Origin of the sequence: Rhizobium sp. SU303, assembly GCF_021052345.1 — a bacterium.
Lineage (GTDB): Bacteria > Pseudomonadota > Alphaproteobacteria > Rhizobiales > Rhizobiaceae > Rhizobium > Rhizobium laguerreae.
This window is the reverse complement of record NZ_CP088095.1, coordinates 4152501-4207726: the sequence shown is the minus strand read 5'-3', so window position 1 is coordinate 4207726 and position 55226 is coordinate 4152501. Positions and strand designations below refer to the sequence as shown.

The following is a 55226-nucleotide window of genomic DNA, read 5'->3' as shown; positions in this document are numbered from 1 at the left end:
AACGGCACGGTCACGATCAACTTCCGATGCCGTCGGTGCGTGTCGGGTCCGAGCGTAGAGTATCGATTTCGTAGATCGTCCGCATGACGGTGAGCCGGGCGGTGAAGGTGGTGAGCAGCGCGATGACGATCATCGTTGCGAAGATGCCGGCATAACCGAGCACGCCGACGGAGAAGGTGCCAAAGAGCGCGGTCGCCTGGTCCGTTTCGGGGGTGGCGAGGGTGCGGCTTTGCCAGAAACCGGCGGTGGCGAAGAAGAGGGCGGCAAGCGCGCTGCCGATCGCCGAGCCCTTGAGGCTGATCTTCAGGAAATGCTTCTGGAATTCGGTGGCGACGAAGGAGCTTTCGGCGCCGACGAAATGCAGCACTTCGACAACGTGACGGTTACCCGACAACGCGCCGCGCGTGGCGAAGACGACGGTGAGCACCATCGCTGTGAAAACCAAAAGCAGGATGCCGGTGCCGATCATCACAGTCGTGTGCGCCATGGACACCAACCGGTCGACCCAGGTGCGGTGATCGTCGAGGGTGGCCTGCGGGATACTGTCCTTCAGCAGCGCCCGCATCGAACCGAAATCCGGTGGATTGCTCTCGTCGATGGTGATGATGACGAGACGGGGAACGGGCAGATCCTTGAGATCGAGACCCGGGCCGAGCCACGGTTCGAGCAGGCGAGCGGTTGCCGCCTCGTCGACGATCTGGCCGCTCTTGGTGCCGACGAAAGTCAGCGCCAAGTCGCGCGCCTGGGCCAGCGCCTTTTCCATGTCGAGATTGTCGTCCGGCTTGATCTGAATGGTGATCTCGCGCGAGATCTGGCTCTCCCAGCTGGCCGCCGTCGAGCGCACCATGCTGACGCCGCCGAGCGTCAGGCAGGCGAGAAAGGCCATGATCGATATCACCACCATCAAGGCGCTGCCCTGGATGTTGGAAGGCGGCAGGATCGGCGCGGTCGGACGCACGCGCAATTCCGGCCGCTTCTGCTGGGTCTTGGCAGACGCCTTCTCGGGGTTTCTGGACGGGGGCTCAGTCATAAATATCGAGATGCCCCTCTGAGAGGATCATGCGGCGGGCTTCCACCTGCTCCATCAGCGCCAGGTCATGCGTGGCGATCACGACTGCCGTGCCGAGGCGGTTCAGCTCGAGGAAAAGGTTGAGCAGGCGCTTGGCCATCGGCGGGTCGACATTGCCTGTGGGTTCGTCGGCCAGCAGCACTTCCGGCCGATCCATCAACGCCCGGGCGATTGCGGCGCGCTGCTTCTCGCCGCCGGAGAGTACCGGCGGCAGCACGTTGATGCGTTCGCCGAGACCGACCCATTTCAAAAGTTCCAGGACGTCGGTCTTGTAGGAGCTCTCATCCTTGCCACGCACCCGTAAGGGCAAAGCGACATTCTCATAGGTCGTGAGATGGTCGAGGAGGCGGAAATCCTGGAAGACGATGCCGACGCGGCGGCGCAGCAGCGGCAGTTCGGGGCGGGGGATTTCGGAAATGTCGCGCCCGAACATGCGGATCAGGCCGCGCGTCGGCTGCAACGACATGAAAAGCATCCGCAGCAGCGACGTCTTGCCGGCGCCGGATGGACCCGTCAGGAACTGAAAGGATTTCTTCGGAATGTCGAAGGTCAGGTCCCGGAGGATTTCCGGGCCCATGCCATAGCGCAAACCGACATTCTCGAAGTGGATCAACGGGCAGCTCAGTCTGTTGTGGGTTTCACCGCACGACTTGTTAACCAACACCGTTAACAGCCGGTAAATTTTGCTGGAAAGACGCCCGTTTGATGGCGATCTTTGCGAAGCATTAACCAATAAAATTTACGACTGAGCAGGATTCGTTTCAATGCCAAGATTTCCTCTGGCAGCGAAACCATGTGGACATCTGCGAGGCAGCCACCATGGAAGCATCCTCCTTCAGCCGGACACCGGGCCAGGCCTATGATTTCCTGCCGCCGGAACCCGCCAACCGTCGGTACCGCTCGGCGCGTCCTGCCGATATCTCCGACGCCGAATTCGTCACCCTCGGCAAAGTTCGGCCCAGGGAATTCAATGCAAGGACCTATAACGACAACCGCAAGCGCATGGCCGCTACGCAGCCGCCGCTCATGCCTGCGATGGCTGCTTCCGTTCTGCGGAGGGTGGAATCCTGGCTGCAGCGTGCGTCGATGCGGAGCTTCGCAGCGCTGGTGCTGGCGCTGGTCGTGCTCGTCTTCGGACTTGCGGGTGGTTTCTCCGGCCTTTCCGGCGAGCGAGCCAGTTCCGGAGCGTCGCTGCATTTCACCCATGTAATGGTGACGCCGCGTGATGCGAACGGCATGCGCGTGCTCGTCATCAACGGCATCATCGAAAACGAGAGCGGCACGACGCAGACGGTGCATCCGATCCGTGCCGATCTCGTGACCGACGAGCGGCTGACCGCAAGCATCGTCATCAACCCGCCCGCCGATGTGATCTATGGCGGCCAGAGCCGTGGCTTCTCGGCTCGCGTCCAGCATGCCGGCGGAAAAATGCCGGAAGTTCGGCTTTCCTTCCTGCCACAGACGTAACAGGACATGGATTGCCGATTTTCGCGTCGCAGGTTGCGCCAATCGCGTTAATTTCATAGCCGGCGAGGCTGTTTCAGGCTCGCATATGTGCTAACGGCTTACCCTTCTTTTCATGGAGCAAGCCCTTATGCCTGTCGTGCGCGGAAAAAACATCGAGCCGCTCTTCACTGCCGAGCAGATCGCCGAGCGCAATCATTCGATGGCGCGGGAGATCGCCAATGGTCCGACCAAGGACCTGCTCGTCATCGCCGTGCTGAAGGGTTCCTTCATCTTCGCCGCCGACCTGATTCGCGCCCTGCATGATAGCGGGCTTGCCCCGGAGGTCGAGTTCATCACGCTGTCGAGTTACGGCATCGGCACGGTTTCGCAGGGCGTACGCATCGTCAAGGATATCGACAGCGACGTGCATGGCCGCGACGTCCTGCTGATCGATGATATCCTCGAATCCGGCCGGACGCTGCTCTTTGCCAAGGAATTGCTCTTCGAACGTGGCGCGCGCAACGTCACGATCGCTGTGCTGCTCGACAAGCGCGTCAAGCGCAAGGAAAAGCTGGAGGCTGATTATGTCGGCTTCGAATGCCCCGACTATTTTGTCGTCGGCTACGGCATGGATGTCGCCTATGCCTTTCGCGAACTGCCCTTCGTCGGCGTGGTGACCGGGGACGCCTGAGCTACTGCATAATTCCTTAAATCGGAATCGATTTAAGGATAAAATTATGCAGCAATTAAAAGTGTTACAGCGTCCTTTGCGCGTCTTAAAGACGCGCGGCGCTGTAATGCCTTCGAGACGGGTTGTTAACCATCTCGTCCATCGCTTCCTCATCTTTACCGATCGAAAAGGAAAGTCTGGTGATTTCCGTCGCGGGGCTGATACGGAGCGATGCACATATGGCAAGAATTCTGATTACGGAAGACGAGGACTCCCTGCGGTCCTTCGTAGCCCGGGCCCTGCGGCTTGATGGCCACGAGACCGACGAGGCGGCCGATGGGGCCGAGGGGCTGGAGAAGCTCAAGGACGGGGTCTACGATCTGCTGCTTTCAGATATCCGCATGCCCGTGATGGACGGCATTGAGCTCGCCCATCAGGCAAAGGACGCTTTTCCGGGTCTGAAGATCCTGCTGATGACCGGCTATGCCGAACAGCGCGAACGGGCCGACGATCTTGCCGAAAAGATCATAGATGTCGTTGCCAAACCCTTCGCGCTTCCCGATATCCGCAAGGCGGTCGCCCGGGCGCTCGTCGCCTAAAGCATGATGCCGAAAGGTGTGAGTGGTCGTCGGACGAGATGGTGCCCACCTTCCTCGATTGAGATCCGGATTTAGATTTTAGGCCGCTCCGGCCTAAAATCATTCTGTTAGAGTGACTGCGATCCATTGTGCGGTGGCGTAGGACCTACTGGATGTCCAGCAGCCGCTCGAGATAGCGCCGTTCCATTTCCTGCGGTGGATTGTTGCCGAGTTTTTCGCGGATCGCGTCAAGGATTTCTCGCGCCCGCTGAACGTCGATTTCGTCAGGCACCTTCACGTTATCGCCGAACTCAGGTCCTTGGGTCCGGCGCGGCCGACCGAGCGGGTCGCGGCCGTTCTGGTCGCCCTGGCCAACCTGGCCGTTCGGACCTTGACCTTGCTGGCCCTGCTGCGCCTGCATCATCTGGTTCATCATGTCGCGGGCGCCTTGGCGAAGCGCTTCGAGCGCGCGGCCCTGGCCCTCGACAGCCGGTTGGCCACGTCCTTGGCCGAGTTCACGGCCGGCACCTTCCATTTCGCGTTGCGCCTGGCCGAAGCCCGGGCCGGGCTTCATGCCCATCTCGCCGAGGCTCTTCTGCAATTCGCCGAGCTGCTTGCCGAGCGCATCCTGCTGGGCGCGCAGCTGTTTCAGCGCCTCGCGCAGCTGCTCGGCCGTCATCTGGTCGGAGGGCTGCTGGCCTTCCTTGCCTTGCTGGCCCTGCTGCTGGTCCTGTGGCTCGCCGTTCTCTCCGGGATTCATATCGTCGAGCAGCGGATCGTTTTCGCCCATGTCATTCTCGCCGCGCTGCATGCGGTCCCTGAGCTGCTGGTCTAACCGGAAGGTCTGTTCCATCAGCTTCTGCTGGTCGCGCAGGATCTCGCCGAGCTTGTCGATCTGTTTACGGGCTTCGCTGTTTTCCTGGCCCTGCTGACCGCGCTGCGGCCGGCCCGCCTGCAGGTTGTTCATCATCCGCTGCAATTCCGACAGCATCTGCTGGGCCGCGTCACGATTGCCAGAGCGGGCGAGATTCTCGATCTGATCCATCATCCGTTCCAGATCCTGCTGGCGCAGGACATTCTGCGCGTTCTGGTTCGGCTGCATCGGCGCGTTCTGCATGCGCTCTGCAAGCTCGGTCATATAGTCCTGCATCGCCTTGCGCAGCTCGTCCATCAGCTTCTTGATCTCCGCGTCGGGAGCGTTGCGGTCCAGCGCGTCGGCAAGCTTCTGCTGGGCTTCGCGCAGCTTCCGCTCGGCGAGCGATAGATCGCCGTCCTCCATGCCGAGTGCAATCTCCCAGAGATATTGGGCCGTATCCTTCAGCGCATCCTCGCCCTTTGCGAGCTTCATGCGCGTCAAGGCGGATTCGAGCAGCAGATAGTTGGTGAGCTTGGGGATCGTCTCTTCGGGTCGGATGGTCAGTGCCTCGTTCAGGGCGATCGCCTGCGGCATCTTGCGGGTATCGAGCGCAAAAACCTGCCGCTCCTCGGCGACGGCCGCGGCAAGCGGCTCGTTGAAGGGCCGCGACGGCAACACCATTTCATGCGGCGGGCTGCGGCCGGTCTGGCCGGCGGCATCCTTGGCGACGAGGGTGATGCGCACGCGCTTGCCGGCAAGCGGATGTTCGGTCAGGTTCCGGCTGGTCACGCCCTTGGCGTCGCGGGCGTTGCGGCGGGGGACATCCAGCCGGTACTCCGGCAGCGGATAGAGCGGCGTTGCCGTCGGGTCTGTTTCGACGGGAACGATCTCCGCATGCGCCTCCTGGACGCCGTAATCGTCCTTGACGGTGAAACCGATTTCAAGCGCCCCGTTGACGCTGGGTTTCGGCAGGCCGTTAAAGGCAATCTCCGGCGCCTTGTCGGGCAGCACGTCGAAGCTCCAGCGGCGGCCATTGACCTCGAGTGCACCGTTCTCCTGGAGCTTCATCATATGCGTCTGCGCGACGAGAGTCTGGCTGGCGGGTGCCGCCGTCGGCTGCCCGCTGCCTGATGCCGTCGCCTGCTGCGGCTTGGTATCCGCCTGCACGGCGATATCCTGCGCCTCGCCGTTCGCCTTGCGGAACACGACTTTTTCCGCCGTCTTTCCGCCGCTGACGCGCACAGTGAGGCCTGAAAACTGTGGAATGCCGATCGGCGCCTGCTCGCTGCCGTCAGCCGTCAGGTAAATCGGGGCGCGGCCGGTATAGGAAGGCGGCGTCACCCAGGCGTCGATGCGTACCGCCGGATCGCTGACCACCTGCTCGGGTGCTGCCTGCAACGCGTCGCGGATCGAGCCGCCGTTGATCGACAGCGAATAACCGAAGGCAGTGACAAGCAGCAGCGCCGGGACGGCGCGCAGCGCGAAACGGTCATGCGCGGCGATATCAGGCCGCGGCAGTCCGGCATCGAGCGCTGCGATCTTTTCGGCCATGCGCGTCTGGTGCTCGCGCCAGAGCGCCCGGCCGAAGGGGGTATCGAAGGCCGGCTCGTCTTCCTGGACGGTGACCGGCTGGTGCGGCAGGCCGTTGCGCTCTTCCAGCATGCGGTCGGCTTCTGCGACCCTCGGCCAGCGCAGGGTGCGGAAGGGGAGGAGCGAAACCAGAAAAGCGGCGGCAAAGGCAATCAGCAGCAGGATGCGCAGCCAGTCCGGCACGCTGCGGAAGAGGCCGAACCAGGAAGCGCAGAGATAAAAGGCGATGACGGACAGTACCGGCATCAAAGGCGGCAGCAGCTGCTCGAAAAAGAGCACGATGCGCGCCAGCAGGCGTTTCGTCGTCACCAGCCGGGCAAGCGAGGGACGGAACGCAAATGCACCTTTCTTCTGCCGAGAGGGGCTTGTCATCGGTCCGGTCTCCGCGATCTGGCGTTCTGGAACAGAGGGCGCTTCCGGCGATTGCAGGGCAATACGCTCATGAACGAAAGGATAACACTCTTTGTGGCGAAGGCGAGGGCGAGCGACCGGTATTACCGGCTTTTCACGTTAATTCGCCAAAAAGTGATGGCTTGTTCAGTCGAGCCAGGCCGGAACGGAGTCAAGGCTGATCAGTTCGGCATAGGTTCTGCGTGGGCGAATCGTATGAAAATCGCTGCCTCTGACCATAACTTCGGGCACCAGCAGGCGGCTGTTATAAGTGCCGGCCTGGACCGCGCCGTAGGCGCCTGCAGTGCTGACTGCCATGAGGTCGCCGGGCTTCGGCATCGCCATCTCGCGGTCAAGTGCCAGATAATCGCCTGTCTCGCAGACGGGGCCGACGACATCGGCGCGGATGCGCGGCGCGTTGGCCGCCGAAATCGTTACCGGACGGATCTCGTGATAGGCCTCGTAAAGCGTCGGGCGGATGAGATCGTTCATCGCGCCGTCGACGATGACGAAGGTCTTTTCGCCGCCATCCTTCACATAAAGGACCTCGGTCACGAGGATGCCGGCATTGCCGACGATCAGGCGGCCGGGCTCGGTGATGATCTTGCAGTCCAGGCCGCGCAGCTGGTTCTTGACGATTGCCGCATAGGCATCCGGCAACGGCGGCGGATTGTTGTCGTCCTTATAGGGGATGCCGAGGCCGCCGCCGATATCGACGTGATGGATGGTGTGGCCATCGGCGCGCAGCGTCGCGACAAGGTCGTGCAGCAGTTTGAAGGCGTCGTCGAAGGGCTGCAGCTCGGTGATCTGGCTGCCGATATGCATGTCGATGCCGGTGACCTCGATGCCGGGCAGCTTGGCGGCATGGGTGTAGATGGCGCGGGCGCGCTCCCAGGAGATGCCGAACTTGTTTTCCTTCTTGCCGGTCGAGATCTTGGAATGCGTCTTCGCATCGACATCAGGGTTGATGCGGAAGGAAACCGGCGCTTTCTTGCCCGCGCTGACGGCGCGCTGGTTGAGGATCTCGAGTTCAGGCTCGGATTCGACGTTGAAGCAGTAAATGCCGGCGTCAAGGGCGAAATCCATCTCGGACGGCGTCTTGCCGACACCTGAGAACATGATGCGGTCTGGCGGAATGCCGGCGGCAAGCGCGCGGCGCAGCTCGCCTTCCGAAACGACGTCAATACCGGCGCCGAGGCGGCCCAGCGTCTTCAGCACCGCCTGGTTCGAATTCGCCTTCATCGCATAGCAGACCATGGAGTCCATGTCGGCGAAGGCTTCCGAAAAGACGCGGTAATGGCGCTCCAGCGTCGCGGTGGAATAGACGTAAAAAGGGGTGCCGACCGCCTTGGCGATCTCGGGAACGGGGACGTTCTCCGCATGAAGGACGCCGTCGCGGTACTCGAAATGGTTCACGGGTTTATGCCTTAAAGAAGGGGATCGAGAAGGAAGGGCTTGTCGACGGTTCCCGGCTGTTTCGTCGGCTTGGACACGTCGCCTTCCTTGGTTGCCGCAGCGCTCGGCGGATCGAGGTCGCCCTTGCGCCCGCATCCGGCAACTGCAAGGCCGATGACTGCGAGAACCGCCGTCAGGCGGACGAGGTGCGGCAAGCTCTTCTGCATGGAAATCCTCTTCTGCGGCATGTAATGGCATCATTCATATCGAATGATGGATATCCTCATAGCGAAGTTTATCCGCCTTGTGCACCCTGATTGTTGGCGGTCTTGCGTGCCGCGGGAAGGGCGCGGCGGCCTTTCGCCACGCCTTGTATCTCTTAGTTGCGGGCGCGCCAGAAGGCGATTTGCCTCCGCACTTCGGACGGCGCGGTGCCGCCGAAGCTCTTGCGGCTGGCGACCGAGGCCTCGACGGTCAGCACGTCGTAGACCTTGTCGGTGATGTCGGCATGGATCGCCTGCAGATCGGAGAGCGGCAGTTCGGCAAGGTCGCAGCCCTTGCTTTCGGCGAGTGCTACGGCGCGGCCGGTGACGTGATGGGCGTCGCGGAAGGGGAGGCCCGCTTCGCGCACCAGCCAGTCGGCAAGATCGGTCGCCGTCGAATAGCCGGAGCCGGCCGCCGCCTTCATGCGCGCCGTGTTGACGGTCATGTCGCGCACCATACCGGTCATGGCGGCAATTGCCAGTTCCAGGCTCTCGGCGGCGTCGAAGACCTGTTCCTTGTCTTCCTGCATGTCCTTGGAATAGGCGAGCGGCAAGCCCTTCATGATCGTCAGCAGCGCCACCAGCGAACCATTGATGCGGCCGGTCTTGGCGCGCACCAGTTCGGCGGCATCCGGGTTCTTCTTCTGCGGCATGATCGACGAGCCGGTCGAGAAGGCGTCGGAGAGGCGCACGAAACCGAATTGCGGGGTCGACCAGATGACGATCTCTTCTGCCAGACGCGACAGGTGCATGCCCGCAATCGCTGCGATCGACAGGAATTCGATGGCGAAATCGCGGTCGGAGACCGTATCGATGGAGTTGCGGGTCGGCTCGCGGAAACCGAGCGCCTTGGCCGTCATGTGGCGGTCGATCGGATAGCCGGTGCCGGCAAGTGCGGCGGCACCGATCGGGCTTTCATCCAGATGCTCGATGGCGTGGCGCACCCGCGCGCGATCGCGGCCGAACATTTCGACATAGGCCATGCAGTGATGGCCGAAGGTAACGGGCTGGGCGGTCTGCAGATGGGTGAAGCCCGGCATGACGCTTTCGGCATGTTCTTCGGCGCGGTCGAGGAAAGCCGCGATCAGGCCGGTCAGCATCTGCTCGGTTTTCTGCAGCTCTTCCTTCACCCAGAGACGGAAGTCGAGCGCCACCTGATCATTGCGCGAGCGGGCGGTGTGCAGGCGGCCGGCCGCCGGTCCGATCAGCGTCGCCAGGCGTGCTTCGACATTCATATGGATGTCTTCGAGCTGACGCGAGAATTCGAAATTGCCACTTTCGATTTCTGACAGGATCGTGTTTAGCCCGTGAACGATCTTGTCCTTATCTTCGGCGGAAATAATCCCCTGGTGGGCAAGCATTGTCGCATGGGCGATGGAACCGCGAATATCCTGCGCGAATAGCTTCTTGTCGAAACCGATTGAGGCATTTATCTCCTCCATGATCGCGTCCGGGCCGGAGGCGAAGCGGCCGCCCCACATCTGGTTGGAGGATTTGGTGTCCGTGGTGTCGTCGGCCATGAAGGTGCCCGCCTTAAAATGCATGTCCTGGAGAATGAAATGACGACAAGAAAACCCCTCGGGCTGCCATCCCTGAAATGGATCGCGATGGCCGCCGTTGCGGGTGTCGTTGCCGGTGCGGCAGCGGTATACGTGAAGGAGACGGGGATTGGCAATGGCGGCGATGAAACGGCGTCGGCCGAATGCAAGCTCGCCAAAGACCGCATCGCCGGCATTACGCCGCTGATGAGGGGACAGGTGGCCGCCATGGTCGCCGCCAATGAGCCGCGCAAGCTGACCGCCATTTCTTTCAACGGACCCGACGGCAAGCCGCTGACGCTCGATCATTTCGCCGGCAAGACCGTGCTTCTCAATCTCTGGGCGACATGGTGCGTCCCCTGCCGCGAGGAGATGCCGGCGCTGAACGCGCTAGAGAAGGAGATGGGCAGCGACCGGTTCCAGGTCGTGCCGGTCAATATTGATACCGGCGACGATGAGAAGCCGAAGACCTTCCTCGCGGACACCGGTGTCGATGCGCTGCAGCTCTATCGCGACAATACGATTTCGGTGTTCAACAGCCTGAAGAAGGAAGGACTCGCTTTCGGGCTGCCGGTGACGCTGCTGATCGATGAAAAGGGATGCCTGATTTCAGCGATGAACGGGCCGGCTGCCTGGGATAGCGAGGATGCCAAGGCGCTGATCAAGGGTGCGATCGGGTCGTAGTGCCGCGAGCGTGTTGAAGACGGGGCTCGAGCAGCAAACGTTTACCGCGTCGGCACCGGCACTTCCCCGCGATAGTCATAGAAGCCGCGGCCGGACTTGCGTCCGAGCCAGCCGGCCTCAACATATTTTACCAGCAGCGGGCAGGGGCGGTATTTCGAGTCCGCCAGGCCGTCATGCAGCACTTGCATGATCGAGAGGCAGGTGTCGAGGCCGATGAAATCGGCAAGCTGCAGCGGTCCCATCGGATGATTGGCGCCGAGCTTCATCGCCGTATCGATGGCGTCGACCGTGCCGACGCCTTCATAGAGCGTGTAGATCGCTTCGTTGATCATCGGCAGCAGGATGCGGTTGACGATGAAGGCCGGGAAATCCTCGGCGACGGTGATGGTCTTTTCCAGCGTGCCGACGAATTCCTTGGCGGCCGAAAAGGTCTTCTCGTCGGTCGCGATGCCGCGCACCAGTTCGACCAGCTTCATCACCGGCACCGGGTTCATGAAATGTATGCCCATGAAGCGTTCGGGGCGGTCGGTGGCGGCAGCAAGCCGGGTGATGGAAAGGGAAGACGTGTTGGTGGCAAGCAGCGCTTCCGGCTTCAGGACCGGACAGACCTGGGTATAGATCTTGCGCTTGACCGTTTCATCCTCGGTCGCGGCCTCGATCACGAGATCGGAAGGGGCGAGGTCATTGACATCGGACGAGCCTGATATGAGCGACAAGGTCGACTTGCGTTCCTCTTCGGTCATCTTGCCGTTCGTCACCAGTCGGGCCAGGTTGCCGTTGATGGTGGCAAGGCCGGATTCGATGCGGTCCTGCGAGAGATCGTAGATGTGAACCCTGTAACCTGCGGCGGCCGAAACATGCGCGATGCCGCAGCCCATCTGGCCGGCACCGATAATACCAATATTCTTCAACACCGCATTCATCTCCAAACCCCGCACGGCATTCGCCCCCGCGCCGCCGCATTTTTCTAGCAATGCTGCCGGACGAAGGATCGCCCGGCAGCAGTAGTAGCCCGATAAAAGATAATTTTCCAGTCATTCGCACGTGCGAAAGAAAAGCATTTGACGCTGTCAGAGCGCCTTTTCCAATTCCGGCAAGACATCGAAGAGATCGGCGACCAATCCGTAGTCGGCGACCTGGAAGATCGGCGCCTCCTCGTCCTTGTTGATGGCGACGATCACCTTCGAATCCTTCATGCCGGCCAGATGCTGGATGGCGCCTGAAATGCCGCAGGCAATGTAGAGCTGCGGCGCCACCACCTTGCCGGTCTGGCCGACCTGCCAGTCGTTCGGCGCATAACCGGCATCGACGGCAGCACGGGATGCACCGACGGCGGCCCCCAGCTTGTCGGCAAGAGGCAGGATGACCTCCCTGAACTTTTCCGCCGAGCCGAGCGCCCGGCCGCCGGAGATGATGATCTTCGCCGAGGTCAGTTCCGGACGGTCTGAGGCCGACAGCGCATCGCCGACAAAGGTCGAAAGCCCCGGATCGGAAACCGCCGGGATCGCCTCGATCGTTGCCGAGCCACCGTCCGGTGCAGAGGCGAAGGATGCGGTGCGCACGGTGATGACTTTCTTGGCATCGGTCGCCTGCACCGTCTGAATGGCGTTGCCGGCATAGATCGGCCGCTTGAAGGTGTCGGACGAGATCACCTCGATGATCTCGGAGACCTGGGCGACATCGAGAAGGGCAGCGACCCGCGGCACCACATTCTTGCCGACCGAGGTGGCGGCAGAGATGATCGTGTCGTAGCTGGCGGAGAGCGACACGATCAGGTCGGCCAGCGGCTCTGCCAGATTGTTGGCAAGCTCGTCGCTTTCGGCCAGTAGTACCTTGGAGACGCCGGCAAGTTTTGCCGCTTGTTCGGCAGCGGGCTTGGCAGCCTTGCCGGCGACGAGGATATGAATATCACTTGCTTGGTCCTTGGCGATCTTTGCGGCTGCCGTCAGCGCCTTGGCGGTCTGATCGGACAGGCTTGAATTGTCGTGGTCAGCCAGAAGAAGAATGGTCATGATGATGGCTCCTGTTCCAACTGATTACAGCACGCCGGCTTCGTTTTTGAGCTTGTCGATCAGTTCGGCGACCGACTTGACCTTGACGCCGGCCTTGCGGCCCGACGGCTCCTCGGTCTTCAACACCTTGAGGCGCGGCGCGGTCGAGACGCCGAAATCATCAGGGCTCTTCTTGTCGAGCAGCTTCTTCTTCGCCTTCATGATATTCGGCAGCGAGGCATAACGCGGTTCGTTCAAGCGCAGATCGGTGGTCACGACCGCCGGCAGCTTGATCTCGATCGTCTGCAGGCCGCCATCGACTTCGCGGGTGACGGTTGCTTTGCCATCGCCGATCTCGATCTTCGAGGCGAAGGTCGCCTGGGCAACTCCCATCAACGCCGCCAGCATCTGGCCGGTCTGGTTGCTGTCGTCATCAATCGCCTGCTTGCCAACGATGATCAGCCCCGGCTGTTCGGCGTCGGCCACAGCCTTCAAGATCTTGGCGACGGTCAGCGGTTCTACAGCATCGTCAGTCTCGACCAGGATCGCCCGGTCGGCACCCATGGCAAGGGCGGTCCTCAGCGTCTCCTCGGCTTTGGCCGGACCGATCGAGACGACCACCACTTCTTCGCACTTGCCGGCTTCCTTCAGCCGCAGCGCCTCTTCCACCGAGATCTCGTCGAACGGGTTCATCGACATCTTCACATTGGCAAGCTCGACACCCGTGCCATCCGGCTTCACCCGGATCTTCACGTTGTAATCGACAACCCGTTTGACTGGCACGAGAATTTTCATGGGGTCCTTCCTTCAGGAGAAACTGGCTTCAGAGACTTTTTTAGAAAATGCGCGCTCAAGCGCCGCTCCGATTGTCGAATGGCGACATGGATACGCGCTTTTCCTCCAAATTCAACGCTTCCATGACGCCGGCCGGCGATTTGCCTCGGCAATATATGGACGTTTACGTTCACGTCAATATCGTTGCTTAGCGTCGGCCCCAGGGAAAGCGCTGTGCGGTTCGCCCGTCCGTGCCGGCCGCGATGGCCTGGCCAGCGCCCGGGTCGTTTCTGACGGCGCGGGGCGTGACGATCTGCCGGTCGAAGAGCGGCACACCAGGCCGGCGCAACGCCAGGATCAGCAAAGCCCCAGCAAGGATGCCGCCGACATGCGCACCCCAGGAAACGTCGCCGTCAGGTGCGATCGCCAGCATGAAGAACTGCTGTCCGATCCATAAAAGCAGCGGCACGAAGGCCGGCAGGGGCAACGGCACACGGAAAAAAACCAGCACCCAGACCCGGACGCGCGGATGCAGCATGACATAGGCGGCAACGACGCCGGAGACCGCCCCCGATGCGCCGACCAGCGGTGCTTCCGAGGTCATGGTCAGCAGGCCGTGGCAGAGCGCGCCGGCGGCGGCGCAAACGAGATAGAAAATCAGGAAGCGCAGATGTCCCATCGCATCCTCGACATTATCGCCGAAGACCCAGAGGAAGATCATGTTGCCGGCCAGATGCCAGAAGCCGGTATGGACGAAGGCATAGGTGAGGTAGGTCAGCGGTTCCGGCACGATTTCGAGCCCCTGCGCCAGCACCGCGTGGCCGAAGGCGATTGCCGGGATGTAGCCGAGCCCGACGGTCGTCGCCTGGGCGGCCTGCTCGCTCTCCAGGCTGGTCAAAAGCCAGACCGCGAAGTTCAGCGCGATCAGTGCGAGCGTTACCCACTGAACCTTGATATGTTTCAGCGTATTGGCATCGTGAAGTGGTATGAACATAAAGGCCCCTCGGCGATCGTGATCGCGACAAGCCTATCTGTTTTTTCCCGGAACCCAAAGCACATCCGCATGGCCCCGGTCATTTGCATGACGTGCCGCGACGAAGAGGAAATCGGAGAGCCGGTTGACATATTTCATCGCCGGCTCGCCGACAATTTCACCGTCGGTGCGGGCAAGCGCCACCATCAAACGCTCGGCGCGCCGCGCAATCGTGCGGGCAAGATGCAGATGTGCGGCAGCCGGGCTGCCGCCTGGCAGGATGAAGGATTTCAGCGGCTCCAGGCCGGCGTTCAACTGGTCGATATCACGCTCGACGCGGTCGACCTGCGTCTCGACGATCCGCAGCGGCTCATAGGCCGGCGGCTCACCAGTGTCAGGGGTGGCGAGATCGGCGCCGAGATCGAAGAGGTCGTTCTGAATCGACATCAACATGGCGTTGAGTTCAGGCAAGCCGGCCGTGTGCAGCCGCGCCAGGCCGATTGCGGAATTGGCCTCGTCGATCGTACCATAGGCCTCGACGCGCAGATCGTCTTTTAGCCGGCGCGGGCCGGACACCAGCCCGGTCGTGCCGTCATCGCCTGTTTTCGTGTAGATCTTGTTGAGCTTGACCACTGTTCCCCCCTTGAATCCCCGTCAGGTCGGGCGGCCCCCGCCGGTGATCCAGAGCGTCACCATGATCAGGATGACGGCGATCGCCTGCAACAGCACACGAAGCTGCATCAGCTTGTTGGAACGGTTGGGATCGCCGCCCTTCATCATGTTGAAGAGGCCGCGGATCAGGACGAGGGCGACGACGCCCATGACAATAATCGCGAGGATATAGGTGACCGTGGACATGGCGTTCAGCTTTCTCAGTCAGTCCGTCCAGCGCATCAGGCGGTAGAAGAGGTCTGCCGGAAGCAGCCGCTTCAGGAACATGCCCTGCTTAGCCGGAGTCGTTACGGGATAATGTGGCCTCGGATTTGTCGAGTTCAATGCGTGTTTCAATACGGAATAGACCGCTTCCGGGCCGAGTTTATGGCGGTTGACCGGCCCCGATCCGTCGAGTCTCGCCAATTGCCTGATGTAATCGACCGCGTGGGGCGAATTCTCGAGGTCGATATGTTCCTTGATCTTTGCCAGCGCATTGGCGGTAAAACGTGTGGCGATCGGACCCGGCTCGATCAGGCTCACATGGATGCCGCTGCCCTGCAGCTCCATTCGCAGGGTGATGCTAAGGCCTTCGAGCGCGAATTTGGACGCGGTGTAGGCGCCGCGATAGCGATAGGGAACGACGCCAAGGATTGAGGAGCATTGCACGATCCGCCCTTGGCCACGTTGGCGCATCGGCGGAATGACCTGCCGCGTCAGCTCATGCCAGCCGAAGAAATTCGCCTCGAACTGCGCGCGCAGCGTTGCTGTCGACAGATCCTCGACGGCGCCCGGCTGGCCATAGGCGCCGTTATTGAAGAGTGCGTCGATGCGACCGCCGCTGCGTTCCAGAACCGCGCCGACCATGTCGGAAATCGTCTCGGTCCTGGCATAGTCCATCAGGAAGGCCTCGATGCCCTCGGTTTCCAGCCCCGGCAAATCTTCCGGCTTGCGCACCGTCGCGAAGACACGCCAGCCATCGGCTTTCAGCGACCGCGCGCAATGAGCGCCGATACCGGACGAACATCCGGTCACGACGATGGTGCGCTCTCCCGCCATGGAATGATTCCTGTACAAAATGGGACTCGTTTCCCATATTCGGCCAGAGGATACAATCTGGAAAGCCGGAGACGGAATGCCGAAGGTGCTGCGCACGATCTATGACGTGGTCTATGACGCGATCTGTCATATGGTCGAGGACGACGGCTTTGCGATGGCAAGCCATGTGGCGCTGTCGAGCCTGCTTGCGGTTTTCCCCTTCCTGATCTTCGGCACGGCGCTCGCAAGCTTCCTTGGCGCCGATCAATTTTCCTCGACGGCCATCCATCTGATCTTCGACACCTGGCCCGAGGCGATCGCCAAACCGCTCGCCGACCAGGTGCTGCAGGTGCTGACCATTCCGCGCGGCGGGCTGCTGACGATCTCGGTGCTGGCCGCCGCTTATTTCGCCTCGAACGGTGTCGAGGCGCTGCGCATCTCGCTCAACCGCGCCTACCGGGTACAGGAAACACGGGCCTGGTATTTCACGCGTCTCGCCAGCCTCGGCTACGTGCTGATCGCGGTCATCATCTTCACGGCGATCAGCATCCTGCTGGTCGCCCTGCCGCTGGCGCTCGATTATTCGAGGAGATGGTTCCCGCTGTTCGCCGATACGCTCGACATCGTTTTCAGCTGGCGCATCTACGGCACGCTGGTGGTTCTGACCGTCGGACTGCTGGTCATGCATCTGTGGTTGCCGGCCGGCAAGCGGCGGGTCTTCGACGTCATTCCGGGCGTGCTGCTAACGCTGCTTCTCTGGCTCGCCGGAGCGCTGATCTTTGCCTATTATCTCGCGACCTTCGCCAATTACACGGCAACCTATGCCGGTCTCGCCTCGGTCATGATCGTGCTGATCTTCCTCTACATGGTCGGCGTCATCTTCATCATCGGGGCGGAGATCAATGCAGCGCTGATCAAGTTCCGCGTCTTCCGGATGTTTTCGCACACGCTTTCGATCGTCGGCAGAGAGCGTGTCGAAAGGCAATCAGAGCCCGACAAGACGGCGAATATCCGCCCCTGACATGCCCTGGGCGCGCAATTCGCCAAGCCCGGTGTCACCTTGGCTTTTCGAAAGCTTGCGGCCATCCGCGCCGAGAATGAGACGATGATGGTGATAGACCGGCTGCGGCAGGCCGAGCAGCACCTGCAACAGCCGGTGCACCGATGTGGCGTGGAAGAGGTCGAGCCCACGCACGACATGGGTGACGCCCTGCAGCGCATCGTCGACGACCACGGAAAGATGATAGCTCGATGGCGCATCCGAGCGCGACAGGATGACGTCGCCCCAGACGTCGGGCTCGGCGGCGATCTCGCCTGTCCTGCCGTCGCCGGTTTCCGTCCAGAACAGCAGTTCGCCGATCAGGTCGAGCGCTTTGCGCATGTCGAGCCGCCAGGCATGTTTCTTCCCCGAGGTCAGCATGTCCCGCCATTCGTCTGCCGGACGCTCACGATCACTTGCGGGATAGTGCGGGGCGCCGTCGGGATCGCGCGGCCAGGATTCACCCGCCGCCTCGTAGGCGACGACGCGCGCCTTCACCTCGCCGCGCGTCAGAAAAGCTGGATAGACCAGCCCGCGCTCGATCAGAGCGTGCAACGCCGCCTGATATTCGGGAAAATGTTCCGACTGGCGCCGCACCGGGCTTTCCCAGCTGATATCAAGCCATTCGAGATCCCTCAGGATGCCGGCCTCGAACTCGGGCGTGCAGCGGGTCTGGTCGATATCCTCGATGCGCAGCAGCAGGCGGCCTTGTTCGGCCTCTGCCATGTCGCGGTTCAGAAGGGCCGAGAGGGCATGGCCGAGATGCAACGGTCCGTTGGGACTCGGCGCAAAACGAAAGACAGGTTTTTGACGCTCACTCGTGGTCATGCTTTCTTCTGCCATGGATTCGGCTTTTGAACCACTGCGAGGCAATGTGCAGATCATCCGCAACGACGATGACGTCAGGCAGGGGCTCGAAGCGCTGCTTCGCCTCGATCCGCGTCTTGTGCCGATCGTCGCCGACGCTGGACCCATTCCGCTGCGATTGCGCGAGCCAGGCTTTGCCGGTCTTGCCCATATCATCGTCTCGCAGATGGTATCGCGCGCCAGCGCCGAGGCGATCTGGCGGCGCATGCTGCCGGCGGACGGTTCGCTGACGGCCGAAGGCTACGCACTGCTTCACGCCGAGGCGTGGCGCGAATTCGGTCTGTCGCGCGCCAAGGCCGAGACGCTGTCGCGGATTGCCGAAGCGGTCGCTTCCGGCCGTCTCGATCTCTCCGGGCTCTGCCTGAAGCCGCCGGCCGAGGCGCTTGGCGAACTGACCGCGCTGAAGGGTGTCGGGCCGTGGACGGCAGAGGTCTATCTGATGTTTTGCGGCGGTCATGCCGATGTTTTCCCGGCCGGCGATGTCGCGCTGCAGAATGCCGTCGGGACCGCATTCAGTCTTGCCGCACGGCCGCAGGCGAAGATGCTTGCTGAGCTTTCGGCAGTCTGGTCGCCGTGGCGCTCGGTGGCGGCACGGCTTTTCTGGGCCTACTACGCCACGAAGATGCGCCGTGACGTGGTGCCGATCGGCTGATCGGCAACACTCTTCAAAATGCCTTTATCCTCTGAATTTATTGGACTTCACAATCCTGTAACAACCGGCCTAATATACAGGTGCAGATGCCGAATCGATCAGGAGAGTCCCTTGACGATTGCAGTCTCCCCACAGGCCCTGCCGGCGCTCGTCCTGAACGCTGACTACCGGCCACTGAGTTATTACCCCTTGTCGTTGTGGTCCTGGCAGGACGCGATCAAGGCGGTATTTCTCGACCGTGTGAACATCATTGCAGAATATGAACATTCGGTTTCCTCGCCGAGCTTTTCGATGCGGCTTCCGAGCGTCGTGTGCCTGAAGACTTACGTTCAGCCCTCCCGCAATCCCGCTTTCACCCGGTTCAACGTCTTCCTGCGCGACCGGTTCGAATGCCAGTATTGCGGCGCCCATGACGACCTGACCTTCGACCACGTCATCCCGCGCGCCCATGGCGGCGAGACGACCTGGGAGAATGTCGTGGCAGCCTGTTCGCCCTGCAATCTGCGCAAGGGCAGCAAACTTCCGAAGCAGGCAGCCATGTTTCCGGCGCAGAAGCCGTACCAGCCGACGGTGCAGGATCTGCACAATAACGGCCGGCTGTTCCCGCCGAACTATCTGCATGAAAGCTGGCTCGACTATCTCTATTGGGATACCGAACTGCAGCCCTGATCGAACGGCCTGCAGCGCCGCGCGTCCTTTCAGAGGCGCAAAGGACGCTGCAGCCCATTCGAATGCTGCATAATTTTACGAGGCGGCCTTGCGAACGCCGACAAAGGCGAAGGCTGCGAGCAGGATTCCGGCAATCACGTTCCAGCCCGCAAAAGACAGGCCGAGCACGCGCAGCGCCGCATCGGTGCAGGACGGGCCCTTGATGGTGTTGAGCTCACCAAGCAGATCGCCGGCATTGGTCGTCATGCTGCTTGCCGTCGTCGAGCAGGTGGCCGGGCCCGGCCAGAAGTGCCATTCGACACCGGCGTGATAAACACCCATGCCTGCCGTCACCAGCATCAGGATGCCGGCGGCGAGAATGAGCGCCCGGGTGATCCAGTTCGGCAGGCCGACGAGCTCGGAGATTGCGGCCAGGATCGCGATCGGGATAGCGTAATAATAGGGCTGCCGCTGCAACAGGCAGAGCGCACAGGGAATATAGCCGCCGATATACTGGAAGCCGAGCGCCGTGCCGACGGCCGCCGCCATGCCGGTGGCGAGCAACATGGAATAGACAAAGCCGGGGCGGGCGAGCGGCGAGGAAATAGTCATGGCGGAGCTCCGCGAATTTAGTAGAGCATGAGATGCGGATTGATTTTAGGCCTGTTCGGCCGAAAATCATCCTCGCCTAGTGAGCGAAAGAGCGGTAGCCGACATATAGCACGATCACCGTAGCGGCACCGATGCCAACGATCTGGCCGAGGCGCTTCTCGATGAAGTCACGGATCGGCTCGCCGTAGTGGCGCAGCAGCCATGCGAGGAAGAGGAAACGCGCGCCGCGTGCAATAATCGCCGAAACAATGAAAAGGCCCAGATTGACGTGAATGACGCCGGACAGGATCGTCACGATCTTGATCGGCGGCAAATGCGCAAGACCTGATGTGACAAGCAGCAGCAGGATCCACTCGTAGGTGACATAGGCCTTCATCTGCTCGAAGGCATCGAGCTTGCCGTAAAATTCGAGCACCGGCCGCGCCACCGTCTCATAGGCGTAAAAGCCGAGCGCCCAGCCGGCGATGCCGCCGAGTACGGAAGCGACGGTCGCGACCAGCGCGTAGCGATAGGAGCGTTCCGGCCTGGCAAGCGCCATCGGCAGGAACAGCACGTCGGCGGGAACGAGAAAGACGGAGCTTTCGACGAAGGCGATGACGGCGAGCCAGATTTCGGCCGATTTGCGTGCGGCCAGAGACATGGTCCAGTCGTAAAGTCTGCGGAGCATTCCGTTTCCTTCCTGTTGCAGTGCAAAAGAGCTTTAGGGGCCGTGCGCGGCGCTGTAAATGCTCGTCCGTGTCCTTCGTGCCACCGCCGTCAAAAAAATTTCGTGATGACGGGTGTCAGCACCTCTCCCAAGATTTCACGGGATTGCGAATCGGCCATTCTGCGGCAAGCTGATTGAGGGTCGACGTGCAGGGCGGCATGAGAATGTTCAAAGTGATCGAAGGTGGCCGTGGGCGGGCCGTGCAAATGGATGACCGGTCCGAGAAGGGGCGGGGACCGAGCAGAGACGACGTGCGCCGGGAGGCCGCGCGACGGATCGACGACAGCGGTTATCATCTGTCCCGCATCCGGGAATTCGCGACCGGCGTGCCGATGCTGGCCTCTCTCAAACACTTGTCGCTACAGATCGACTTCGCAGCCGAGGCGTTGTCGCGGCTCGACCCAATCCCGGACGATTTCCGCGCCGATGGCTATTGGCCGGCGGGCTGAGGCAATCACGCTTACGGCGCCGCGCGTCCGGGTATTTAATCCCGACGCCTGTCGGAACAACGGCTTGACTGCATGGTTTCCTTCTCATGATCAACAAATCCCGAGGAGGATATTCCCATGCGGATGAAACTTGCTGCCGCCTCGCTGCTCGCCCTTGGCATGGCGACGTCGGCTTTCGCACAGGCCAACCCGCCGCAGGCTCCGACCAACAGCGGCGCCAATACGCCGAGCAGCTCGGAATATGACAGCACCGGCAACAGCGGCACGACGGTACCACTGGATCCGAATGCAACGAACAGCACGACGAACAATGGCTCCGCCAGTTCGATGAACAAGGCGAATTGCCCGGGCCAACCGAGCGGTGAGTCGCTTCAGACGCAAGGCGGCAACAGCGGCACGACGACCAGTGAAGCCTGCCCTGACAAGTAGTCCACTATTTGCCGAAACGCTGCAGCTCCGTCGGGAGCTGCGGCTTCCTTTTCAGGACAGGTCCATCGACTTTTCCCATTGCTGACGCAGGACGTTCATTTCCGTCCGCTTCTGGGCCATTTCGCTAACGGCGGCGCGCAGATGTGGGTGGTGCGACATGAACATGTTGAAGTCGCGCCGTTCGAGAACCTCGAACTGGCAGAAATCGACGGCAATGACGTCGGCGGTGCGCCGTGCGCCGGTCAGCAGTGCCATTTCTCCGAAGAAAGCTCCCGGCTCCAGGCGGATCGCGCCGCTGGCGAGCCGCACTTCCACCGCACCCGAAGAGATGAAATACATGCTGTCGCCGCGGTCGCCGCGGCGGATGACGCGTTCGCCGGGCGGCGCCGATTTCGCCTTGAAGAGCAGCAGCAGCTCCTCTTGCGCGTCCTCGTTGACTTGGGAGAACAGCGGGAAAGTCTCGATCAGCTGCTGCATCTTCAGTTGATGCTGGCGCTCGCGCTCTTCGCCGAGCGCCCTGATCTTTTCCAGTTCTTTGCCGAGCGCCTTCTGCCTGCTTCTGCCGTAGCTCTCCCAGAGGGAGGGCCACCTCGAATGGATAACTTTCTTCAGGCCGTCGGTTGCGAAGATCACGATCGGGTTGAGTGTGATCGACAGGATCGCGGCAGCCAGGATCAAATCCTGACCCTCATGCGGCAAAAGCCCGAGTGATACGCCGAGGCCGGCGAGGATGAAGGAAAACTCCCCGATCTGGGCAAGGCCGCCGGCTAATGTCAGTCCCATGCTGATCGGATATCTGAGCAGCATGACGATGAGGAAGGTGATGATGCCCTTGCCGAGGATGACGAGCGCCAGCGCGCCGATCACGGCCAGCGGCTCGCGCACCAGGATCGAGGGATCGAAGAGCATGCCGACGGAGACGAAGAACAGCACGGAGAAGGCATTCTGCAACGGCAGCGAGTCGGCGGCGGCCCTGTGGCTGAGCTGGGATTCGCTCATGACGACGCCGGCGAAAAAAGCGCCGAGTGCAAAGGAGACGCCGAAGATTGCCGCCGAGCCGAAGGCGATGCCGAGTGCGATCGCCAACACCGTCAGCGTAAAGAGTTCGCGCGAGCCGGTGCGGGCGATCATCGTCAGCAGCCAGGGCACGATGCGAGGGCCGAGGAAGATCGCCATGGCGGCGAAGGCCGCAACCTTCAGCAGCGTCAGGCCGATCGTCAGCGCCAGCGGCAGGTCGCCGAGGCCGTGGTTGGTCGTAGTGCTGGCGTTGCCGCCCAGAAGCTCTGCGAGGGCCGGCAGCAGCACCAGCGCCAGCACCATCACCAAATCCTCGACGATCAGCCAGCCGACGGCGACGCGTCCGCTTGCCGCGTTGACGAGATTGCGCTCCTCCAGCGCCTTCAAGAGCACGACGGTGCTCGCCACCGACAGGCTGAGACCCAGGACGATGCCGGCGCCGAGGCTCCAGCCCCAGAGTTTGCAAAGGCCGATGCCTAAGAGGGTCGCGAGGATAATCCGTCCGATTGCGCCAGGCACGGCGATGCCGCGCACGGCGAGCAGGTCGGAGGCGGAAAAATGCAGGCCGACGCCGAACATCAAAAGAATGACGCCCATCTCGGCGAGCTGGCCGGCAAGGGCGGTATCGGCGACGAAGCCCGGCGTGAACGGCCCCATCAGGATGCCCGCCATCAGGTAGCCGACGAGCGGCGGCAGCCGAAGCCGGTCGGCGCCATAGCCCAGGATCGCTGCGAAAACGAAACTGACGGCGACCGTCGCGATAAGTCCTACTTCCTGATGCACGTCCGCCCTCTCTTGTGATCGCGGCGGCCACTTTGGACGAAGCGCGAGCAAAATTAAACAGTTGATTTGGGGGATGGGCTACAGTTTGAGGCCTTTGTTCTCAATCCTGGCTAGTGAGGCGCAGACGTCGTTCAAGGCACCATCCGGCCGTCACCGATGTTGGAACCACCTGCGTCTTGTCTCGTTGCCCTTTCATCAAGAAAGGAGAAACGACATGCGGAAGATCATCCTGAACTGTACTGTGGCGGCCCTTGCCGCCTGCTCGTTCGCAGCGCCTGTTCTTGCCGACAGCGTCTATGTCAGGGAGCGTTCCTATGACGATGGCTATCGCCACGAGCGGGTCCGGCCCGGCATCACCATCAGCGAGCGTGGCGTCACTTTCGGTGCCGTGCGCGAACGTGAGCACCGCCGCTATCGCGATAATGGCTGCGAAACCAGGAGCGTCACCCGACAGACCGACGAAGGCGAGGTCACCAGGACGGTCCGACGCTGCAATTAACGAAAAAATATGCGATAAGAACGAAGCCCGGTTCCGACGAGCCGGGTTTTCGTCTTTTGTGGCACGAATATCTCAATGCGGTGGTGAAAGTCGTCTGTCGGTGTTATGAGCACGCCTTTGGTAACAGCGCGTTCCCAGCGCAAACACCGCCCGCACAGGATCTTTTAGTATGATTGAGCTTACGCCGTCCCAGATCGCCGCACTTAAACTCGCCAGGGATGGAGACCTTTATCCTCAGCCGGCCAATAAATGGACGCACGAGAATGCGACAGTGACTTATGCAAAAACTGACCGGTGGAAAGAGCGGCCTCAGAAAATAAAGTCGGTCACTGCCAAGACGCTGGGCGAGTTGAAGGAGCCGGGTTTTCTCGAAAGGCGGCACCTGGATGACGACGCATCAAAAGACGTCTACGGCATCACGATGGCCGGCAAGATGTGGCTGCTGAAGAACAAGTAAGCTTTGTTTAGATGCGAAATTCGTTCCGTCGGGCCATCGGCTCTTTGGGCCAGGCTAGGCATTTGAGATGATGGTGCAGCTAACCGGAGCATTATAGAACCGGTCCGCCTTCGTTCCTGACGGAACTACGGCGCGACAGCCTCCGCTTAGCTGCTCTCTTCGGCTTGCCCAGCCGAAGCTCACAGAGCGTAGGCTGGTGCCCCATGCCGGAGTCGAACCAGCACTTCTTTCGAAACTCGATTTTGAGTCGAGCGCGTCTACCAATTCCGCCAATGGGGCAACGGATATGAACGGGCGGCTGTCTAACATGCGAGCACCCGCGCGCGCAAGACGGGCAATTGAAGTTATCGGACTGACCCGGTAGAGAGATCCGGTCTCGCTCGAGGCCGGGTCCTGTCGGATATCAATGGGCGGCGGCCGGTGCCGAGTTGCTCAGGCCGGACTTCTTCAGCGTGATCGCCAGGATCGAGGCCAACAGGCAGAAGGCACCGGCGACGAAGAAGGCGGGTAGGTAGCTCGAAAGCTCCGTGCGCGAGAGGCCGGCGCCATAGGCGGCGGTGGCGGCTCCCAGCTGATGGCCGGCAAAGACCCAGCCGAAGACGAGGCCGACCTTTTCAGGACCGAAGCGGTCGGCGGCGATCTTGACGGTCGGCGGCACGGTGGCGATCCAGTCGAGGCCGTAGAAGACGGCAAAGATGGAGAGGCCGTAAAAGCTGAAATCGCTGAAGGGCAGGTAGAGCAGCGACAGGCCGCGCAGGCCGTAATACCAGAATAGCAGCCAGCGATTATCGAAGCGATCGGACAGCCAGCCGGAACCGATGGTGCCGAAGAAATCGAAGATGCCCATGACAGCCAGCACGCTTGCCGCGGCCACCGGCACGATGCCGAAATCGCCGCAAAGGGTGACGAAATGGGTCTGGATCAGGCCGTTGGTGCTGAGACCGCAGATGAAAAAGGTGGCAAAGAGAATCCAGAAGGTCGAGGTCTTCGAAATTTCCCCAAGGACTGTGATCGGCGTCATCAGCGCGACGCCAAGCGAGGTGCTTGCCGGCGGCGGCGTCACCTGCGTCTCACCGAGGGCGGGCAGGTTGAGGTCGGCCGGCCGGTCGCGCATGAAAGCCAGCACAGCAAGGGCTGCGACCATGATCATGGCGCAGACGAAAAACACCGTCGAGCGCCAGCCGTAGCGTTCCGTCAGCTCCGCCATCAGCGGCAGGAAGACGAGCTGGCCTGTGGCCGAGCTTGCCGAGAGCATGCCGACGACAAGACCACGATGCTTGCTAAACCAGCGGGAAGAGACAGTCGCTGCGAGCACCATCGCCGTCAGGCCCGTGCCGAAGCCGACGACGATGCCCCAGAGCAGCAGCAACTGCCACAGCGTCGTCATGAACAGCGAACCGATGAAGCCGGCGCCAATCAGCGCCAGCGCAAAGACGATGACCTTGCGCACGCCGAAATAATTCATGAAGGCGGCGGCGAACGGACCCATGAAGCCGAACAGGATCAGGCGGATCGCAAGGGCCGAGGAAATCTGCGAGGTCTCCCAGCCGAATTCGTCCTGCAGCGGTTTGATCAGCACGCCAGGTGCGCCCATGGCACCGGCCGTGACCAGCATGGTGAGGAAGGTCGCGGCAACGACGACCCAGCCGTAGTGGATGTTGCGCCGGGCAAGGGTGGAGGCGAGGACGGTGGAAACCATGGGCAAGATTCCGTTTGAATTCAGGTTCTGGAAGATACTGGACCGATTTACATGATGGTCATCATATTTCTTGCGTATTGATGATGGACGTCATATATTTTGTCAAGCGACTATTTCTGGAGATGACAATGCGGGTCAGCCGCGAAAAATTTGCCGAAAACCGCGAAAAGATCCTGAGCGTTGCCGGCGTGCTTTTCCGCGAAAACGGTTTCGACGGGGTCGGCGTTGCCGACATCATGAAGGCGGCAGGGCTGACGCATGGCGGCTTTTACGGTCATTTCGGTTCGAAGGACGATTTGGCGCTTGAGGTCAGCCGCAAGCTGATCGACAGGGTCGAAACGCGCTGGAAGGAACATATCGCCGAATCGCCGGACCGACCGCTGGCAGCGCTTCTCGACCATTATATCCACTGGCGCACGGTTGACGATCCGGGCGGCAGCTGTGTCTTTGCAACGCTGATCCAGGAAGTCAGCCGCAGCCGCGGCGCGGTCCGCGCGGTCTTCAGCGATGGGTTGTCTGTGCTGGTCGACACGCTTGCCGATATCGTTCCCGGGGAAACGGAAGAGGAGCGCCGCGCCAATGCGACGACGACACTCTCATCGATGATGGGTGCCGTCATTCTTGCTCGTGCTGTCGAAGACAGAGCGCTTGCCGAGCAGTTTCTGGTGACGATGCGCCGGCAGCTCGATCCTGAAAGCCAGACATAATCTCAGTCGCGAATGGCGCTGGTTTCGATCTCCCTCTCCACGTGGAGAGGGGGAACTATCTTGCATGTGCCTGAGGACCGAGAAGCCAGCGGCTACTTGAAGCCGGCGATGGCATGCGGGATGTAGGGTGCCTCCAGTGTAGCGATTTCCTCGGCGGTAAGCTTGACCGAGAGCGAGGCAACGGCGTCCGTGAGGTGGTTCGGTTTGGACGCGCCGATGATCGGGGCGGTCACCGCACTCTTCTGCAGGATCCACGCGGTTGCGACCTGGGCGCGGGAGATGTTGCGGGCCTTGGCGATTTCGGCCACGGCCCCGACGATCTTGCGGTCGGCATCGATGGACTGGGTGTAGAGCGTTTTGCCGAATTCGTCGGTTTCGCTGCGGGCCGTCGTCTCGTCCCAGTCGCGGGTCAGGCGGCCGCGGGCAAGCGGGCTCCAGGGGATGACTGCGATCTTCTGATCCTCGCAGAGCGGCAGCATTTCGCGCTCCTCCTCACGGTAGAGCAGGTTCAGGTGATCCTGCATGCTGACGAATTCGGTCCAGCCGTTCAGTCTGGAGACGTAAAGCGCCTTGGCGAATTGCCAGGCATACATGGAGGAGGCGCCGATATAACGGGCCTTGCCCGATTTGACGATGTCGTGCAGCGCTTCCAGCGTTTCCTCGATCGGCGTCGTGTAGTCGAAGCGGTGGATCTGGTAGAGATCGACGTAGTCGGTGCCGAGGCGACGCAGGCTGTTGTCGATCTCGTCGAAGATCGCCTTGCGCGACAGGCCGGCGCCGTTCGGGCCCGGCCGCATGCGGTTGAACACCTTGGTCGCCAGCACGATGTCCTCGCGTTTGGCGAAGTCTTTTATGGCCCGGCCGACGATCTCCTCCGAGGAACCATTGGAGTAGGTGTTGGCGGTGTCGAGAAAATTGATGCCGAGGTCGATCGCCTGCTTGATCATCGTCCGGCTTTCTTCTTCCCTGAGGCTCCAGGCATGATTGCCCCGGCCGGGATCGCCAAAGGTCATGCAGCCCAAGCAGATTTTCGACACTTCGAGACCGGTCTTGCCAAATTTTGCGTATTCCATGAAACGGCTCCGTGATGAATTTGATAACCCTAGGCGGCTTTCCATGATTTAGCGCGAGATGGCCAAAGTCGCAGGGCGGCAGATGAAGAATCTATGGTGCATGCGCACAATGATCCGTGATCGCCTTCTGAGGCTCATCGCTGTCGATTCCGGCTGCAGCTTGCACATCAGCGCCGCAAGATGTTAGCTGATGCAGCATTTTACCGGAATCCGACCATGCAACTGCCGTCCCACGATCGCTATGACGATCTCTATCGCGATTTCTCCTGGCGGATTCCGGAGGATTTCAATATCGGCCGCGCCGTCAGCGACGACTGGGCCGCGAGAGATCCGGAGCGCGTCTGCCTTGAGCACTTCAGCCCCGACGGCGATCACCGTGCGATGACCTATCGCGCGCTCGCCGATCGTTCCTCGGCCTTCGCAAATGCGCTCGTCTCACTAGATATCAAACGCGGCGATCGCGTCGCGCTGCTATTGCCGCAATCCTTCGAAACGGTGATCGCACATGTGGCGATTTACAAGACCGGCGCGATTGCGCTGCCACTGGCGCTGCTCTTCGGCGTCGAGGCGCTGGAATACCGGCTGAAGGCGGCAGGTGCCGCGGCCGTCGTCACCAACGGCTTCGGTCTCGAACGCATCCGGCAGATCCGCGGACGCCTGCCGGCGTTGAAGCATATCGTCAGCATCGACGGGACGAGTGCCGATGCGACTGCTTTTGCCGAACTGGTGGATGGCCATCCCCCTGTCTTCGACATCGCCAAAACCGGTCCGGACGACCCGGCGCTGATGATCTTCACGTCGGGAACGACGGGACCGCCCAAAGGCGCGTTGCATGGCCACCGCGTCCTGCCCGGCCATATTCCGGGCATGCAGTTCGCCCATGAGGGGTTTCCGCGGCCGGGCGATAAGGTCTGGACGCCGTCCGACTGGGCCTGGGCCGGGGGGCTGCTCAACGCGCTGCTGCCAAGCCTTCTGCTCGGTGTTCCCGTGGTTTCGTCGCCGGCGCAGAAATTCGATGCCGGCATGGCTTATCGCATCATGGCCGAAATGGAGGTGCGCAATGCCTTCATTCCGCCGACGGCGCTGAGATTGATGCGGTCCGTGTCCGATCCGCGCTCGAAATATGATCTGGTGCTGCGCACCATCGGTTCGGCCGGGGAGGCGCTCGGCCGCGAGACCTATGAATGGGCGCGCCATACGCTCGGCATCACCGTCAACGAATTCTACGGCCAGACGGAGTGCAATTTCGTGCTTGCGTCGAGCGCTGCCTATGGCGTCACCAAGGCGGGCGCCATAGGACGGGCGGTGCCCGGGCACCGCGTTGCGATCGTCAGCGAGACGGGCGACGAGTTGCCCGTCGGCGAACCGGGCCAGATCGCCATCGCCAGTCCCGATCCTGTCATGTTTCTCGGCTACTGGGACGACATGGCAGCGACGGAACGAAAATTCGTCAAAGGCTGGCTGCTCACCGGCGATATCGGCCGGCAGGACGCTGAGGGCTATATTACCTTCGACGGACGCGACGACGACGTGATCACCTCGTCGGGATATCGCATCGGCCCCGCCGAGATCGAGGACTGCCTGATCGGCCATCCCGCCGTACAGCTTGCCGCCGCCGTCGGCAAACCCGATGCCGTGCGCACCGAAATCGTCAAGGCCTATATCGTGCTTTCACCAGGCCATCATCCAAGCGAGGCGCTGGCCGCCGACATCAGGGAATGGGTGAAGACGCGGCTTTCGATGCACGAATATCCGCGCGAAGTGGAATTCATCGATGCATTGCCGCTGACCACCACCGGCAAGGTGATCCGCCGGCTGCTGCGCGAAAGGGCTGCCAGCGAAGGATAGAACCGCTACGCATTTTGCTGGAATGCTTAGCCCCGGCCGGCAAGCGACATGATCTTTTCGCGCAGCATCTTCGCCATATTGCGGGTGCTGCGGTACATGTGAAGCTGGGCGGTGACCTGGCGCATGTCGCGGTCGCTGTTCTGCGTCAGGCCGATCACCAGCGTTCCCATCTCCTCGCGCTCCTGCCAGAAGCGGCTCATGATCGGATGATCCGAGACGGCGCAGGAATCGGAGCGGACGATATTGGCATCGTCGAGATGCCATTCGGTGAGTTCGCTCATCAGCAGCTTGCCCGGCGAATAGCGGGCATAGTTTTCGTCGTAGGCGGTCTTCCAGGTATAGGCCTCGCCGCCCATCATCAGCACGACGATGGCGGCGATCGCCTTGCCGTTGAGGTCGATCGTGTGTATGCGCACGGCATCGCCGGCGGCAAGGTTCGACACCGCCTCGCGGGCGAAGGCCGTATGATAACGGTCGGTGACGAGAGCGCTTCGCCGCTTGCCCTTCCAGCCACCTGCTTCCATTGCCAGGAATTCCTCGAAGCGGATATGGACTTCGCGCGGCTGGCGGGCGACGGTATAGACCGCTGTCCCCTGTTCCTCCAGCAGGCGCCACTGGCGGCGCATCTCGCGCATATGCGAGGAGGAGATGGTTTTGCCGAGATAGACCGGCGCCTCCTCCTCGCTCTGCAGCATCGGGCGCAGGTAGGGATTGGTTACGGTGACGGGAAGATTGCGGCTGAGCGCCACGGCCTTGACCATGCGCACGAAAATACCGTTCAGCCTGAGATCCGGCAGGACCATTATGCCGGGCAGATTGAGATCACGCGCGGTCAGCCCCTCGAAGAGGTTGTCGAGGGTTTCGGCGGCATCCTCGCCATCGACGAGCGGCGTGCCGAGCGGACCAAAGCTGTTCGACCAGCCGCGGATGATTGACGGGCCGACGGCAAAGCCCGGCTTGTCGACCGAAAATGGCAAGAGGAAGCGCATGCGGCTGCGGCCGGCATTGTGATCGCGGATCAGGGCGAAGTTCACCTGCCGGTCTTCGAGCCGCGGCATGGCGGGGGCGAGGAAACGGCCGGAGAAAAAGACGTTCGGTTCCATCGCCCGGTTGGAGAGGAAATCGAGCTCATCCTGAAGCTCATAGCCGAGCTTGCCCGGATAGAGGCAGAGCTCGCGCCCCGGCCGGCCGATCTCGGCGCGGGCCTCGGCCTGCGGCGCTTCGAAATGCAGCGCTGCGAGATCATGCACCATGCGGTTTGCTGCGCTGTCGGTACTTTCGGTAACGGGGGGAACACGCACCATCTATCGAACTCTCATTTCTGGCGTTGCGGCGGAGGGGCTGGCGAAGGCGAAAAGAACGATGCCGAGGGTGCGGCGCACGGCGACATGCAGCAGGATTGCCTCAACGGCCATGGCGGAGGCCGTGGCGATCGCCGTGCCTTCGATGCCGTAATGCGGGATCAAAGCGAGGTTGAGGCCGACATTGGCCGTCAGTGCGCCGGCATAGAGCGCGACGCAGAGGTTCTGCTTGCCCGCCATCATCAGCAGCGTTTCGGCCGGGCCGACCAGCGATTTGGCGAGGATGCCGGCGAGCAGGATCGCCATGACCAGATAACCTGATGTAAAAGCGCCGCCGAAGAGCGACAGCAGCAGATGGCCGGCCGCAAGCGCGACAAGGCCGACCCCGAGCGCCGGCCAGAAGGTCCAGCGCGCGGCGTCGATGGCAGCTGCTGCCAACTGGTCTTGGTCGCCTTCGGCGATGATCGAGGAAAAGCGCGGGCCGGAGGCTGCCTTGACCGAGAAATTAATGAAATGCACCAGCGCCATCGTCTTGGCGGCGGCGAAGTAGATGGCGACATCGTGCGGCTCGAGGAAGATGCCGACGACGACGACGTCGGAATTGGTCAGCAGGAAGCTCACGCCCTCGATCAGGAAAATCGGAAAGGCGACGTTGAACCAGGCGAGGAAGTCGACCTTGCGCGGGCCGTCGTCATAATGCCGGCGAAAGCGGTAGAGCGTTGCGGCATATTGGCCGAGAGCAGTGACGTAGGTGGCGGCGAGCGCTGCCTGCATCGCGGTGACGGCCGTGTGTTCGGCGCCGATGGCAATCGCGATCAGCATGAAGAGGATGATGAGAATCGGGCGGACGATATAGACCGGGCCCAGCGCCATCACCGGCCAATGGTTTGCCCGTGACGTGCCTTCCAGAATGTCGCCGAGTGCGATCATCGGCATGGCGAGCAGGCCGATGAAGATCGGAACGAGATAATAGACCTGGATCATACCGCCGAAGAAATGCAGCCCGAGCATGCCGGCTGCGAGCACTGCCGTGCCGGACAGCAGCGCAAAGATGCGCGCCGTGCCGGTCAGGCCGCGGATTTCCTCGAAAGCGCCCGCTGCCCTGTATTGCGGCAGGAAGCGGACGATCGCGGTGTGGAAACCGAGGCATGAGAGATCGCCGAAGACGACGACCAGCACCCAGACGAAAACGAAGATGCCGTATTCATATTCTCCCATCAGCCGGGCGAGCACGATCTGCGAGACGAAGGCGAGTGCGGCGCTGAGGATCCGGATCGAAAAGGCCGTCAGCGCCATGCGCTGGGCGGCCGCCCTCTCACCGCGTTCGGTGAGCACGGCAGCAAGCAAACGCAGCGTGCGGCCGCCGATCGGGCGCAGGCCCGCGGGCAGCATCTTCTCCGCTGTTTCTATGACCGCCATGATGAACACGCAAAACTCTGAGGTCAGGCAAATCGCCCCTGAAGTCTTGACAGAACAGGGTTAAGAAACGGTTCCGGATCGGGTCTGCCGCCCGACGCTGAAATTCCGGCTTTCCGGCATTGCCGCAGAAAAGAAAATGCCGCCCGAAGGCGGCATTTTCGCGGATCTTTGCGGGCTTGCCTCAGACCTGCTCGAAGGCGCCGTGGCAGTGCTTGTATTTCTTGCCGGAACCACAGGGGCAGGTCTCGTTGCGGCCGACCTTGCCCCAGGTGGCTGGGTCATCCGGGTTGCGGTTTTCAGGAGAAACGATGACTTCCGACGCCTGGTAGATCGCCGGGGCGAAATCGTCCTCGCCGGTCGTCGGATCCAGGTGATGGGCCTGCATCAGCGGCGGTTCAGGCTCGGCAGGGGCCTGCTGCACCAGTTCGACGCGCATCAGTTGAGCGGTGACGGCCTCGCGCAGATTGTTGAGCAGAGCCGTGAAGAGCTCGAAGGCTTCCGACTTGTATTCCTGCAGCGGATCGCGCTGGGCATAGCCGCGGAAGCCGATGACGGAGCGCAGATGGTCGAGGTTGACGATGTGCTCGCGCCAGAGATGATCGAGCGTCTGCATGACGATCGAGCGTTCGACATAATGCATGATGTCGTCGCCGAAACGCTCGGCCTTTTCAGTGAAGGCCGCATTGGCGGCTTCCGTCAGGCGCTCGCGGATGTCGTCCTCGCCGATGCCTTCTTCCTTCACCCAGTCCTCGACCGGCAGGTCAAGATTGAGGATGTTCAAAGCAGCGGTCTTCAGGCCGGCGGCGTCCCATTGTTCGGCATAGGCGCGCTCGGGGATATGCTTTTCGACCATGTCCTCGATCACCTCACGGCGCATGTCGGAAACGGTCTCGGAAATATTGGTCGATTCCATCAGTTCGAGGCGCTGCTCGAAGACCACCTTGCGCTGATCGTTGAGAACGTCGTCATACTTCAGGAGGTTCTTGCGGATATCGAAGTTGCGGGCTTCGACCTTCTTCTGAGCGCGCTCCAGGGCCTTATTGATCCAGGGATGGACGATCGCTTCGCCTTCCTTGAGGCCGAGCTTGGTCAGCATGCTGTCCATGCGGTCGGAGCCGAAGATGCGCATCAGGTCGTCCTGAAGCGAGAGGTAGAACTTCGAGCGGCCGGGGTCGCCCTGGCGGCCGGAGCGGCCACGCAGCTGGTTGTCGATGCGGCGGCTTTCATGGCGTTCGGTGGCGATGACGTAGAGACCGCCGGCTTCGAGCGCCTTCTGCTTAAGCTGCTTGATCTCCTCGATGATCGCCTGGATCCGGGCATCACGCTCCGGTCCGGCTTCGACTTCGCCGAGTTCGCGTTCGATGCGCATGTCGAGATTGCCGCCGAGCTGAATGTCTGTGCCGCGGCCGGCCATGTTGGTGGCGATGGTGATGGCACCCGGCACGCCGGCCTGGGCGACGATGTAGGCTTCCTGCTCGTGGTAGCGGGCGTTCAGCACCTTGAAGTCGTCGAAGCCCTGCTTGCGCAGGCGCTCGGCGAGCAGTTCCGATTTCTCGATCGAGGTCGTGCCGACCAGCACCGGCTGGCCGCGCTTGTGGGCGTCGAGGATCTCCTCGATGATCGCCTTGAACTTCTCGTCGAAGGTCCGGTAGACCTCGTCGTCCTCGTCGAGGCGCTTGATCGGCAGGTTGGTCGGTACCTCGATGACATCGAGATTGTAGATGTTGGCGAATTCTTCCGCTTCCGTCTGCGCCGTACCGGTCATGCCGGCGAGCTTGTCGTACATGCGGAAGTAGTTCTGGAAGGTGATCGAAGCCAGCGTCTGGTTTTCCGGCTGGATCTGCACCTTTTCCTTGGCCTCGAGCGCTTGGTGCTGGCCTTCCGAATAGCGGCGACCCGGCATCATGCGGCCGGTGAACTCGTCGATGATGACGACTTCGTCGTTGCGGACGATATAGTCCTTGTCGCGCTGGAAGAGCTTGTGGGCCTTCAGCGCGTTGTTGACGTGGTGGACGATCGCAACGTTCTCGATGTCGTAGAGCGCGTTGCCCTTCAGGAGGCCGGCCTGGCGGAGCAGGTTTTCCAGCTTCTCGGTGCCCTCTTCGGAGAAGTTGGCGGAGCGCTGCTTCTCGTCTATCTCGTAGTCGCTGGGCTCCAACAGCGGAATGTAGGCGTCGATCGTATTATAGAGTTCGGAGCGGTCGTCGAGCGGACCGGAGATGATCAGCGGCGTGCGCGCCTCGTCGACGAGGATCGAGTCCACTTCGTCGACGATTGCGAAGTTGTGGCCGCGCTGGACCATCTGGTTCTTCTCGTACTTCATGTTATCGCGCAGATAATCGAAGCCGAGTTCGTTGTTGGTGGCGTAGGTGATGTCGCAGGCATAGGCCGCGTGGCGCTCCTCGTCGGAGAGACCGTGGACGATGACCCCGGTGGTCATGCCGAGGAAGCCGTAGACGCGGCCCATGGTGGCGGCATCGCGCTGGGCGAGGTAATCGTTGACGGTGACGACGTGCACACCCTTGCCGGAAAGCGCGTTCAGATAGACCGGCAGGGTGGCGACGAGGGTCTTGCCTTCGCCGGTCTTCATCTCGGCGATCGCATTCGAATGCAGAATCATGCCGCCGACCAGCTGTACGTCAAAAGGTCGCAGGCCAAGAACGCGGCGCGAGGCTTCGCGCACGACGGCAAAGGCCGGGATCAGAATGTCGTCGAGCGTCTTGCCCTCGGCGAGCAGGGCGCGAAACTCCGCGGTCTTTGCCGCGAGCTGCTCGTCCGTCAGGGCCTTCGTCTTCTCTTCGATAGAGTTGATGGCAGTGACGTTCGGCTGGTAGGACCGCACGCGGCGGTCATTCGAAGACCCAAATAACTTGCGGGCTATACCGCCAAAGCTGACCATATGACTGGCCCTTTCTCAATATTCATCCCCGGCGTTGCTTGTTCGCGGCCCAGCCGAAAATCAGGCGCGCGCCTTAAAACGCCCGGAAACTGTTCTGGACGCGAGGTTGCGTGACAGATAAGAGGGGGGTCGAATGATGTCAACGGATTTGGCGGATACAGAAAGGCCACAATCCAGTGTTGATGGCTATTTTGGGCTGGATTCAGGGGATGCTGAAACCGGCAATGTAACTGTGAAGGGTATTTCATGTTGAGCACCAACAAACTTGCCGTTCTGGCGTTTGCAACCTTTGTTGCGCTCCAGGCCCCGGCCTATGCCGATGACGCCGTCATCGCCAAGGTTGGCACCCTGGAGATCCACCAGTCGGAACTCGACCTCGCCGTCGCCAATCTCGATCCCCAGCTGGCGCAGCTTCCCGATGACCAGAAGAAGGTCGCAGCCCTTTCCGCAGCCATCGACGTGAAGCTGCTCGCCGCCGACGCTGCCACCGAGAAGCTTGATCAGACCGACGAATTCAAGAAGCGCATGCAGTATCTCTCCGACCGCGAGTTGCACAATGCCTATTTCAAGAAACATGTCGTCGATATCGTGACGCCTGACGAAGTCAAAGCCCGTTACGACAAGGAAGTCGCCGCCCTGCCGAAGCAGGAGGAAGTCCACGCCCGCCACATCCTCGTCAAGACCGAGGACGAAGCCAAGGACATCATCAAGCAGCTCGACGCCGGCAAGGATTTCGCCGAACTCGCCAAGGAAAAGTCCACCGATCCGAACAAGTCGGAAGGCGGCGATCTCGGCTATTTCTCGCGCGGCCGCATGGTCAAGGAATTCGAAGACGCAGCCTTCGCGCTTGAGAAGGGCACCTATTCCAAGACGCCCGTCAAGACCGATTTCGGCTTCCATGTCATCAAGGTCGAAGATAAGCGCGATGCCCCGCCGCCGCCCTTCGAGCAGGTGCAGGATCAGGTTCGTCAACTCGTCATGCGCGACAAGTATCTTGCGCTTCTGAACCAGGCGAAGGCGTCCGCCAAGATCGAGATCACGGACGAGACGCTGCGCAAGGGTTACGACCAGGCAAACAAACAGCCGGAGCCGGGCAGCGAGCCCGTCGCGCCGGTGCCGCAGCAGTAATAGTCGCATCAGGGCCCGGTTCTTCCGGGCCCTTCACTATCGTGGTTGTCGCATTTCCGGACGGCGAACCGGTTTCCATTTCGCCTGGAAATGCTCATTGGCAGGTCTCATCATGTCCGGTTCCGTCTCTCCGCTCGCTCCGAAATCCTTCGTCTCGATGCCGCCGCTGCGCGGCGTGCGCCTGGCGACGGCTTCCGCCGGCATCAAGTACAAGAACCGCACCGACGTGCTGATGATGGTCTTCGATAAGCCGGCGGCTGTCGCGGGCGTCTTTACCCGCTCGAAATGCCCGTCGGCGCCGGTCGATTTCTGCCGGGCCAATCTCCCCCATGGCAGCGCGCGTGCCGTCGTCGTCAATTCAGGCAATGCCAATGCTTTCACCGGCCTGAAGGGCCGCCAGGCGACCGCGCTGACGGCGAAGTCGGCTGCCGCTGCCGTCGGCTGCGCCGAAAACGAGGTCTACCTGGCCTCGACCGGGGTCATCGGCGAGCCGCTCGATGCCACCAAATTCGCAGGCGTTCTAGATCGGATGCAGGTCGAAGCGACCGGCGATTTCTGGTTCGAGGCCGCCAAGGCGATCATGACGACCGACACCTATCCGAAGGTTTCGACCCGCAGCGCCGAGATCGGCGGCGTGGCCGTGACGATCAACGGTATCGCCAAGGGTGCCGGCATGATCGCGCCTGATATGGCAACGATGCTCTCATTCGTCGTCACCGATGCCGACATTGCGCCTGCCGCGCTGCAGGCGCTGCTGTCCGACGGCGTCGGCCCGACCTTCAATTCCATGACCGTCGACAGCGACACCTCCACCTCGGACACACTGATGCTGTTTGCGACGGGTGCGGCGGCCGAGGACGGCCAGGCCCGCATCGAACGCGCCGACGACCCGCGGCTTGCCGCCTTCCGGGCCGCGCTCAACGAAGTGCTGAAGGATCTGTCGCTGCAGGTGGTGCGCGACGGCGAGGGTGCCACCAAGATGCTCGAAATCACCGTGACGGGGGCCGAGAGCGATGCCGCCGCCAAGCGCATCGCGCTGTCGATCGCCAATTCGCCGCTGGTCAAGACCGCGGCCGCCGGCGAAGACGCCAATTGGGGCCGTATCGTCATGGCCGTCGGCAAATCCGGCGAGATGGCCGACCGCGACCGGCTCGCCATCTGGTTCGGCGATATCAGGGTCGCCGTCAATGGCGAGCGTGATCCCGATTATTCCGAGGCGGCTGCCTCGGACGTCATGAAGGCGCAGGATATCCCCGTCAAAGTCGATATCGGGCTCGGCACTGGTTCGGCAACCGTCTGGACCTGCGACCTCACCAAGGAATATGTTGCGATCAATGGCGACTATCGGAGCTGATCGTTCATTGGCGCAGGCATCCATTTCTTCACACAATCTGCCACTGGTGCGTAGGCTGGAGGCCGTTGGCTTCCGCGCCTGGCCGGCGGCTTCCGTGCAATATGACGGCAGCTGGCAGGTGCGGCTGACGGCCGGTCACCCGTCCAACCGGCTGAACTCGATCGTACCGCTCGATCCCTCGGATCATCGCGACGTCGAAATCCGCCTGGAAAAGGCGAGCCGGAAGTTCGAGGCCTATGGCCGCGCCGCCGTGGTCCGCCAGACGCCGCTTGCCTCGCCGGTGCTGATCGAACTTCTGCGCGCGCAGAACTGGACGCGCTTCGACGATACGGTGGTGATGACATGCGACCTTGCCGAGGCGGAGCTGCCGGATACGCTCGATCACCTGCCGACCCATGATGTCGGTCGTTTCGTCGACGCCAACCTCGCCGTCGACCAGGCGCCACTGAGGCTGAAGCCGGCGCTTGCCGAAATCATTTCGGCGATCAAGCCGCCATCCGGCCTGTTCATGATCGAGAACGCGGCGGACGGCCCGCTTGCGACCGTGCTCTGCGTCCAGGACAACGACCTCGCCGGCATCATGTCGCTTTCGGTGTCCGAGGCGCGGCGGCGCGAAGGGCTCGGCACCGAAATCCTGACCTCGGCGCTGCGCTGGGCGCGCATGCGCAGTGCCCGTTCGGCCTGGCTGCAGGTGAAGCTGTCCAACCGACCGGCCATCGCACTTTATGAGCGCCTCGGTTTTCGCGACGCCTATCATTATTGCTATTGGCAGCAGGAGCCGCGATGAGCGAGGCAGGCCGGAAGATATTGCTGGTCGCCGCCTGTGCGCTGATCGATGCCGATGGGCGTATCCTGTTGGCACAGCGCCCCGAGGGAAAGTCGCTCGCCGGGCTCTGGGAGTTTCCCGGCGGCAAGGTCGAGCCGGGTGAGACGCCGGAGGAAACGCTGGTGCGCGAGCTCGAGGAAGAGCTCGGCATCAACACCAAGATCGCCTGCCTTGCGCCGCTTACCTTTGCCAGCCACTCCTACGAGACCTTCCACCTTTTGATGCCGCTTTATATCTGCCGGCGCTATGAGGGCATTCCCCAGGGCCGGGAGGGCCAGGCGCTGAAATGGGTGCGCCCGCAGGCGCTGCGCGAATATCCGATGCCTCCGGCCGACGAGCCGCTCATCCCGATGTTGCAGGATTTACTTTAGCATTATCTGATTATTATTGTGCCACACCATTTTCGGCTGTGGATATTAATGGATCGTTTAACACCTTCTGCCAAAGATCGGCCTCAATCAAGCATCTGGCGTGCGTGTATTAAAAGGCTTGACGTCATGGACGATGATTTCTGGAAAGCTGTCCGGGAAAAGGAACGGGCCTCGTCTGCCTCGCGCAGGACGGGTGCGCTGAATATCGCCCTCCTGTTCGGCACGGCGGTAGTCGCGCTGACGCTTATTCTGACGCCAATGCTTGCGGATTCCTCGAAGAAAAGCGTCTTTGCCAGTGCTCCGGCGGATTTCGATACGATCACGACGGGATCGATCCCCAAGAGCGAAAGTGGCAAGCGTTATACGATCCGCCGCAGTGTCCTCCAGGATACGCCCGGTTCGGTCTGCGTCGTCCAGGGCTATGGCGTCGGCGCCGGCTGCTGAAAAATGGCGGCCGTCGCCCGATGGTCGTGGAATTGGTCGTTTGCCGTCGGTCTCGCTCAGAGGGTCTCGTAATAATGCGTATTTTGAGAGCATTTCTTGCAGATAGCAGAGGTGCGACGGCAATTGAGTATGGCTTGATCGCCGCCCTCATTTGTGGCGCACTCATCTCCGGTCTGGGGTTCTTCACCGGCGCCTTGCAGGACGTCTTCAACGTGATCAACAACAATATGACGGTGAATTGAAGAAGCAGCCGGGCGTTACTGCTTGAGCTTGTGTTCGTCCACCTTCAGTGCATCGGCAAGGCGCGCCTTGGCCGAACCCGGCTTGAGCGGCTTTTGCTGGCTCTCGTGGGCAGCCCATCCCGAGACATAGATGATCGAGAAGGTGGCGCGGATACGTCCGTCGGGATCGGCATAACGTTCGGCGTAGATCTCCGCTGCGCGCAGGAAGAAGGCGCGCGTCAGTGGCATCCGGGCGCGGGCTGCAAGCGGATTGCTCATGCCCATCGCTCTCAGATCCCGCATCAGCGGAAAGAGCGAATCATAGCGCACCGTATAATTCTCCGCATCGATCACCGGCAACGTGAAGCCGGCGCGCTGCATGAGGCTGCCGACATCGCGCACATCGGCGAAGGGAATGACACGCGGGCTTGCGCCACCTGTCATCTCGACCTCGGCGGTCAGCAGCACGTCGCGCAGTTCCTGCAGGGTGCCGGCGCCGGGGATCGCGGCCAGGAAAAGGCCGTCCGGCTTCAGGGCGCGGCGGATCTGGATGAAGACACCCGGCGTATCGTTGGTCAGATGCAGGCTAAGCGGCGCAAGGATGAGATTGGCCGATTGCGGTTCGAGCGGCACGTCCTCGAGCGGCGCCTCGATCAAGATTTCGTCCGGCCCGGCATAGGCCTTCTCGCTTTCAACGCGGATCATCGTACCGATCTTGCCCGTTGCCAGCGCGGCCCGGGCGGCAGCACCGGTCGCGCCATGCAGTTCGACGGCGGTCCCGAAAGTCCGCTCGACCACGGAAAGCCTTTCGCCCATTTCCTCAGCGACGATGTCGAGCAGGAAGGCGGCTTTCGGATCGTTGTTGGCAAGCGCGCGATGGCGATGTGCGGCGATCAGGGCTCTGTCGAAGATCGTATCCATGGCGATGTCCTTAGTCCCGCGCCGTCTGTGCGGCAAGACGATTTTCCTTTCGTGGAGAACGCGCTAGTCTCTGCGGCATGGGGCCAATCGAATTGAAAAGACCGGCAGAATTCTTGCGCACGCATCTCTTGCGGCCGTTTTCGGCGCTTGCCGATTTCTTCTATCCGCCGGCCTGTTCCGTCTGCGGCATTTCGACCGGCGGCCATCGCGGGCTCTGTGCGAAATGCTGGTCCGGTATCCGCTTCATCGAACGGCCCTATTGCGAAGTGCTCGGCATTCCCTTCTCGCACGATCTCGGCGCCGGGATCCTCAGCGCCGAGGCGATCGCCAACCCGCCGCCCTTCGACCGGCTGCGGTCGGCGGCGACCCACGACCACGCGGTCCGCGATCTCGTCCATGGGCTCAAATATCGCGATCGCACCGATCTGGCGCCGATGATGGCAGCCTGGATGCTGCGCGCTTCCGACGGGACGGTCGAAAGCTGCGATGCGCTGATCCCGGTGCCGCTGCACCGTAGCCGTATGCTGGCGCGCAAGTTCAACCAGGCAGCCGAGCTTGCCCGCCATATGGCAAGGCTCTCGGGCAAGCCGCTGCTGGCTGCCACGCTTATGCGCGTCAAGCGCACCAGCCAGCAGGTCGGCCTTGGCGCCAAGGCGCGAGAAGACAATGTCAGGGGCGCTTTTGCGATCGCCAAGGGCTGCGAAAACGACATTTTCGGCAAGCGCATCGTGCTTATCGGCGACGTCTATACAACAGGGGCGACGGTCGCTGCGGCAAGCCGGACGCTACGCAAGGCGGGTGCGGCCGACATAACGGTTTTGACCTTTGCAAGGGCTCTCTCCGAGCCTATATGACAGAAATACCCGGCATCGGTCTGGAGAGATTATGGTACCCGTCACAATCTATACACGGCAGTTCTGCGGCTATTGCACCCGCGCCAAGTCCCTTCTCGAGGAAAAGGGTGTCGAATATGTCGAGCACGACGCGACCTTTTCGCCGGATCTTCGCCAGGAGATGATCGGCAAGTCGAACGGCCGTACCACTTTTCCGCAGATCTTCATCGGCGCCGATCATGTCGGCGGTTGCGACGATCTCTTTGCGCTCGATCGGGCCGGCAAGCTCGACCCGATGCTGGCAGCCTGAGGAAGAACCGATGAGCTTCAAGGCCGCCGCCGTCCAGATGTGCTCCGGGGTCGATCCGGCGAGGAATGCCGCCGCCATGGCGCGGCTGGTACGCGAGGCCGCTGGCCAGGGCGCGACCTATGTGCAGACGCCCGAAATGACTGGCATGCTGCAGCGCGACCGTACAGCGGCACGCGCCGTGCTTGCCGACGAGGCGCATGACATCATCGTCAAGACCGGCTCAGATCTCGCCAGGGAACTCGGCATCCACATGCATGTCGGTTCGACGGCGATCGCCCTTGCCGACGGCAAGATCGCCAATCGCGGTTTCCTGTTCGGCCCCGACGGTAAGATCCTCAATCGTTACGACAAGATCCACATGTTCGACGTCAACCTCGACAATGGCGAGAGCTGGCGTGAAAGTGCCGCCTATACGGCCGGCTCGGAGGCCCGCGTCCTGTCGCTGCCCTTTGCCGAAATGGGCTTTGCAATCTGCTACGATGTGCGGTTTCCCGCACTCTTCCGCGCCCAGGCGGTTGCCGGCGCCGAGGTGATGACAGTTCCTGCCGCCTTCACCAAGCAGACCGGCGAGGCGCATTGGGAGATCCTGCTCAGGGCACGCGCGATCGAGAACGGGGTCTTCGTCATCGCCGCCGCGCAGGCCGGCCGGCATGAGGATGGGCGCGAGACTTTCGGCCATTCGATGATCATCGATCCCTGGGGCACGGTGCTGGCGTCGGCCGGTGCCACCGGCGAGGCGGTCATCGTCGCCGAGATCGATCCGAGTGCGGTCAAGGCCGCACATGACAAGATCCCGAACCTGAGGAATGGCCGGGAATTCTCGGTCGAGAAGATTGCGGGCGCAATCGCCGGAGGCGTCGCCGCTTGATCCGCTATTCCCTCACCTGTGACAATGCCCATGAATTCGAAGGCTGGTTTTCGGAAAGCGCCGATTTCGACCGTCAGCTCGAAACCGGTTTCCTGACCTGCCCGGTCTGTCATTCCGCTGCCATTTCCAAGCTGTTGATGGCGCCGTCGGTATCGACCGCGCGTGGGAAAGACAAGATGCAGACGCTGGCGATGGATGCCATGCGCCGCGAGGCCCTGCAAAAGCTCAAGGAGGCCGTTGCGGCGGTCAAGGCCAATTCCGAGGATGTCGGCACGAAGTTTCCCGAAGAAGCCCGCAAGATCCACTATGGTGAGGCGGATGCCCGCGGCATCATCGGCCAGGCGACAGTCGACGAGGCGCAGGCGCTCTTGGAAGAGGGCATCGAGATCGCAGCCATTCCGGTTTTGCCGGAAGACGTGAACTGACATGCAGTCCGCGCGTCTGGCCGTCTGCAATTTCAGCCTGCAGGTCGAGCTGCTGAAAGTGTAGCCGGCTTACTGGCGGAGGAAACTATGCCGGCCGCTTCGCCAGCAGCATATAATTCACATCCATATCCTTGGACAGGTTCCACTGGTTCGACAGCGGATTGAAGAAGACGCCGGTGCGGTCGGTGATCTCAAGGCCGCTTGTCACCAGCGGCTTTTCCAGTTCTTCCGGCCGCACCAGCTTTTCATACTGATGGGTGCCGCGCGGCAGCCAGCGTAGAATGTTCTCGGCGGCGAAAATGGCAAGCGCTGCCGCCTTCATCGTGCGGTTGATGGTGGCAACGAAGATCAGGCCGCCGGGGCGGACCATTTTTGCGCAGGTGGTCATGAAGAATTCGACATCGGCGACGTGCTCCACCACTTCCATGTTCAAGACGATATCAAAGGTCTCGCCGGCGTCCGCGAGTTCCTCGGCGGTGACGGCGCGATAGTCGACCGAAACGCCGGAGGCCTTCGCATGGGTGGAGGCGATGCCGATATTCTTCTCGGACGGATCGGCGCCGACGACGGAAGCGCCCATGCGGGCGACAGGTTCGGACAACAGACCGCCGCCGCAGCCGATATCGAGCACGCGCAGCCCCTCGAGCGGGCGGGCGCTTTTTGGATCACGGCTGAAATTCTCGCAGGCCTTGTCGCGGATATAGGCGAGCCGGACGGGATTGAACTTGTGCAGTGGTTTGAACTTGCCGGTCGGGCTCCACCATTCCGCCGCCATCGCCGAGAAGCGGTCCACTTCGCCCTGGTCGATCGTGCTTTTGGCGCCTTCCGTCATCGTCCACTCCTTCATTCGTGACATGTGAAGTCGGATTATCGGGGGCATAAGTCAAGGGGCGCGGATCAGGGGACTGGCGAGCCCGGAACCGCTCACCAATAGCTTTTATCGCGTGCGCTTGCCTCCCCCCGTCAAACTCGCTAAGAGACGCCGCAACTTGGGGCCTTTAGGGCCTGGGCTTTTAGAGCGGTTCCAGAAGTTGGAAATCCGGCTCTTTGGCCCAAACGGTCTGCCCCAGAGCTTTCGTGATGCCGGGTCCGGTTTTCCGATTTCCCGGCGCCAGTCGTGGTAGAGGCATATGGCACGCATCGTAATGAAATTCGGCGGCACGTCCGTCGCTGACCTGGACCGCATCAAGAACGTTGCCCGCCACGTAAAACGCGAAGTCGATGCCGGGCACGAGGTGGCGGTGGTGGTGTCGGCCATGTCCGGCAAGACCAATGAACTGGTCGGCTGGGTCCAGGGCACGCCGAAAGTGATCGGCGCCAATTCTCCGTTTTACGATGCGCGGGAATATGACGCGGTGGTCGCATCTGGCGAGCAGGTGACCTCGGGGCTGCTGGCGATCGCATTGCAGGCGATGGATATCAATGCGCGTTCCTGGCAAGGATGGCAGATCCCGATCCGCACCGACAACGCGCATGGCGCGGCACGGATCATGGAGATCGACGGCTCCGACATCGTCAAACGGATGGGCGAGGGGCAGGTCGCCGTGATCTCCGGCTTTCAGGGGCTGGGACCCGACAACCGTATCGCGACGCTCGGGCGCGGCGGATCGGACACTTCGGCCGTTGCAATCGCGGCAGCTGTCAAGGCGGATCGCTGCGATATCTATACCGATGTCGACGGCGTCTACACGACCGACCCGCGCATCGTGCCGAAGGCGCGCAGGCTGAAGAAGATCGCCTTCGAAGAAATGCTGGAAATGGCATCGCTCGGCGCCAAGGTACTGCAGGTGCGCTCGGTCGAGCTTGCCATGGTACACAAGGTGCGCACCTTCGTGCGCTCATCATTCGAAGATCCCGATGCTCCGGGCATGGGCGATCTGCTGAACCCGCCCGGAACGCTGATTTGTGACGAGGATGAAATCGTGGAACAGGAAGTAGTCACCGGCATCGCCTATGCCAAGGATGAGGCTCAGATCTCGCTTCGCCGTCTTGCCGACCGGCCGGGCGTTTCTGCAGCGATCTTCGGGCCGCTCGCCGAATCCCATATCAATGTCGACATGATCGTCCAAAATATTTCCGAGGACGGGTCGAAGACCGACATGACCTTCACCGTGCCATCAGGCGACGTCGAGAAGGCGATCAAGGTACTCGGCGACCATAAGGAGAAGATCGGCTACGATGTCGTGCAAAACGAATCGGGGCTGGTGAAAGTATCGGTCATCGGCATCGGCATGCGCAGTCATGCGGGCGTTGCCGCTACCGCATTTCGTGCACTTGCCGAAAAAGGCATCAACATCAAGGCGATCACCACCTCCGAGATCAAGATTTCCATCCTGATCGACGGTCCCTATGCAGAACTCGCTGTCAGGACTTTGCATTCCTGCTACGGTCTGGATAAGAATTGATTCCCAGCGGGCGGCCTGCCCCTTCAGGTTGAGGAGATGAGGCCGGCCCGCCGGGGACTAAGTGCGTTGTTTCGGGAGCTTGAGACGCCATGAGAGACCTTTCCGGCGGTCCGCGCGTGCTGCTCAGGCGGCTGCGCGAGTTGATGGCGGAGCCGCTGGAGCCGCAGGAGCGTCTTGACCGGATCGTCCGCCAGATCGCCGGCAACATGGTGGCGGAGGTTTGCTCCGTCTATGTGCTGCGCGCCGACGGCGTCCTCGAACTCTATGCGACCGAAGGCCTCAACCGCGAGGCCGTGCACCTGGCGCAATTGAAGATGGGGCAGGGCCTGGTCGGGACCATCGCGGCCTCGGCCCAGCCGCTGAACCTTTCCGACGCGCAGTCGCACCCTGCCTTCCGCTACCTGCCGGAAACGGGCGAAGAAATCTACCATTCCTTCCTCGGCGTGCCGATCCTTAGGACCGGGCGCTCGCTCGGCGTTCTCGTCGTGCAGAACAAGGCGAGCCGAAACTATCGTGAGGAAGAGCTGGAAGCGCTCGAGACGACGGCGATGGTGCTTGCAGAGATGATCGCCACCGGCGAGCTCAAGAAGATCACCAAGCCGGGCCTCGAACTCGACCTGACGCGTTCGGTGACGGTTGACGGTGATACTTATAATGACGGCATCGGCCTCGGTTACGTCGTGCTGCACGAGCCGCGCATCGTCGTCACCAATCTGCTGAACGAAGATACCGAGAAGGAAATCCGACGGCTGGCCGAAGCCATGGGCTCGCTCAGGATTTCGATCGACGACATGCTGTCGCGTCGCGACGTGTCGATGGAGGGCGAGCATCGCGACGTGCTCGAAACCTACCGCATGTTCGCGCATGACCAGGGCTGGGTGCGCAAGCTTGAGGAAGCGATCCGCAACGGCCTGACGGCGGAAGCGGCGGTCGAGAAGGTGCAGAGCGACACCAAGGCGCGGATGATGCGGTTGACCGACCCTTATCTGCGCGAACGCATGCATGACTTCGAGGATCTGGCGAATCGGCTGCTCAGACAGTTGACCGGTTATACCGGCCGGACGACCGCCGAAGGTTTCCCCAGCGACGCAATTATCCTGGCGCGCGCGATGGGGGCGGCCGAACTGCTCGATTATCCGCGTTCTAATGTCCGTGGGCTGGTGCTGGAAGAAGGGGCGGTGACAAGCCACGTGGTGATCGTTGCGCGGGCCATGGGCATTCCCGTCATCGGCCAGGCGGCGGGCGTGGTGGCGCTCGCCGAGAACGGCGATGCGGTGATCATCGACGCCGACGAGGGACATGTGCATCTGCGGCCGATGGCCGATCACCGGCGTTCCTACGAGGAAAAGGTTCGCTTCCGCGCCAGGCGGCAGGAGCAGTTCCGGGCGCTGCGCGCCGTCGAGCCGGTCACCAAGGATGGGCAGCGGATCGCGCTGATGATGAATGCCGGCCTGCTGGTCGACCTGCCGCAGCTTTCGGAATCGGGTGCCGAGGGCATCGGACTCTTCCGCACCGAGCTGCAGTTCATGATCGCCTCCACCATGCCGAAGGCGGAGGAGCAGGAGCAGTTCTATCGCAATGTGATTAAGCAGGCGGCGGGCCGCACCGTCACCTTCCGTACGCTCGATATCGGCGGCGACAAGGTCGTGCCGTATTTCCGCGGCCATGAAGAAGAAAATCCGGCCCTCGGCTGGCGCGCCATCCGGCTGTCGCTCGACCGGCCGGGACTGTTGCGCACCCAGCTGCGCGCTCTGCTAAAGGCATCGGCCGACACCGAGCTGAAGCTGATGGTGCCGATGGTGACCGAGGTTTCCGAGCTGAGGATGGTGCGCGAGCTGTTGCAGAAAGAAGTGCAGCATCTCTCGCGTTTCGGTCACGGGCTGCCGCGCAAGCTGCAATTCGGGGCGATGCTGGAGGTGCCGGCACTGCTTTGGCAGCTCGACGAGCTGATGGAGGCGGTGGATTTCGTATCGGTCGGCTCGAACGATCTCTTCCAGTTCGCGATGGCGGTCGATCGCGGCAATGCGCGGGTCTCTGACCGCTTCGACCCGCTTGGCAAGCCGTTCTTGCGCATCCTGCGCGATATCGTACGCGGGGCGGACCGGAACAAGACGCCGGTGACGCTCTGCGGCGAACTCGCCAGCAAACCGATCTCGGCGATGGCGCTGCTCGGCATTGGCTTCCGCTCGATCTCAATGTCGCCGGCCTCGATCGGACCGGTGAAGGCGATGCTGCTCGGGCTCGATGTCGGGGCACTGGCGAAGGCGATGGACGAGGTGCTGGATGATCACCACGCCATGATGCCGATGCGCGAGGTGCTTGCCCGCTTCGCCGAGAGCCACAATATTCCCCTTTAGACAGAGAAAAGAAGAATCGGAGTGAAGGGTGGCGAAGCTTCCCGTTGAAAAGATGCGCGAACTGGAACGCCGTTTCGGCGAGATCGAGGCGCGCATGTCGGCTGGCCCGGCGGCCGATGTTTATGTGAAGCTCGCATCCGAATATTCCGAGCTGCAGCCTGTCGTGACGAAGATCCGCGTCTATGAGAAGGCGGTCGCCGAGCTTGCCGATCTTGAAACGCTGCTCGAGGACAGGTCGGTCGACCGCGAGATGCGCGACCTCGCCGAGCTCGAGCTGCCCGAGGTGAAGGAACAGATCGAGGCGCTTGAGCAGGAGATGCAGATCCTGCTCCTGCCGAAGGACGCAGCCGACGAAAAGAGCGCCATCCTCGAAATCCGCGCCGGCACGGGCGGCTCGGAAGCGGCCCTTTTCGCCGGCGATCTCTTTCGCATGTATGAGCGCTTTGCGGCCGAAAAGGGCTGGAAGGTGGAGGTGCTCTCGGCAAGTGAGGGCGAAGCCGGCGGCTACAAGGAAATCATCGCGACGATCACCGGCAGGGGGGTCTTTGCCAAGCTGAAATTCGAATCCGGCGTGCATCGCGTGCAACGCGTGCCGGAAACCGAGGCGGGCGGGCGTATCCATACGTCGGCCGCAACGGTTGCGGTGCTGCCGGAGGCCGAGGAGATCGACATCGAGATCCGGGCTGAAGATATCCGCATCGACACGATGCGATCTTCGGGTGCGGGCGGCCAGCACGTCAATACGACGGACTCGGCTGTGCGCATCACCCACCTGCCGAGCGGCATTGTCGTCACCAGCTCGGAAAAATCGCAACACCAAAATCGCGCCAAGGCGATGCAGGTGCTACGCTCCAGGCTTTACGATGCCGAGCGGCAGAGAGCCGACAGCGAGCGCTCTGCCGATCGCAAGAGCCAGGTCGGCTCCGGCGACCGATCGGAACGTATCCGCACCTATAATTTCCCGCAGGGGCGAGTGACGGACCATCGCATCAATCTGACGCTCTATAAGCTGGACCGGATGATGGAAGGCGAGATCGAGGAGGTCGTCGACGCGCTGATGGCCGATTACCAGGCCAGCCAGTTGGCGCAGCTCGGCGAGCAACAATGAGCTCGATGGTCGCCGATATGCTTGCCGAAGCGCGCCGCCGCTTCACCGAAGCCGGTATCGTCGACCCGGCGGCCGATGCGCGGCTGCTTGTCGCGGGCCTTCTGAAACTGTCGCCGACCGAGTTGTTGACGCGATCGGCCGAGAGGCTTTCTGCCGAGCAGGCCGAAGTGATTTTCAAGGCGCTGGAGCGGCGGCTCGGTCATGAGCCGGTGCATCGCATTCTCGGCGAGCGGGAATTCTACGGCCTGCCACTTCGGCTTTCGGCGGAAACGCTGGAACCTCGGCCCGATACGGAAATCCTGGTCGATACGGTTCTCATCTATCTCAAAGACCTTGCAAAGGCGCAAAGCCGTCTCCATATCCTTGACATCGGAACCGGGACCGGGGCGATATGCCTTGCGCTTTTGAGCGAATGTCCCGATGCGTCAGGCGTCGGCAGCGACATATCGGCGGACGCACTTTTGACGGCAAGATCGAATGCAGAAAGAAACGGCTTGCAGGATCGTTTTGAGGCCGTACAGTCGAGTTGGTTCGAGCACATCCAGGGATCCTTTCACGCGATTGTCTCAAATCCGCCCTATATTGCTTCCAATGTCATTCACGATCTCGCTCCCGAAGTGACTAAATTTGATCCGGCAGCGGCTCTGGATGGCGGCCCGGATGGGCTTGACGGCTACAAAGCCATAGCCAAGGATGCGGCAAGGTTCATCAGGCCCAATGGGGTCGTCGGACTGGAGATCGGCTACGATCAGCGAAACGACGTGACGGCGATCTTTGAAGCGAAAGGCTTCAGGTGCCTTAAATCCGTGAAAGATTATGGTCAGAACGACAGGGTGCTTGTGTTCGCGCTCGCGTGAAAGACGATAATGCGGCATTGGGCGAGACATTATTGTTATTGCGAAGAAAAGGCTTGGATTTCCCGGTGAAGCAATATAGGTTGCGGTCACGTGTTGGGCAGATAGGAATGAACGAGATTCGTTCGGTACTTGGTTTGCCTCGGGGGTCCGCTCTTTTAAACGAGAGTTTCAACGGTTGAACACGACCCAATGCGTGAATCAGTCAAACTGACTTGAGAACCAAGCGGCAGGTCGGCGCAAAGGCGCAGTATGCTCGCGGCACAAAGGTCCTGACCCGGTTTCCGGTCATGGCGGTTGGTGCCATGTATCCATCACAAACAGAGAATTCAGGTGAACGATCTATGAGGCCAGGACAGCAGAACAAGCGCGGTCGAGGGCGTGGTAACAATAACAACGGCGGCGGTGGCGGCGGCGGTGGAAATAACAATAACAACAATTTCAACCGCAAGGGCGGCAATCCGCTGACCCGGTCCTATGACAGCTCCGGCCCCGATGTGAAGATTCGCGGTACGGCGCAGCATATCGCCGAAAAATACGCGCAGCTCGCCCGCGACGCCCAAAGCTCCGGCGATCGCGTGATGGCCGAGAACTATCTCCAGCACGCCGAACATTACAATCGTATCATCGCCAGCGCCCAAGCGCAGATGCAGGAACGCTTCCAGCGTGACGACCGTGGCGAGTACAATGATCGCGAAGGTGCGGACCGCGACGGCGACGATATGGACAACAATGAGAATGACAATGACAATGACGGCGACGATGTCGTTATCGTCCAGCCGCCGCAGAGCAGGCCGCACCAGCCGCAGCAGAGCAGACAGCACCAGCCGCAGGCACAGCCGAAGCCGGTAGCCTCTCAGGCGCCTGCGCCGGCACCTCAGTCCGAGGTCATCGATGGAACCGGCCCCCAGCCGGAGATCGAAGGCATTCCGGCCGAAGTCGCGATGGACGAGGAAGGTGCCGGCGGCCAGCCGCGCGAACGCCAGCCCCGCCGCCGCAGCACCGGCAGCCGTCCCCGTCGCCCGCGTCGCGGTGCTGAGGGCGAAGAAGCCGCCGCTGAAGGCGAGGGCGCCTCTGCCGAGGCGCCGGTGCTGGCTGACGTCGCCTCGGAATGAGGATTTCGCTTTCCCTTCAGGGGAGAGCGTGACGGTCATGCCATCTACTCGAATTAGCTTGAAAATCCCCGGCCTTGTGCCGGGGATTTTCATTTTATGGGCTCTTTAAACTCGCAGAACCGGCTACCATATTCTCTTCGAACTGCTTCGCCCGAATCCCAGCCGGGCAAAGCGCGACCTGCCTTTTCAGGGGGTCGATCTCAATCATCGGTCTGCGCCTCTTCAGGGCAGGGCGATCTATGGAGGTAGAATATGAATATCGAGAAATATTCGGAGCGGGTGCGCGGTTTCATCCAGTCCGCCCAGACCTATGCGTTGGCGCAGGGTCACCAGCAATTTACACCGGAACATGTGCTGAAAGTCCTGCTCGACGACGATCAGGGCATGGCGTCGTCGCTGATCGAGCGTGCCGGCGGCGATGCCAAGGCCGCCCGCCTGGCCAATGACGCGGCTCTCGCCAAGTTGCCGAAGATCTCCGGCGGCAACGGCAACATCTATCTGGCACAACCGCTCGCCAAGGTCCTTTCGACCGCCGAAGAAGCGGCGAAGAAGGCCGGCGACAGCTTCGTCACTGTCGAGCGCCTGCTGCAGGCGCTGGCGATCGAATCCTCGGCCTCGACCTTTTCGACGCTGAAGAACTCAGGCGTGACGGCCCAGGGCCTCAACCAGGTCATCAATGACATCCGCAAGGGTCGGACGGCGGATTCCTCCAATGCCGAGCAGGGTTTCGACTCACTGAAAAAGTTCGCACGCGACCTCACCGCCGAAGCCCGCGAGGGCAAGCTCGACCCGGTGATCGGCCGCGACGACGAAATCCGCCGCACCATCCAGGTGCTTTCGCGCCGCACCAAGAACAATCCTGTGCTGATCGGCGAACCTGGCGTCGGCAAGACGGCGATCGTCGAGGGCCTGGCGCTGCGCATCGTCAACGGTGACGTGCCGGAATCGCTCAAGGACAAGAAACTGATGGCGCTCGACATGGGCGCGTTGATTGCCGGTGCGAAATACCGCGGCGAATTCGAGGAGCGGCTGAAGGCGGTGCTCAATGAAGTCCAGGCGGAAAACGGCGAGATCATCCTGTTCATCGACGAGATGCACACGCTGGTGGGCGCCGGCAAGGCGGATGGAGCGATGGATGCTTCCAACCTCCTGAAGCCCGCCCTTGCCCGCGGCGAGCTGCATTGCGTCGGCGCGACGACGCTCGATGAATATCGCAAACATGTCGAGAAGGATCCGGCTCTTGCCCGCCGCTTCCAGCCCGTCGTTGTCGACGAACCGACGGTCGAAGATACGATCTCGATCCTGCGTGGCCTGAAGGAAAAATACGAGCAGCACCACAAGGTGCGCATCGCCGATGCGGCGTTGGTGGCGGCTGCGACGCTTTCCAACCGCTATATCACCGACCGTTTCCTGCCCGACAAGGCGATCGACCTGATGGACGAGGCGGCAGCGCGGCTGCGCATGCAGGTGGATTCCAAGCCGGAAGAGCTCGACGAACTTGACCGCCGCATCATGCAGCTGAAGATCGAGCGCGAAGCGCTGAAAAAGGAAACGGACGTCGCGTCCGCCGACCGTCTGAAGCGGCTGGAAACCGAGGTGACCGATCTCGAGGAACAGGCCGATGCGCTGACGGCCCGCTGGCAGGCGGAAAAGCAGAAACTCGGCCTTGCCGCCGATCTCAAAAAGCAGCTCGACGATGCCCGCAACGAACTGGCGATCGCCCAGCGCAAAGGCGAATTCCAGCGTGCCGGCGAGCTGACCTACGGCGTCATTCCCGATCTTGAAAAGCAGCTCGTCGATGCCGAGAAGCAGGATGGCGACCGCGGCGCGATGGTGCAGGAGGTGGTCATCCCCGACAACATCGCCCATGTCGTGTCCCGCTGGACCGGCATTCCGGTCGACAGGATGCTGGAGGGCGAACGCGACAAGCTGCTTCGGATGGAAGACGAACTGGCGAAATCGGTGATCGGTCAGGGCGATGCGGTTCAGGCCGTGTCGCGCGCCGTCCGCCGCGCGCGCGCCGGCCTGCAGGATCCGAACCGGCCGATCGGTTCGTTCATCTTCCTCGGCCCGACCGGCGTCGGCAAGACGGAGCTCACCAAGGCGCTCGCCCGCTTCCTCTTCGACGACGAAACGGCGATGGTGCGCATGGATATGTCGGAATATATGGAGAAGCACTCCGTTGCCCGGCTGATCGGTGCGCCTCCCGGCTATGTCGGTTATGACGAAGGCGGAGCGCTGACGGAAGCGGTGCGCCGCAGGCCCTATCAGGTCGTGCTGTTCGACGAGATCGAAAAGGCGCATCCCGACGTCTTCAACATCCTGCTGCAGGTGCTGGACGACGGACGCCTGACGGACGGTCAGGGCCGGACGGTCGACTTCCGTAACACGATGATCATCATGACTTCGAACCTCGGCGCCGAATATCTGACGCAACTGAGGGACGGCGACGACAGCGACACGGTTCGCGAGCAGGTGATGGAGGTCGTGCGCGGACATTTCCGGCCGGAATTCCTGAACCGCATCGACGAGATCATCCTCTTCCATCGCCTGAAGCGCGAGGAGATGGGCGCGATCGTCGATATCCAGCTGAAGCGGCTGGTGGCTCTGCTATCCGAGCGCAAGATCGTCATCGATCTCGACGAGGAAGCCCGCCATTGGCTGGCGAACAAGGGTTACGATCCGGTCTACGGCGCAAGGCCGCTGAAGCGGGTGATCCAGAAGTTCGTGCAGGATCCGCTGGCCGAGCAGATCCTGTCCGGCCAGGTGCCGGATGGATCGACGGTGACGGTGACGAGCGGTTCGGACCGGTTGCAGTTCAGGACAAGGCAGACGGTGAGCGAAGCAGCGTAAATCCAGTTTGCCGGATGAATGGGAAATGGCGGCTTCGGCCGCCATTTTTCGTTGGGTGGCCGGGGCGTCTGTCGGAGGCGAAGCAGCGTAGATAGACGCTACTTGCTCGCCACCTGGTCTGGTGTCTGGTTGTTCAGCAGCGTATCGATGCGCTTGCGCTCGTCTTCGAATTTCGCCAGCGCCTCGCCCTGCAGCGATTTGCCGCCCGGCAGCCGGATGCGCAGCGGATCGACCTTGGTGCCATTGACGATCAGCTCGTAATGCAGGTGCGGGCCGGTGGATTCGCCCGTCGTGCCGACCCAGCCGATCACCTGGCCCTGGCGGATCTTGGCGCCGGGGACGACGCCCTTGGCGATGGCGCTCTGGTGATTGTAGGAGGATTCATAGCCGTTGGCATGGCGCACGATCGTCTGGTTGCCGTAACCGCCGGAATCCCAGCCGGCCTTTTCGACCGTGCCGTTGCCGGCGGCGATGATCGCCGTGCCGCGCGGTGCTGCCCAATCGACGCCGGTGTGCATGCGGGCGAAACCGAGGATCGGGTGGCGGCGCATGCCGAAGCCAGATTTGAAGATGCCGTTCGGAACCGGGTTGCGCAGCAGGAACTGGCGGATGCTCTTGCCGTTCTCGTCGAAATAATCGACCGTGCCGTCGTCGGGGTCCTGGAAACGGTAGAAGCGCGTCTGCGTATCGCCGAAACGGGCGTTGACATAGAGCAGTTCGGAATCCTCGGTCGCCTGACCGGCGCTGTCGGCGACGGAGAAGAAGGCTTCGAGACTGTCGGTCGGCCTCAGCTGCGCCTGGAAATCGACATTGCTGGCGAGCAGCTTGATGATCAGCGCCGTCATATCCTTGGTCATGCCGTAGGAAAGGGCAGCACGATAGATGCCGTCATAGACGCGCGGCAGGTTCTGGCCGGGCGGTGGTGCGAAGGAATTGTCATCGAAGGCGGTGGCGATGGCATCCAGCATCGGCGGCTCGCTGCCGGGCACGTACCTGCCCTTGTCGTCGACGGCCACGGTGACGAGATGGCGCGTGCCGCGATAGACGCTGGCTCGGATGATCTTTGCCTGTTCGCCCTTCTGAATGATGCCGATGCGCAGTACATCGCCCTTGTCGAGATCAGGAGAACCCAGTTGCTGCGCGATATAGCCGGCGATGCCATCGGCATATTGCTGCGGATAGCCTGAATCCGTTAGCGCTTTGGCGATCGGCGTGTCGACGCGCACCGGCAGGATGTCGTCGGCGAATTCTTCGGTCTGCGGCGTGATCGATTCCGATGCGGAGACCGTCATGTTCTGTTCGAGCACGCGGGCGGACAGACCGGCGGTCAGATCGACATCGGCGTCCTCGTTGGAGAAACGACGCGGATCGACATAATAAAGGGCTGCGAGCTGCGTGTTGCCGTCCGTCAGCACCGAGCCGTTGGAACGCACGTTCTCTTCGACCTCCTCGAGCGACAGGCCGGATGCCATCTGCATGCTGGTCTTGCCGGTCGGGAAGGGAATGGTCTTCAGGCTGACTTCGGATTCGACGTCGGATCCGTAAAGCGCACCTGTGCGGCTTTGCGGCGCGGGCTGCGGCTCGTCGGCGGAAAAGATCGCCAGGGGATCGAAGTCCGGATAATCTTCCGTCGCCACATGGTTGGCGGCCAGCGTCATCTTCACATGCGCGAAGGGCTGGCGGCGCACGACTTCCTTTTCGCCGTCGTGGACGACGGTCGAGACTTCCATGATGGCACGGTCGGACGGTTTTGCGGCGATGGCGGGCGCGATCAGCCGGCCACCGCGGACCACTGTCGTATCCTCATGGGCGTCTGCCGCAAC

Annotated in this window: 54 protein-coding genes and 1 tRNA gene (1 of these 55 only partly in view); 29 read left to right on the top strand and 26 right to left on the bottom strand. The window is 61.7% G+C overall.

Annotation, left to right across the window (positions count from 1 at the left end; translation table 11 throughout):
* Nucleotides 1-16 precede the first annotated feature (16 nt).
* The gene (locus RlegSU303_RS20745; RefSeq protein WP_017962297.1) at nucleotides 17-1030 is read right to left on the bottom strand and encodes a cell division protein FtsX; all 1014 of its coding nucleotides are present in this window, start codon (nucleotides 1028-1030) and stop codon (nucleotides 17-19) included.
* Complete coding sequence (gene ftsE / locus RlegSU303_RS20740) at nucleotides 1023-1682, bottom strand: cell division ATP-binding protein FtsE (protein WP_003543317.1); 660 nt, start codon at nucleotides 1680-1682, stop codon at nucleotides 1023-1025. The genes RlegSU303_RS20745 and ftsE overlap by 8 nt, the downstream gene beginning before the upstream one ends.
* Nucleotides 1683-1888: 206 nt before the next feature.
* Here ftsE and RlegSU303_RS20735 point away from each other — a divergent pair, with 206 nt between their 5' ends.
* The 3 genes from RlegSU303_RS20735 (at nucleotide 1889) to RlegSU303_RS20725 (ending at nucleotide 3784) form a co-directional block, all read left to right on the top strand.
* Nucleotides 1889-2536, top strand: a complete 648-nt coding sequence (locus RlegSU303_RS20735) for a hypothetical protein (RefSeq protein WP_168279173.1) — start codon at nucleotides 1889-1891, stop codon at nucleotides 2534-2536.
* Between the two features lie 127 nt (nucleotides 2537-2663).
* Nucleotides 2664-3206 (top strand): hypoxanthine phosphoribosyltransferase, encoded by a 543-nt coding sequence (hpt, locus tag RlegSU303_RS20730; protein ID WP_003567049.1) that lies wholly within the window; start codon nucleotides 2664-2666, stop codon nucleotides 3204-3206.
* Nucleotides 3207-3424: 218 nt separating this feature from the next.
* A complete protein-coding gene (locus RlegSU303_RS20725) occupies nucleotides 3425-3784 on the top strand; it encodes a response regulator (protein WP_003543311.1) in 360 nt (119 codons plus the stop codon).
* A gap of 145 nt (nucleotides 3785-3929) precedes the next feature.
* Here the strand turns inward: RlegSU303_RS20725 and RlegSU303_RS20720 are convergent, their stop codons facing one another.
* From RlegSU303_RS20720 to argH, 4 genes are all read right to left on the bottom strand, one after another.
* Nucleotides 3930-6581 carry a TIGR02302 family protein gene (locus tag RlegSU303_RS20720; protein WP_131644456.1) on the bottom strand — a complete coding sequence of 884 codons (2652 nt, stop codon included), beginning with the start codon at nucleotides 6579-6581 and terminating at the stop codon, nucleotides 3930-3932.
* 165 nt (nucleotides 6582-6746) lie between these two features.
* Nucleotides 6747-8015: a diaminopimelate decarboxylase gene (lysA, locus tag RlegSU303_RS20715; protein ID WP_131619912.1), complete on the bottom strand. Its 1269-nt coding sequence runs from the start codon at nucleotides 8013-8015 to the stop codon at nucleotides 6747-6749.
* 11 nt (nucleotides 8016-8026) lie between these two features.
* Nucleotides 8027-8221: an LPS translocon maturation chaperone LptM gene (gene lptM, locus RlegSU303_RS20710; protein WP_003543301.1), complete on the bottom strand. Its 195-nt coding sequence runs from the start codon at nucleotides 8219-8221 to the stop codon at nucleotides 8027-8029.
* Nucleotides 8222-8373: 152 nt separating this feature from the next.
* Complete coding sequence (gene argH, locus RlegSU303_RS20705) at nucleotides 8374-9777, bottom strand: argininosuccinate lyase (protein WP_131619911.1); 1404 nt, start codon at nucleotides 9775-9777, stop codon at nucleotides 8374-8376.
* Nucleotides 9778-9816: 39 nt separating this feature from the next.
* Here argH and tlpA point away from each other — a divergent pair, with 39 nt between their 5' ends.
* Entirely contained in the window at nucleotides 9817-10479 is a 663-nt protein-coding gene (gene tlpA, locus RlegSU303_RS20700) for a thiol:disulfide interchange protein TlpA (RefSeq protein WP_017962289.1), read from the top strand.
* 41 nt (nucleotides 10480-10520) lie between these two features.
* Here tlpA and RlegSU303_RS20695 read toward each other — a convergent pair whose 3' ends face one another.
* The 7 genes from RlegSU303_RS20695 to RlegSU303_RS20665 form a co-directional block, all read right to left on the bottom strand.
* Nucleotides 10521-11402, bottom strand: a complete 882-nt coding sequence (locus RlegSU303_RS20695) for a 3-hydroxybutyryl-CoA dehydrogenase (protein ID WP_017966357.1) — start codon at nucleotides 11400-11402, stop codon at nucleotides 10521-10523.
* A 147-nt stretch (nucleotides 11403-11549) separates the two neighbouring features.
* Entirely contained in the window at nucleotides 11550-12491 is a 942-nt protein-coding gene (locus RlegSU303_RS20690) for an electron transfer flavoprotein subunit alpha/FixB family protein (RefSeq protein ID WP_131644453.1), read from the bottom strand.
* Between the two features lie 24 nt (nucleotides 12492-12515).
* Complete coding sequence (locus RlegSU303_RS20685) at nucleotides 12516-13265, bottom strand: electron transfer flavoprotein subunit beta/FixA family protein (RefSeq protein WP_131644452.1); 750 nt, start codon at nucleotides 13263-13265, stop codon at nucleotides 12516-12518.
* Between the two features lie 187 nt (nucleotides 13266-13452).
* Entirely contained in the window at nucleotides 13453-14238 is a 786-nt protein-coding gene (locus RlegSU303_RS20680) for a rhomboid family intramembrane serine protease (protein ID WP_168279169.1), read from the bottom strand.
* 33 nt (nucleotides 14239-14271) lie between these two features.
* On the bottom strand, nucleotides 14272-14850 hold the full coding sequence (locus RlegSU303_RS20675) for a cob(I)yrinic acid a,c-diamide adenosyltransferase (RefSeq protein WP_151519849.1): 579 nt from the start codon (nucleotides 14848-14850) through the stop codon (nucleotides 14272-14274).
* A 21-nt stretch (nucleotides 14851-14871) separates the two neighbouring features.
* A complete protein-coding gene (locus RlegSU303_RS20670; protein WP_020051818.1) occupies nucleotides 14872-15075 on the bottom strand; it encodes a twin transmembrane helix small protein in 204 nt (67 codons plus the stop codon).
* Nucleotides 15076-15093: 18 nt separating this feature from the next.
* A complete protein-coding gene (locus RlegSU303_RS20665; RefSeq protein ID WP_151519850.1) occupies nucleotides 15094-15927 on the bottom strand; it encodes an SDR family oxidoreductase in 834 nt (277 codons plus the stop codon).
* A gap of 76 nt (nucleotides 15928-16003) precedes the next feature.
* Between RlegSU303_RS20665 and RlegSU303_RS20660 the strand changes: the two genes are divergently transcribed.
* Nucleotides 16004-16927: a YihY/virulence factor BrkB family protein gene (locus RlegSU303_RS20660; RefSeq protein WP_077977756.1), complete on the top strand. Its 924-nt coding sequence runs from the start codon at nucleotides 16004-16006 to the stop codon at nucleotides 16925-16927.
* Here RlegSU303_RS20660 and gluQRS read toward each other — a convergent pair.
* Nucleotides 16892-17773, bottom strand: a complete 882-nt coding sequence (gene gluQRS, locus RlegSU303_RS20655) for a tRNA glutamyl-Q(34) synthetase GluQRS (RefSeq protein ID WP_077977755.1) — start codon at nucleotides 17771-17773, stop codon at nucleotides 16892-16894. The genes RlegSU303_RS20660 and gluQRS overlap by 36 nt on opposite strands.
* Between gluQRS and RlegSU303_RS20650 the strand changes: the two genes are divergently transcribed.
* Complete coding sequence (locus tag RlegSU303_RS20650; protein ID WP_131663316.1) at nucleotides 17772-18464, top strand: DNA-3-methyladenine glycosylase family protein; 693 nt, start codon at nucleotides 17772-17774, stop codon at nucleotides 18462-18464. The genes gluQRS and RlegSU303_RS20650 overlap by 2 nt on opposite strands.
* 111 nt (nucleotides 18465-18575) lie before the next feature.
* Entirely contained in the window at nucleotides 18576-19133 is a 558-nt protein-coding gene (locus tag RlegSU303_RS20645) for an HNH endonuclease (RefSeq protein ID WP_020051813.1), read from the top strand.
* A 75-nt stretch (nucleotides 19134-19208) separates the two neighbouring features.
* Here the strand turns inward: RlegSU303_RS20645 and RlegSU303_RS20640 are convergent, their stop codons facing one another.
* Nucleotides 19209-19724, bottom strand: a complete 516-nt coding sequence (locus RlegSU303_RS20640) for a disulfide bond formation protein B (RefSeq protein WP_077977753.1) — start codon at nucleotides 19722-19724, stop codon at nucleotides 19209-19211.
* A 76-nt stretch (nucleotides 19725-19800) separates the two neighbouring features.
* Complete coding sequence (locus RlegSU303_RS20635) at nucleotides 19801-20391, bottom strand: YqaA family protein (RefSeq protein WP_065281419.1); 591 nt, start codon at nucleotides 20389-20391, stop codon at nucleotides 19801-19803.
* Nucleotides 20392-20588: 197 nt separating this feature from the next.
* On the opposite strand from RlegSU303_RS20635, the gene RlegSU303_RS20630 reads away from it, so the two are divergent.
* Together RlegSU303_RS20630 and RlegSU303_RS20625 are read left to right on the top strand one after the other, a co-directional pair.
* Complete coding sequence (locus RlegSU303_RS20630) at nucleotides 20589-20879, top strand: hypothetical protein (RefSeq protein ID WP_077977752.1); 291 nt, start codon at nucleotides 20589-20591, stop codon at nucleotides 20877-20879.
* 117 nt (nucleotides 20880-20996) lie between these two features.
* Nucleotides 20997-21308 carry a hypothetical protein gene (locus tag RlegSU303_RS20625; RefSeq protein ID WP_168279165.1) on the top strand — a complete coding sequence of 104 codons (312 nt, stop codon included), beginning with the start codon at nucleotides 20997-20999 and terminating at the stop codon, nucleotides 21306-21308.
* 51 nt (nucleotides 21309-21359) lie between these two features.
* Here the strand turns inward: RlegSU303_RS20625 and RlegSU303_RS20620 are convergent, their stop codons facing one another.
* Nucleotides 21360-23108 (bottom strand): cation:proton antiporter domain-containing protein, encoded by a 1749-nt coding sequence (locus RlegSU303_RS20620; protein WP_062941160.1) that lies wholly within the window; start codon nucleotides 23106-23108, stop codon nucleotides 21360-21362.
* Between the two features lie 214 nt (nucleotides 23109-23322).
* Here RlegSU303_RS20620 and RlegSU303_RS20615 point away from each other — a divergent pair, with 214 nt between their 5' ends.
* On the top strand, nucleotides 23323-23607 hold the full coding sequence (locus RlegSU303_RS20615) for a hypothetical protein (protein WP_003543270.1): 285 nt from the start codon (nucleotides 23323-23325) through the stop codon (nucleotides 23605-23607).
* A 169-nt stretch (nucleotides 23608-23776) separates the two neighbouring features.
* Nucleotides 23777-24064, top strand: coding sequence for a hypothetical protein (locus RlegSU303_RS20610; protein WP_003543268.1), 288 nt, complete (start codon nucleotides 23777-23779; stop codon nucleotides 24062-24064).
* A 194-nt stretch (nucleotides 24065-24258) separates the two neighbouring features.
* On the opposite strand, the gene RlegSU303_RS20605 is transcribed toward RlegSU303_RS20610, so the two are convergent.
* Together RlegSU303_RS20605 and RlegSU303_RS20600 are read right to left on the bottom strand one after the other, a co-directional pair.
* Nucleotides 24259-24343: transfer RNA gene (locus RlegSU303_RS20605), tRNA-Leu, on the bottom strand.
* Nucleotides 24344-24467: 124 nt separating this feature from the next.
* The gene (locus RlegSU303_RS20600) at nucleotides 24468-25763 is read right to left on the bottom strand and encodes an MFS transporter (RefSeq protein WP_231283305.1); all 1296 of its coding nucleotides are present in this window, start codon (nucleotides 25761-25763) and stop codon (nucleotides 24468-24470) included.
* Nucleotides 25764-25891: 128 nt separating this feature from the next.
* Here RlegSU303_RS20600 and RlegSU303_RS20595 point away from each other — a divergent pair, with 128 nt between their 5' ends.
* Nucleotides 25892-26470 (top strand): TetR/AcrR family transcriptional regulator, encoded by a 579-nt coding sequence (locus RlegSU303_RS20595; RefSeq protein WP_130787683.1) that lies wholly within the window; start codon nucleotides 25892-25894, stop codon nucleotides 26468-26470.
* 92 nt (nucleotides 26471-26562) lie between these two features.
* Here RlegSU303_RS20595 and RlegSU303_RS20590 read toward each other — a convergent pair whose 3' ends face one another.
* On the bottom strand, nucleotides 26563-27543 hold the full coding sequence (locus tag RlegSU303_RS20590; RefSeq protein WP_168279161.1) for an aldo/keto reductase: 981 nt from the start codon (nucleotides 27541-27543) through the stop codon (nucleotides 26563-26565).
* A 216-nt stretch (nucleotides 27544-27759) separates the two neighbouring features.
* Between RlegSU303_RS20590 and RlegSU303_RS20585 the strand changes: the two genes are divergently transcribed.
* Nucleotides 27760-29391, top strand: a complete 1632-nt coding sequence (locus RlegSU303_RS20585; protein ID WP_168279159.1) for an AMP-binding protein — start codon at nucleotides 27760-27762, stop codon at nucleotides 29389-29391.
* Between the two features lie 26 nt (nucleotides 29392-29417).
* Here RlegSU303_RS20585 and RlegSU303_RS20580 read toward each other — a convergent pair whose 3' ends face one another.
* The 3 genes from RlegSU303_RS20580 to secA all read right to left on the bottom strand — a co-directional run bounded on the left by RlegSU303_RS20580 (nucleotide 29418) and on the right by secA (nucleotide 35010).
* Nucleotides 29418-30695 carry a GNAT family N-acetyltransferase gene (locus RlegSU303_RS20580; protein ID WP_168279157.1) on the bottom strand — a complete coding sequence of 426 codons (1278 nt, stop codon included), beginning with the start codon at nucleotides 30693-30695 and terminating at the stop codon, nucleotides 29418-29420.
* Nucleotides 30696-32111, bottom strand: coding sequence for an oligosaccharide flippase family protein (locus RlegSU303_RS20575; RefSeq protein ID WP_168279155.1), 1416 nt, complete (start codon nucleotides 32109-32111; stop codon nucleotides 30696-30698).
* Between the two features lie 181 nt (nucleotides 32112-32292).
* Nucleotides 32293-35010 carry a preprotein translocase subunit SecA gene (secA, locus tag RlegSU303_RS20570; RefSeq protein ID WP_168279153.1) on the bottom strand — a complete coding sequence of 906 codons (2718 nt, stop codon included), beginning with the start codon at nucleotides 35008-35010 and terminating at the stop codon, nucleotides 32293-32295.
* A gap of 246 nt (nucleotides 35011-35256) precedes the next feature.
* Here secA and RlegSU303_RS20565 point away from each other — a divergent pair, with 246 nt between their 5' ends.
* The 6 genes from RlegSU303_RS20565 (at nucleotide 35257) to RlegSU303_RS20540 (ending at nucleotide 39375) form a co-directional block, all read left to right on the top strand.
* Nucleotides 35257-36138: a peptidylprolyl isomerase gene (locus RlegSU303_RS20565; RefSeq protein ID WP_077977744.1), complete on the top strand. Its 882-nt coding sequence runs from the start codon at nucleotides 35257-35259 to the stop codon at nucleotides 36136-36138.
* A gap of 112 nt (nucleotides 36139-36250) precedes the next feature.
* Entirely contained in the window at nucleotides 36251-37492 is a 1242-nt protein-coding gene (gene argJ / locus RlegSU303_RS20560) for a bifunctional glutamate N-acetyltransferase/amino-acid acetyltransferase ArgJ (protein ID WP_077978064.1), read from the top strand.
* The gene (locus RlegSU303_RS20555) at nucleotides 37473-38279 is read left to right on the top strand and encodes a GNAT family N-acetyltransferase (RefSeq protein WP_168264180.1); all 807 of its coding nucleotides are present in this window, start codon (nucleotides 37473-37475) and stop codon (nucleotides 38277-38279) included. The genes argJ and RlegSU303_RS20555 overlap by 20 nt, the downstream gene beginning before the upstream one ends.
* On the top strand, nucleotides 38276-38689 hold the full coding sequence (gene mutT, locus RlegSU303_RS20550; protein WP_017962262.1) for an 8-oxo-dGTP diphosphatase MutT: 414 nt from the start codon (nucleotides 38276-38278) through the stop codon (nucleotides 38687-38689). The genes RlegSU303_RS20555 and mutT overlap by 4 nt, the downstream gene beginning before the upstream one ends.
* A 126-nt stretch (nucleotides 38690-38815) precedes the next feature.
* On the top strand, nucleotides 38816-39133 hold the full coding sequence (locus tag RlegSU303_RS20545; RefSeq protein WP_003543245.1) for a hypothetical protein: 318 nt from the start codon (nucleotides 38816-38818) through the stop codon (nucleotides 39131-39133).
* A gap of 74 nt (nucleotides 39134-39207) precedes the next feature.
* Nucleotides 39208-39375: a Flp family type IVb pilin gene (locus RlegSU303_RS20540; protein WP_151519857.1), complete on the top strand. Its 168-nt coding sequence runs from the start codon at nucleotides 39208-39210 to the stop codon at nucleotides 39373-39375.
* A gap of 15 nt (nucleotides 39376-39390) precedes the next feature.
* Here RlegSU303_RS20540 and RlegSU303_RS20535 read toward each other — a convergent pair whose 3' ends face one another.
* Complete coding sequence (locus tag RlegSU303_RS20535; RefSeq protein ID WP_017962260.1) at nucleotides 39391-40275, bottom strand: methyltransferase domain-containing protein; 885 nt, start codon at nucleotides 40273-40275, stop codon at nucleotides 39391-39393.
* A 77-nt stretch (nucleotides 40276-40352) separates the two neighbouring features.
* Here RlegSU303_RS20535 and RlegSU303_RS20530 point away from each other — a divergent pair, with 77 nt between their 5' ends.
* The 4 genes from RlegSU303_RS20530 to RlegSU303_RS20515 are packed head-to-tail and all read left to right on the top strand — an operon-like array spanning nucleotide 40353 to nucleotide 42711.
* Entirely contained in the window at nucleotides 40353-41129 is a 777-nt protein-coding gene (locus RlegSU303_RS20530) for a ComF family protein (protein ID WP_231283302.1), read from the top strand.
* A gap of 31 nt (nucleotides 41130-41160) precedes the next feature.
* Nucleotides 41161-41418 (top strand): glutaredoxin 3, encoded by a 258-nt coding sequence (grxC, locus tag RlegSU303_RS20525; RefSeq protein ID WP_011653683.1) that lies wholly within the window; start codon nucleotides 41161-41163, stop codon nucleotides 41416-41418.
* 10 nt (nucleotides 41419-41428) lie between these two features.
* On the top strand, nucleotides 41429-42286 hold the full coding sequence (locus RlegSU303_RS20520) for a carbon-nitrogen hydrolase family protein (protein WP_231283301.1): 858 nt from the start codon (nucleotides 41429-41431) through the stop codon (nucleotides 42284-42286).
* Entirely contained in the window at nucleotides 42283-42711 is a 429-nt protein-coding gene (locus tag RlegSU303_RS20515; RefSeq protein ID WP_131720601.1) for a DUF1178 family protein, read from the top strand. The genes RlegSU303_RS20520 and RlegSU303_RS20515 overlap by 4 nt, the downstream gene beginning before the upstream one ends.
* Nucleotides 42712-42796: 85 nt before the next feature.
* On the opposite strand, the gene ubiG is transcribed toward RlegSU303_RS20515, so the two are convergent.
* A complete protein-coding gene (ubiG, locus tag RlegSU303_RS20510; RefSeq protein WP_131720600.1) occupies nucleotides 42797-43543 on the bottom strand; it encodes a bifunctional 2-polyprenyl-6-hydroxyphenol methylase/3-demethylubiquinol 3-O-methyltransferase UbiG in 747 nt (248 codons plus the stop codon).
* A gap of 298 nt (nucleotides 43544-43841) precedes the next feature.
* Here ubiG and RlegSU303_RS20505 point away from each other — a divergent pair, with 298 nt between their 5' ends.
* From RlegSU303_RS20505 to clpB, 6 genes are all read left to right on the top strand, one after another.
* Nucleotides 43842-45116 carry an aspartate kinase gene (locus tag RlegSU303_RS20505; RefSeq protein WP_011653679.1) on the top strand — a complete coding sequence of 425 codons (1275 nt, stop codon included), beginning with the start codon at nucleotides 43842-43844 and terminating at the stop codon, nucleotides 45114-45116.
* Between the two features lie 89 nt (nucleotides 45117-45205).
* Nucleotides 45206-47473, top strand: coding sequence for a phosphoenolpyruvate--protein phosphotransferase (gene ptsP, locus RlegSU303_RS20500; protein ID WP_017962255.1), 2268 nt, complete (start codon nucleotides 45206-45208; stop codon nucleotides 47471-47473).
* Nucleotides 47474-47501: 28 nt separating this feature from the next.
* Complete coding sequence (gene prfA, locus RlegSU303_RS20495; RefSeq protein WP_027666756.1) at nucleotides 47502-48581, top strand: peptide chain release factor 1; 1080 nt, start codon at nucleotides 47502-47504, stop codon at nucleotides 48579-48581.
* The gene (gene prmC / locus RlegSU303_RS20490; RefSeq protein WP_017962253.1) at nucleotides 48578-49438 is read left to right on the top strand and encodes a peptide chain release factor N(5)-glutamine methyltransferase; all 861 of its coding nucleotides are present in this window, start codon (nucleotides 48578-48580) and stop codon (nucleotides 49436-49438) included. Before prfA ends, prmC begins: the two co-directional genes overlap by 4 nt.
* A gap of 341 nt (nucleotides 49439-49779) precedes the next feature.
* Entirely contained in the window at nucleotides 49780-50550 is a 771-nt protein-coding gene (locus tag RlegSU303_RS20485) for a DUF4167 domain-containing protein (protein WP_017962252.1), read from the top strand.
* Nucleotides 50551-50802: 252 nt separating this feature from the next.
* Complete coding sequence (clpB, locus tag RlegSU303_RS20480; protein ID WP_131720599.1) at nucleotides 50803-53403, top strand: ATP-dependent chaperone ClpB; 2601 nt, start codon at nucleotides 50803-50805, stop codon at nucleotides 53401-53403.
* Between the two features lie 98 nt (nucleotides 53404-53501).
* Here clpB and RlegSU303_RS20475 read toward each other — a convergent pair whose 3' ends face one another.
* Nucleotides 53502-55226: the 3' portion of a M23 family metallopeptidase gene (locus RlegSU303_RS20475; RefSeq protein ID WP_029871130.1), read on the bottom strand. The gene runs 216 nt beyond the window's last position; 1725 of the gene's 1941 nt are visible here — the last part of the coding sequence; its start codon lies off the right edge, out of view — the gene reads right to left on this strand; its stop codon occupies nucleotides 53502-53504.

What these genes read in the sequence shown, in the direction of transcription:
- RlegSU303_RS20565 (WP_077977744.1), top strand. Translation starts at nt 35,257, where the DNA reads ATGTTGAGCACCAACAAACTTGCCGTTCTGGCGTTTGCAACCTTTGTT.
- mutT (WP_017962262.1), top strand. Translation starts at nt 38,276, where the DNA reads ATGAGCGAGGCAGGCCGGAAGATATTGCTGGTCGCCGCCTGTGCGCTG.
- RlegSU303_RS20575 (WP_168279155.1), bottom strand. Translation starts at nt 32,111, where the DNA reads ATGGCGGTCATAGAAACAGCGGAGAAGATGCTGCCCGCGGGCCTGCGC.
- RlegSU303_RS20725 (WP_003543311.1), top strand. Translation starts at nt 3,425, where the DNA reads ATGGCAAGAATTCTGATTACGGAAGACGAGGACTCCCTGCGGTCCTTC.
- RlegSU303_RS20640 (WP_077977753.1), bottom strand. Translation starts at nt 19,724, where the DNA reads ATGACTATTTCCTCGCCGCTCGCCCGCCCCGGCTTTGTCTATTCCATG.
- secA (WP_168279153.1), bottom strand. Translation starts at nt 35,010, where the DNA reads ATGGTCAGCTTTGGCGGTATAGCCCGCAAGTTATTTGGGTCTTCGAAT.
- tlpA (WP_017962289.1), top strand. Translation starts at nt 9,817, where the DNA reads ATGACGACAAGAAAACCCCTCGGGCTGCCATCCCTGAAATGGATCGCG.
- RlegSU303_RS20690 (WP_131644453.1), bottom strand. Translation starts at nt 12,491, where the DNA reads ATGACCATTCTTCTTCTGGCTGACCACGACAATTCAAGCCTGTCCGAT.
- prmC (WP_017962253.1), top strand. Translation starts at nt 48,578, where the DNA reads ATGAGCTCGATGGTCGCCGATATGCTTGCCGAAGCGCGCCGCCGCTTC.
- ptsP (WP_017962255.1), top strand. Translation starts at nt 45,206, where the DNA reads ATGAGAGACCTTTCCGGCGGTCCGCGCGTGCTGCTCAGGCGGCTGCGC.
- RlegSU303_RS20685 (WP_131644452.1), bottom strand. Translation starts at nt 13,265, where the DNA reads ATGAAAATTCTCGTGCCAGTCAAACGGGTTGTCGATTACAACGTGAAG.
- RlegSU303_RS20660 (WP_077977756.1), top strand. Translation starts at nt 16,004, where the DNA reads ATGCCGAAGGTGCTGCGCACGATCTATGACGTGGTCTATGACGCGATC.
- RlegSU303_RS20585 (WP_168279159.1), top strand. Translation starts at nt 27,760, where the DNA reads ATGCAACTGCCGTCCCACGATCGCTATGACGATCTCTATCGCGATTTC.
- RlegSU303_RS20695 (WP_017966357.1), bottom strand. Translation starts at nt 11,402, where the DNA reads ATGAATGCGGTGTTGAAGAATATTGGTATTATCGGTGCCGGCCAGATG.
- RlegSU303_RS20625 (WP_168279165.1), top strand. Translation starts at nt 20,997, where the DNA reads ATGCGGATGAAACTTGCTGCCGCCTCGCTGCTCGCCCTTGGCATGGCG.
- RlegSU303_RS20545 (WP_003543245.1), top strand. Translation starts at nt 38,816, where the DNA reads ATGGACGATGATTTCTGGAAAGCTGTCCGGGAAAAGGAACGGGCCTCG.
- RlegSU303_RS20555 (WP_168264180.1), top strand. Translation starts at nt 37,473, where the DNA reads ATGGCGACTATCGGAGCTGATCGTTCATTGGCGCAGGCATCCATTTCT.
- RlegSU303_RS20650 (WP_131663316.1), top strand. Translation starts at nt 17,772, where the DNA reads ATGCTTTCTTCTGCCATGGATTCGGCTTTTGAACCACTGCGAGGCAAT.
- RlegSU303_RS20505 (WP_011653679.1), top strand. Translation starts at nt 43,842, where the DNA reads ATGGCACGCATCGTAATGAAATTCGGCGGCACGTCCGTCGCTGACCTG.
- RlegSU303_RS20580 (WP_168279157.1), bottom strand. Translation starts at nt 30,695, where the DNA reads ATGGTGCGTGTTCCCCCCGTTACCGAAAGTACCGACAGCGCAGCAAAC.
- RlegSU303_RS20680 (WP_168279169.1), bottom strand. Translation starts at nt 14,238, where the DNA reads ATGTTCATACCACTTCACGATGCCAATACGCTGAAACATATCAAGGTT.
- grxC (WP_011653683.1), top strand. Translation starts at nt 41,161, where the DNA reads ATGGTACCCGTCACAATCTATACACGGCAGTTCTGCGGCTATTGCACC.
- argH (WP_131619911.1), bottom strand. Translation starts at nt 9,777, where the DNA reads ATGGCCGACGACACCACGGACACCAAATCCTCCAACCAGATGTGGGGC.
- RlegSU303_RS20530 (WP_231283302.1), top strand. Translation starts at nt 40,353, where the DNA reads ATGGGGCCAATCGAATTGAAAAGACCGGCAGAATTCTTGCGCACGCAT.
- RlegSU303_RS20615 (WP_003543270.1), top strand. Translation starts at nt 23,323, where the DNA reads ATGCGGAAGATCATCCTGAACTGTACTGTGGCGGCCCTTGCCGCCTGC.
- RlegSU303_RS20600 (WP_231283305.1), bottom strand. Translation starts at nt 25,763, where the DNA reads ATGGTTTCCACCGTCCTCGCCTCCACCCTTGCCCGGCGCAACATCCAC.
- gluQRS (WP_077977755.1), bottom strand. Translation starts at nt 17,773, where the DNA reads ATGACCACGAGTGAGCGTCAAAAACCTGTCTTTCGTTTTGCGCCGAGT.
- hpt (WP_003567049.1), top strand. Translation starts at nt 2,664, where the DNA reads ATGCCTGTCGTGCGCGGAAAAAACATCGAGCCGCTCTTCACTGCCGAG.
- RlegSU303_RS20535 (WP_017962260.1), bottom strand. Translation starts at nt 40,275, where the DNA reads ATGGATACGATCTTCGACAGAGCCCTGATCGCCGCACATCGCCATCGC.
- RlegSU303_RS20665 (WP_151519850.1), bottom strand. Translation starts at nt 15,927, where the DNA reads ATGGCGGGAGAGCGCACCATCGTCGTGACCGGATGTTCGTCCGGTATC.
- RlegSU303_RS20610 (WP_003543268.1), top strand. Translation starts at nt 23,777, where the DNA reads ATGATTGAGCTTACGCCGTCCCAGATCGCCGCACTTAAACTCGCCAGG.
- RlegSU303_RS20630 (WP_077977752.1), top strand. Translation starts at nt 20,589, where the DNA reads ATGAGAATGTTCAAAGTGATCGAAGGTGGCCGTGGGCGGGCCGTGCAA.
- RlegSU303_RS20540 (WP_151519857.1), top strand. Translation starts at nt 39,208, where the DNA reads ATGCGTATTTTGAGAGCATTTCTTGCAGATAGCAGAGGTGCGACGGCA.
- RlegSU303_RS20670 (WP_020051818.1), bottom strand. Translation starts at nt 15,075, where the DNA reads ATGTCCACGGTCACCTATATCCTCGCGATTATTGTCATGGGCGTCGTC.
- argJ (WP_077978064.1), top strand. Translation starts at nt 36,251, where the DNA reads ATGTCCGGTTCCGTCTCTCCGCTCGCTCCGAAATCCTTCGTCTCGATG.
- clpB (WP_131720599.1), top strand. Translation starts at nt 50,803, where the DNA reads ATGAATATCGAGAAATATTCGGAGCGGGTGCGCGGTTTCATCCAGTCC.
- RlegSU303_RS20735 (WP_168279173.1), top strand. Translation starts at nt 1,889, where the DNA reads ATGGAAGCATCCTCCTTCAGCCGGACACCGGGCCAGGCCTATGATTTC.
- ubiG (WP_131720600.1), bottom strand. Translation starts at nt 43,543, where the DNA reads ATGACGGAAGGCGCCAAAAGCACGATCGACCAGGGCGAAGTGGACCGC.
- RlegSU303_RS20635 (WP_065281419.1), bottom strand. Translation starts at nt 20,391, where the DNA reads ATGCTCCGCAGACTTTACGACTGGACCATGTCTCTGGCCGCACGCAAA.
- RlegSU303_RS20595 (WP_130787683.1), top strand. Translation starts at nt 25,892, where the DNA reads ATGCGGGTCAGCCGCGAAAAATTTGCCGAAAACCGCGAAAAGATCCTG.
- RlegSU303_RS20745 (WP_017962297.1), bottom strand. Translation starts at nt 1,030, where the DNA reads ATGACTGAGCCCCCGTCCAGAAACCCCGAGAAGGCGTCTGCCAAGACC.
- RlegSU303_RS20720 (WP_131644456.1), bottom strand. Translation starts at nt 6,581, where the DNA reads ATGACAAGCCCCTCTCGGCAGAAGAAAGGTGCATTTGCGTTCCGTCCC.
- RlegSU303_RS20590 (WP_168279161.1), bottom strand. Translation starts at nt 27,543, where the DNA reads ATGGAATACGCAAAATTTGGCAAGACCGGTCTCGAAGTGTCGAAAATC.
- lptM (WP_003543301.1), bottom strand. Translation starts at nt 8,221, where the DNA reads ATGCAGAAGAGCTTGCCGCACCTCGTCCGCCTGACGGCGGTTCTCGCA.
- RlegSU303_RS20520 (WP_231283301.1), top strand. Translation starts at nt 41,429, where the DNA reads ATGAGCTTCAAGGCCGCCGCCGTCCAGATGTGCTCCGGGGTCGATCCG.
- RlegSU303_RS20485 (WP_017962252.1), top strand. Translation starts at nt 49,780, where the DNA reads ATGAGGCCAGGACAGCAGAACAAGCGCGGTCGAGGGCGTGGTAACAAT.